A 55,764-nucleotide genomic window follows, 5' to 3' on the forward strand; every position below is an offset into this window, starting at 1 on the left:
GAGCCGCAGCCTGCCGGGGCGCCCGCCGCCGCGCCCGCCGCCGCCGCGGCCACCGCCGCAACGGCCCCGGCCGGCACCGAAGCCAAGGTCCGGGCCGCGCTCGAGGCGCTGGCGCCCGGCGCCGAGATCGGCACGATCGCCGCCTCGCCGATCGCGGGCTACCAGGAGGTGGTGCTCGAGGGCCGCGTCATCTACGTCTCCAACGACGGCAAGTACCTGATCCAGGGCACCCTATTCGACATCGCCGCGCGCGAGAGCCTGACCGGCGCCAGCGAGGCGGTGATCCGCAAGGACCTGCTGGCCACCATCGGCACTGACCGCCGCATCGTCTTCGCCGCGGCCGAGCCCAAGCACGTGGTCACGGTGTTCACCGACATCGACTGCGGCTACTGCCGCCGCCTGCACGAGCAGATGGCCGACTACAACAAGCTCGGCATCACCATCGAGTACCTGTTCTACCCCCGCGGCGGCATCGGCTCGGAGTCCTTCGAGCAGGCCGTGGCCGTCTGGTGCTCCCCGGACCGCAACCGGGCCCTGACGGAAGCCAAGGCCGGCAAGATCCTGCCCAAGGCCAACTGCACCAACCCGGTGACCATGGACTACGACCTGGGCCGCCGCATGGGCCTGGACGGCACCCCGGCCATCTACACCCCCGACGGCGTGCAACTGGGCGGTTACCTGGAGCCCGAGGCCATGCTGTCCCGCCTGAACGACCTCGCCGCCAAGGCCGCCAAGCCGGCCAAGCCCGCGGGCTGAGCCCGGCGGAGCGACCCGACCGGGCCGCGGGCCCGGTCTTGCTCTACAATACGGCGCTCGTTTCCCACGGAATTGTGCGGACATGATCGTCCTAGAGGGCCTGCCGGCCCTGTCGCCCTTCCGGCGCGACCGTCTCCAGAACCGCCTGCAGCAGATCGTCGACGGCCTCCGGGTCACCGGGGCCTGGCATGCCTACTTTGTCGAGCCTGAATCCGGCGCCTCGCCGGACCTGGCGGCGCTCGGCCGCATCCTCGAGGGCTGCACGGGCAGCGAGCCGCTTGCCGACGGCGCCCAGTCCCGCTTCGTGGTGCCGCGCCTGGGCACGCTGTCGCCCTGGTCGAGCAAGGCCACCGAGATCGTGCAGGGTGCCGGCCTGGCCGTGAAGCGCGTGGAGCGCGGCCTGCGCCTGGACCTCGCCGGCCTGCCGCCCGCCGGCGACCCGCGCTGGCCGAAGCTGGCGCGTGCGCTGCACGATCCGATGACGCAGTCGCTGCTGGCCGCGCGCGAGGACGCCGCGAAGCTGTTCGTGCAACTGGCCCCGGGCGCGCTGGAGCGCATCCCCGCCGCCACCCTGGCCGAGGCCAACCTGCGCCTGGGCCTGGCGCTGTCGCCGGACGAGATCGAGTACCTGCAGGCCCGCTACGCCGAACTCGGCCGCGATCCGTCCGACGCCGAGCTGATGATGTTCGCGCAGGCGAACTCCGAGCACTGCCGCCACAAGATCTTCAACGCCGACTGGACCATCGACGGCGAGCCGCAGCCGCTCTCGCTGTTCCGCATGATCAAGAACACGCACGCGAAGTCGCCGCAGCTCACGCTGACCGCGTACAAGGACAACGCCGCGGTGGTCGAGGGCCATCCGGCCGCGCGCTTCCGCGCCGACCCCGGCAGCGCCGAGTACGGCCACGGCGCGCCGGTGGATTCCGCCTTCTGCATCAAGGTCGAGACCCACAACCATCCCACCGCGATCTCGCCCTTCCCGGGCGCGGCCACCGGCGCCGGCGGCGAGATCCGCGACGAGGGCGCCACCGGCCGCGGCGGCAAGCCCAAGGCCGGCCTCACCGGCTTCTCGGTCTCGCACCTGCGCATCCCGTCGCTGCCGCGTCCGTGGGAAGCCGAGCGCCCGCTGAACCCGCGCATGGCCACCGCCCTCGAGATCATGACCGAGGGCCCGATCGGCGCCGCCGCGTTCAACAACGAGTTCGGTCGCCCCGCGCTGGCCGGCTATTTCCGCAGCTTCGAGCAGCCCACCGACCAGCCGGGCCTGACCCGCGCCTACGACAAGCCGATCATGCTGGCCGGCGGCCTCGGCGCGATCGACCGCAGCCAGGTGAAGAAGCTCGACCTGCGCCCCGGCGACGCCGTGGTGGTGCTGGGCGGCCCGGCGATGCTGATCGGCCTGGGCGGCGGCGCCGCCTCGTCGGTGGACGCCGGCCAGAGCTCGGAAGACCTCGACTTCGCCTCGGTGCAGCGCGAGAACCCCGAGATGCAGCGCCGCTGCCAGGAAGTGATCGACCGCTGCTTCGCGCAGGGCGAGCGCAACCCCATCCTGACCGCGCACGACGTCGGCGCGGGCGGCCTGTCCAACGCCATCCCCGAGCTGCTGCACGACTCCAACGTCGGCGGCGTGATCGAGATGGCCAGGATCCCCAGCGACGACCCCTCCCTGTCGCCGATGCAGCTGTGGTCGAACGAGGCGCAGGAACGCTACGTGCTCGGCGTCGCCGCCGACCGCATCGCCGACTTCGAGGCGATCTGCCGGCGCGAGCGCGCCGTGTTCGCCGTGGTCGGCTTCGCCACCGCCGAGGAGCGGCTGGTGCTGAAGGCGCCCGACGGCAGCCTGCCGATCGACCTGCCGATGGACGTGCTGTTCGGCAATTCGCCGCGCATGCACCGCGACACCCAGCGGGTGCCCGCGCCGCGCTGGCCGCGCCTGGACGTCGGCAAGCTCGAGCTGCGCGAAGCCGGCCTGCGCGTGATGTCGCACCCCACGGTCGCGTCCAAGAACTTCCTGGTCACCATCGGCGACCGCAGCGTCGGCGGCCTGTGCGCGCGCGACCAGATGGTCGGCCCCTGGCAGCTGCCACTGGCCGACGTCGCGGTCACGCTGACCGGCTTCAATACCGCCGCCGGCGAAGCGATGGCGATCGGCGAGCGCACGCCGCTGGCCCTGATCGACGCCGCCGCCTCGGCGCGCATGGCCGTCGGCGAAGCCATCACCAACCTGGCCGCTGCCGGCGTCGCCTCGCTGTCGGAAGTGAAGCTGTCGGCCAACTGGATGGCGGCCGCCTCGTTCCCGGGCGAGGACGCGCTGCTGTTCGACGCGGTGAAGGCCGTGGGCATGGAGCTGTGCCCGGAACTCGACATCGCCATCCCGGTCGGCAAGGACTCGCTGTCCATGCAGGCCCAGTGGCAGGCGCCGGAAGGCCCGCAGAAGTCGGTGTCGCCGGTGTCGCTGGTGGTCACCGCGTTCGCGCGCGTCGCCGACGCCGGCCAGACGTTGGTGCCGGTGCTCGACCGCAGCATTGATTCGGAGCTCTGGCTGATCGGCCTGGGCGCCGGCGCCCGGCGCATGGGCGGTTCGATCCTTGGCCAGGTGCACGCGGCCTTCGGCGGCGCCAGCCCCGACCTCGACGAGCCCGAGCGCCTGCGCGATTTCTTCGCGCTGGTGCAGGCGGCGCGTGCCGACGGCCTGCTGCTGGCCTACCACGACCGCTCCGACGGCGGCGCCTTCGCCGCCCTGTGCGAGATGGCCTTCGCCGGCCACTGCGGCCTCGAGATCAACCTCGAGGGCTGGGGCGAGGATCCCTTCACCACGCTGTTCAACGAAGAGCTGGGTGCGGTGGTGCAGGTTGCCGCGGAGGACCGCGTGGCCTTCGCCGACCTCGTCAACCGCCACCAGCTCACGCACTGCGCGCAGCGCATCGGCCGCCCGACCACGGCGCCGGTGGTGCGCGTCAGCGACGGCGCGCAGGTGCTGGCCGAGTGGGGCTGGCAGGAACTGTTCGGCGCCTGGTGGTCGGTGACGCACGCCATCCAGGCGATGCGCGACGACCCCGCCGGCGCCGATGCCGAGCGCGAGGCGCGGCTCGACTTCGCCGATCCCGGCCTGTCGCCGAAGCTGTCCTTCGATCCGTCCGAGGATGTCGCCGCGCCGTGGATCCACGCCGGCGTGCGCCCGCGCATCGCGATCCTGCGCGAGCAGGGCGTCAACGGCCAGGTGGAAATGGCGGCGGCCTTCGACCGCGCCGGCTTCACCGCGGTGGACGTGCACATGTCCGACCTCATCGCTGGCCGCGTGCGGCTGGACGGCTTCAAGGGCCTGGCGGCCTGCGGTGGCTTCAGCTACGGCGACGTGCTGGGCGCGGGCCGCGGCTGGGCCACGTCCATCCTCGAGCGGCCGGACCTGCGCGAGCAGTTCGCGCGCTTCTTCGAGCGCAGCGACAGCTTCAGCCTCGGCGTCTGCAACGGCTGCCAGATGCTGGCGCAGCTCAAGGGCCTGGTGCCCGGCGCCGAGCACTGGCCGCGCTTCCTGCGCAACCGCAGCGAGCAGTACGAAGCCCGCCTGGCCCAGGTCGAGGTGCAGGACTCGCCCTCGATCCTGTTCGCCGGCATGGCCGGCTCGCGGATCCCGGTGGTGGTGGCGCACGGCGAAGGCCAGGCGCGCTTCGACGCGCCGGAGCACGCCGGCCTGGCCCAGGTCGCGCTGCGCTTCGTCGATGGCCATGGCCAGCCGACCGAAGCCTACCCGGCCAACCCGAACGGCTCGCCCGCCGGCATCACCGGCCTGACCAGCCGCGACGGCCGCGCCACCCTGATGATGCCGCACCCCGAGCGCGTGTTCCGCAGCCTGCAGATGAGCTGGCATCCGGCCGGCTGGGGCGAGGATTCGCCGTGGATGCGGATCTTCCGCAACGCCCGGGCCTGGGTGGCCTGAGCCGGCACGGGGTGCGCCTTGCGCGCACCCCGTGCCGCGGTCAGCTGAAGTCCGCGTCCAGCACGATCCGGTAGCGCGCCTTGCCGGCGCGCAGGTGGTCGAGCGCTTCGTTCACGCGGCTCATCGGGAAGTGCTCGGTCTTGGGCAGCACGCCGTGCCGGTCGGCGAAGCGAAGCATCGTGTCGATCGCCGCGCGCGAGCCGGTGGGCGAGCCCGACACCGATTTCTGTCCCATGATCAGCGAGAACGCCGGCACCGGGATCGGCTCCAGCACGGCACCGACCACATGCAGCCGCCCCTCGGGGGCCAGCGCCGCCAGCAGGCCGTTCCAGTCCAGCGACGCGTTCACGGTGTCGATGATCAGATCGAACTGGCCGGCCAGCTTCGCCAGCGCGTCGGCATCGCCGGTGGACACCACCCGGTGCGCGCCGAACGCGCGCGCTTCCTCGGCCTTGGAGGCGCTGGTGGTGAAGGCCGTGACCTCGCAGCCCCAGGCCTTGCAGAACTTCAGCGCCAGGTGGCCCAGCCCGCCGATGCCGACCACGCCGACCCGCGCCGTCGGCGCGATCTTCAGTTCGTGCAGCGGCGCGAAGACCGTGATGCCGCCGCACAGCAGCGGGCCGGCCTCGCGCGGGTCCAGCCCGGCCGGCAGCGGCATCACCCAGACCCAATGGGCGCGCACGCGGTCGGCGAAGGCGCCGTGCCGCCCGGCCAGGGTCGGCTGCACCGACACGCACAGGTTGTGGCGCCCGGCCAGGCACTGCGGGCAGTGCAGGCAGCTGCGGGCGTTCCAGCCAAGGCCGACGCGCTGGCCGATCGCCACGCCCTTCGCCTGCGGGCCCATCGCCACCACGCGGCCCACGGCCTCGTGGCCGGGCACGAACGGGTACTGGGTGAAGCCCCAGGCGTTGTCGAGCAGGGACAGGTCGGAGTGGCAGATGCCGCAGTGCTCCACGGCGATCTCGACGTCCTCGGGCCCGAGCGGGCCGGGGTCGTACTCGAAGGGCTGCAGCGGGGCGCCGGCGGTGGGCGCGGCCCAGGCACGGATCAGGGTCATGGCGGATCCTCGGGGTGGACAGGGTCGTCCACGATACGCCGGCCGGCGTGAGGGGCGCGCCGGGGCGCCCCGACCTGCTAAATTCCGGGGGCAATCCTGCCTGGAGGCGTCGTGGCATCGGTCATCAACGAAACGACGGACACCGCCGACAGCCGCATCGCCGCGGCCCTGTCCGCGCGCGGCCGGCTGAAGGAAGCCGACCTCGCCCGCGCCCAGCGCCTGCAGGCCGAGGCCGGCGGTTCGCTGGCCGCGCTGCTGGTGCGGCTGGGCATGGTGTCCGAGCGCGACATGGCCGAGGCCGCCGCCGAAGTGATGGGCCTGCCGCTGCTGGCCGCCAAGGATTGCCCCGATGCGCCGCCGCCGGGCGTGACGCTGTCGCTGCGCTTCCTCAAGCAGCTGTCGGTGTGCCCGGTGGGCGAGGGCGAGGACTACGTCGAGCTGCTGGTCGCCGACCCGCAGGACCCCTACGCCGCCGAAGCCGTGGCGCTCGCCACCGGCCGCGCGGTGCGCGTGAAGGTCGGCCTGCGCGCCGAGATCGCCGACCTGGTCGAGCGCTACTACGGCACCGGCCGCTCGGCCATGGGCACGATCGTCGAGAACCTCGGCGATGAGTCCGGCGGTGACGAGGCCGACGTCGAGCAGCTGCGCGACCTCGCTTCCGAAGCGCCCGTGATCCGGCTCGTCAACCTGGTGATCCAGCGCGCGGTCGAGCTGCGCGCGTCCGACATCCACATCGAGCCCTTCGAGAACCGCCTGAAGGTGCGCTACCGCGTCGACGGCGTGCTCGAGGAATCCGAATCGCCGCCGGCCAACCTCACCGCCGCGGTGATCTCGCGCATCAAGATCATGGCCAAGCTCAACATCGCCGAGCGCCGGCTGCCGCAGGACGGCCGCATCATGGTGCGCGTGCAGGGCAAGGAGCTGGACCTGCGCGTGAGCACCGTGCCCACCGCGCATGGCGAAAGCGTGGTGATGCGACTGCTCGACCGCGAGTCGGTCGTGCTCGATTTCAAGGCGCTGGGCTTCACCGACGAATTCCTCGGCCAGTTCATGAAGGTGCTCGAGCAGCCGCACGGCATCCTGCTGGTCACCGGCCCCACCGGCTCGGGCAAGACCACCACGCTCTATGCCGCGCTGAGCCAGCTCAACACGCCCGACGTGAAGATCATCACCGTCGAGGACCCGGTCGAATACCAGATCGAGGGCATCAACCAGATCCAGGCCAAGCCGCAGATCGGCCTCGACTTCGCCCACGCGCTGCGCAGCATCGTCCGCCAGGACCCCGACATCATCATGATCGGCGAAATGCGCGACCTGGAAACCTCGCGCATCGCCATCCAGTCCGCGCTCACCGGCCACCTGGTGCTGAGCACGCTGCACACCAACAACGCCGCCGGCGGCATCACCCGCATGATGGACATGGGCGTCGAGGACTACCTGCTCACGTCCACCGTGAACGGCATCCTCGCGCAGCGCCTGGTGCGCCGGATCGAACCCACGCACGCCGAGAAGTACGAGGCGCTGCCGGAAGTCGTGGAGGAGTTCGGCCTGCGCCGCTTCCAGCCCGAGGGCACGATCTACCTCTACCGCCCGAAGCCGTCGGCGCTGACGCCCACCGGCTACCTCGGCCGCACCACCATCATGGAATTCCTGGTGATGGACGACACCCTGCGCCGGCTGGTGATGAAGCACGCCGGCATGGGCGAACTCGAGGACGCGGCGCGCGAGCGCGGCATGCGCACCATGTACGAGGACGGCCTGGTCAAGGCGATGCAGGGCCTGACCACCATCGAGGAAGTCCTGCGCGTCACCCAGGAAGGCTAGGGCGATGGCGCTGTTCCGCTACAAGGCCCTGTCGGCCGCCGGCGAGTCGCTCGACGGCCAGATGGAGGCGGCCAGCGCCGAGGAGGTCATCACCCGGCTGCAGGACCAGGGCCACCTGCCGGTGGAGGCGCGCCGCGCCGACGCGGCCGGTGGCGAAGGCCTGGGCACGCTGTTCACGCGCAAGGAATTCGGCGAGCCGCAGGTGCTGCAGTTCACCCAGCAGCTGGCGACGCTGCTCGGCGCCGGCCAGCCCCTGGACCGCGCGCTGGGCATCCTGCTCGAGCTTCCCGATTCGCCCGAGGCGCGCCGCGTGGTCGAGCGCGTGCGCGAGGCGGTGCGCGGCGGTGCGCCGCTGTCCACCGCGCTCGAGCAGCAGCACGGCATCTTCTCGCGCCTGTACGTGAACCTGGTGCGCGCCGGCGAGGCAGGCGGCAACCTGCACGAAAGCCTGCGCCGCCTGGCCGACTACCTCGAGCGCAGCGCCGCGCTGCGCGCGCGCGTGCTCAACGCGATGATCTACCCGGTCATCCTCACGGTGCTGGTGTTCGCCTCCATCACCTTCCTGATGGCCTTCGTGGTGCCGCAGTTCCAGGCGCTGTTCGAAAGCATGAACGCCGACCTGCCCTGGTACTCGCTGGCCGTGCTCAAGACCAGCCTGTTCATCCGCGCGTGGTGGTGGGCCCTGCTGCTGGTCGTGCTCGGCGCGGCGGGCTGGGGCGCGATGAAGTTCGGCGACCCGGCCGTGCGCCGCGCCATCGACGCGCGCGTGCTGCGCCACAAGTTCCCCGGCGACCTCATCGCCAAGCTCGATACCGCGCGGCTGGCGCGCACGCTGGGCACGCTCGTGCGCAACGGCGTGCCGCTGCTGGGCGCGCTGAACCTCTCGCGCCCGGTGCTGTCGAACCGGGTGCTGGCCGAGGCCGTGGAAGCCGCGGCCGAAGACGTGAAGACCGGCAGCGGCCTGGGCTACGCGCTGGGCCGCCAGAAGGTGTTCCCGCGCCTGGCCGTGCACATGATCCAGGTCGGCGAGGAGTCGGGCGAACTCGATGCGATGCTGCTCAAGGCCGCCGACACCTTCGACCAGGAGACCGCCAACGCGCTCGACCGCCTGCTGGCCGCGCTGGTGCCGGCGCTGACGGTGCTGATGACCCTCGTGGTCGGCGCCGTCATGCTGTCGGTGCTGCTGCCGATCTACGACCTCACCAATTCCATCTGACCAGGAAACGACGATGCGACGCCAACCCGCTTCCCCCCGACACGCCCGCGGCATGAGCCTGATCGAGCTGATGATCGTGATCGTCCTGATCGGCTCGGTGCTCGCGCTGATCGCCAGCCGCGTCATGGGCGGCCAGGACCGCGCCAACGTGCGCATCGCCGAGACCCAGCTGGTGACGCTGGCCGGCAAGATCGACCAGTTCCGCATGGACACCGGCAAGCTGCCCGAGTCGCTCGACCAGCTGGTCACCTCCACCGGCGCCACCAACTGGCTCGGCCCGTATGCGCGCGCCGAGGAGCTGAACGATCCCTGGGGCACGCCGATCGAGTTCAAGCGCCCGGGCGCCAACGGCCCGTTCGAGCTGGTGAGCCTCGGCGCCGATGCCCAGGCCGGCGGCGAGAGCGTCAACCAGGACATCCGCCGGCCCTGAGCGCCGGCCCCTGGCGCCGCCGATGATGCGCCCGCGCGGTTTCTCGCTGGTGGAGCTGGTGGTGGTGATGGTGCTCATCGCCGCCCTGGCCGCGCTCGGCCTGGGCGCCATCGGCAGCGGCCTGCCGGGCCAGCAGCTGCGCGGCGCCGCGAAGGAGCTGGCCGCGGAGCTTCGCTTCACCCGCGCCCAGGCGATCGCCACCGGCCGCGAGCAGGTGTTCCGCATCGATGTCGGCGAGAAGCGCTGGCAGGGCGCCGGCGAGCGCAGCGGCGAACTGCCCGCCGACATCGCGCTCGAAGTCACCGGCGCCCGCGAGGAGCTGGAAACGCCGCAGGTCGTCGCGATCCGTTTCTTCCCCGAGGGCGCGGCCACCGGTGGCCGGCTGGTGCTGCGCAACGGCGAGGCGGCCTGGCGCGTGGACGTGGCCTGGCTCACCGGCGAGGTGCGGCTGCGCCGCGGCGAGGGCGAGCCATGAGGCGCCAGCGCGGCTTCACCCTGCTCGAGATCATCCTCGCCTTCGCGCTGATGTCGGTGGGATTGGGCATCCTGGTCGCCATCCTCAGCGGCGGGCTGGCCCAGGTGCGCACCGCCGGCGACGCCACCGAGGCGACCCTGCACGCACAGTCGCTGCTCGAGCAGGTGGGCGTGCTCGAACCGATCGAGCCCGGCCGCGAGCAGGGCGAGTTCGACCGCGGCCGCTACCGCTGGGACCTGGAGATCACCGAGGCCGAGGATCCGGCGCCGCGCACCGAATCGGCCGAGGGCTTCGCGCCGCTGGAGACGGTGGGCCTGCAGCCCGCCGGCGCGCCGGTGCTCTACCGCGTCCAGCTCGACGTGAGCTGGGGCGAGGACGACGTGCCGCGCACCCTGCGCTTCAGCACGCTGCGCGCGCGCTACCCGTCGCCGCCGGGGGGCTCGCCATGATCCGTGCGCGCGGCTTCAGCCTGATCGAAGTGCTGCTGGCCACCACGCTGCTGGCCGTCGGCATCGGGCTGGCTTTCGCCACGCTGCGCAACGCCACCGTCGCCACCAGCCGCGCCGAGGACCTGGCGCAGCGCAACGAGCGCCTGCGCGCGGTGCAGGCCTTCGTGCGGCGCCAGGTCGAGGACGCGCTGCCGCTGCCGATCGAGCCCGACGACGGCACCGGCACGCCGGTCTTCTTCGAAGCCGCGGAGGACGAACTCAGGCTCGTGGCGCCGATGCCGGGCTACCTCTCGCGCGGCGGCCCGCACCTGCAGACCTTCCGGCTCGTGCGCGAGGGCCGCGGGCTGCGGCTCGAATTCCAGCACCAGCAGCTCACGCCCGACGGCCCGCTGGAGAACGAGCGCGAGCCGGAAGTGCTGCTCGACGGCATCGCCGACGGTGGCTTCGCCTTCCGCACGCTCGACGACAACGGCAAGCCCGGCGCCTGGACGCCGCGCTGGGACGCGCCGCAGACGATGCCGCGCCTGGTGCGGCTGGAGCTGCGCATGGCCGACGAGCGCGCGAGCTTCCCGGCCCTCGTCGCGGCGCCGCGCCAGGCTGCGTCGCTGGTGGCCGGCTGGGGCGGCGCGCCGATCGATGGCTACCCGCAGCCCGGGGACACGCAGTGAGCCGCGCCAGCCGGGGCGCCGCGCTGCTGCTGGTGCTGTGGATGCTGCTGCTGATGGCGGGGCTGATCGCGGTGTTCGCGCTCGGTACCCGCACCGAGGCCCTGCAGGGCAGCGCCCTGCGCCAGAACGCGGCCGCGCGCCTCGCCGCCGAAGCCGGCATCGAATTGGCGGCGATGCGCCTCGTCGAGCCCGATCCGGCCGCGCGCTGGGTGCCGGACGGGCGTCCGCAGCGCTTCAGCTTCGACGACCACCAGGTCGAAGTGCTGGTGCAGGACGAGGCCGCCAAGATGGACCTCAACGCCACCGACGCCGCCCAGCTGGCGGCGCTGATGGGCTGGCTGGGCGTCGAGCCCGCGCGCGCCGAGCGGCTGGCCGGCGTGATCCAGGACTGGCGTGATGCCGACAGCCTGCTGGCGGTGTCCGGCGGCGCCGAGGACCGCGACTACGCCGCCGCCGGCCTCGAGTACGGCGCCAAGGACCAGCCCTTCACCACGCTGGGCGAACTCCAGCAGCTGCTCGGCATGGACACCGCGACCTACCGGCTGCTGGTGCCGCACGTCACCATCCACACCGCGATGCCGCGGCCCGAGCCGGGCTTCGCGCAGCTGCCGGTGCTGCAGGCGATGGGCCTGACGCCGGCCCAGGCAGCCGAACTGCTGGCCCTGCGCCAGGCCTGGCGCCCGGGCCTGCCGCTGCCGCGCCTGCCCGACGGCAGCACCCTCGCGGTGGCGGGGTCGGGAACGTATAGTGTGGCCAGCCGCGCCACCCGTCCGGACGGCACCCTCGTCGAGGTCCACGCCACGCTCCGAATGGGCGCGGGGTCGGGCTTCGGACAACTGTATGCCCCGCTGGCCTGGCGGACGGGAGAACCTTACTGATGCCCGCCGCCGATCGCCTGTCCACCCTCATCGATCCCCTCAAGTTGCGGCTGGCGCGGAGCACGCTCCCGGCCCGGCTGCGCGAGGCCGTGCTGTCGACATTGCCGGCGTCCTGGCGCGACCGGATCGCCGACGAAGCGCGGCACCTGTGCCTGTCGCGCCACGGCGACGAACTCTCCCTGCTGGCCGCCGGCCACCGCGGCGACACCCGGCTGGGCGAGGTGCCGCTCGAGACGCCGCTGCTGGACGAACTCCGCGCGCGCGCCGACGCCAGCGGCACCCCGCGCTGGCTGCTGCTGCCCGCCGCCGGCGTGCTTCGCCGCGTGCTCACCCTGCCGGCCGCCGCCGAGCCGCGCCTGCGCGAAGTGCTGGCCTTCGAGCTCGACCGGCAGACGCCGTTCTCCGCCGACCAGGTCAGCTTCGAGGGCCGCGTGCTGTCGCGCGACCTGGCCGCGCAGCAGCTGCGGGTCGAGCTGCTGGTGCTGCCGCGCGCCCGGCTCGACGACGAGCTCGCCGCGATCGGCCCGCTGGCGCAGGGCCTGGCCGGCGTCGACGTGGTCGAGGCCGATGGCCGCCGCCTCGGCCTGAACCTCCTGCCCGACGCCGCCCGCGCGCGGGGCCGCGATCCCGTGCGCCGCCTGCATCTCGCCTTGGCCGCGGTGGCCGTGGTGGGCCTGTTCGGCACGCTGCTGCTCACCCTGCACAACCGCAGCGAGCGCCGCGACGAACTGCGCGCCCTGGTCGCCACCGCCAACGACCAGGCCCGCGAGGCGCGCCTGCTGCGCAACCAGCTGGTGTCGTCGGCGCAGGCCGCGAACTTCCTGGCCGCTACCCGCGCCAGCCGCCCGACCATGCTCGAAGTGATGGACGAGCTGACCAAGCGCATTCCCGACGACACCTCGCTCGACAAGCTCGCGATCACCGGCGACCAGCTGGTGATGGTCGGCCAGAGCCGCGCCGCGCCCGCGCTGGTGGCGCTGCTGCAGGCGTCGCCGCTGGTCACCGACCCCGCGCTGTCGGGCGTGGTGCAGTCGGATCCGCGCACCGGCCGCGACCGTTTCACCCTGACCGCGCGCGTGGTGAACGCCACTGCCGGCGAGGAGGGCGACGATGCCGGCCGCTGAGCGCCTGAAGCTGCTGGGCGGCGCCGCGCTGGCCGCGGTGCTCGCCTATTTCCTGCTGCTGCACTGGTGGTGGACGGCGCCGATGCTCGCGATGGGCGACGAGATCGCCGAACTGCGCGACCAGGAGCTGGCGCTGCGCGAGGAAATCGCCCAGCGCCCGGTGCTCGAGAGCGAGCTGGCGCGCGTGCGCGAGTTCGAGCAGGGCAACCCGGGCTTCCTGCCCGAGACCAACCGCCAGCTGGCCACCGCCGCGCTCGTGCAGCGGCTCGAGGCGGTGATCGCCGAGGCCAGCCCGCAGCCCGGCCGCTGCCAGATCACCGCGCGCACGCCGACCGAGTCGCGCGTCGAGGAGCCCTTCGTGCGCGCCACCGTGCAGGTGCGCCTGCGCTGCGGCATGGCCGAGCTGGGCGCCGTGCTGCACGCGCTCGAGAGCGGCAGCCCGCAGCTGTTCGTCGACAACCTCGACCTGCTGTCGCGCCGCAGCTATCTGGCTGCGGGTCCGGAAGGCGGCGGCATCGACGTGAGCTTCGATCTTTACGGTTACCTGACCACGCCCGCCGGGGGTGCGCCGTGATCGCGCGCCTTCGCCCGGCCGGCGCGGTGCTGGCGGCGGTGGCGGCCTGGGCCGTCGGCCTGCTGCTGCTGGCCGTGGCGGGACTCGGTGGCCGCGTCGGCCTGCATCCGGGCAACGCCGCGCTGGCGCCGCCGGTGCCGCAGGTGCGCCTTGAAGCGGTGGGTTCGCGGCTTGGCCCCGCGCCCGATTACCTGGAGGTGGGCAACCGCCCGCTGCTCAACCCCGAGCGGCGCCCGCCGGCGATCGAGACCGGCGAGGGCGCCGGCGAGGCGCCGCTGGACGCCGAGCTCACCAGCATCCTGATCGCCGGCGACGTCAAGCTGGCGATCCTGCAGTCGCGCGAGAACAACGCCAGCCGCCGCGTGCGCCTGGGCGAACTGGTCGAGGGCACGTCCTGGCGCCTGGTCGAGATCGAACCGCGCCGCGCCGTGTTCGAAGGTCCCGAGGGTCGCCGCGAGATGGCGCTGCGCGTGTTCAGCGGCGTCGGTGGCGAACCCGTCACCCAGGTCGCTGCGCCCGTGGTGCCCGGGCGGCCGCCCGTCGCGACGCCGCCGCCGGCGTCCGGCGCGCCCGCCCCGGTCGCCGCCGCTCCCGGCGGGGCCGCCGCCGCGGCGCCGGGTCCCGCCCCGGTCGCCGAGCCCGCGCAGACCGCACCGGTGACGCCGGAACAGCAGGTGGAAGCCATCCGCCGACGCATCGAAGCCCGTCGCGCCCAGCGCGCCGCCGAAGCCGCCGCCGAGCAGGCGGCGCAGGACGGGACCAAACAGGTAGAGTGACCCGATGAAGAACACCCCGTCCCTGGCCCCCGCCCTCGGCCTCGCCCTGATCGTTTTCCTCACTGGCTGCGCCACCGCCGGCGGGCCGGTCATCCAGCGCGGCGCCGACCCGCTGGCCAATGCTCCCGCGCAGGCCGAGGCCGCGCCTGACGCCGCCGCGGCGGCCGGTGCCCAGGCCACCAGCGGCGCGATCATCACCCCCGGCACCGGCCAGGTCATCAACCAGCGCGTCGCGTCCTCGCCCCCGCCGGCGATCGAATCGACCGGCGAGGCCACCTTCAACTTCGAGGGCGAGTCGGTGCATGCGGTGGTCAAGGCCATCCTCGGCGACCTGCTGCAGCAGAACTACGTCATCGCGCCGGGCGTGCAGGGCCAGGTGACGCTGGCCACGCCGCGCCCGGTCAACGCCGCGCAGGCGCTGGGCCTGCTCGAGATGGTGCTGGGCTGGAACAACGCCCGCCTGATCTGGACCGACGGCCGCTACAACGTGGTGCCCGCCGACCAGGCCCTGGCCGGCAACCTGTCGCCGCGCACCGGCGGCGTCGCCAACGCGCGCGGCTACGAGGTGCGCGCGGTGCCGCTGCAGTACATCTCGGCGGCCGAGATGAAGAAGGTGCTCGAACCCTACGCCCGCCCGAACGCGGTGGTGAACGTGGACGCCGCGCGCAACATGATCGTCGTCGCCGGCACCCGCGGCGAACTGCAGAACTACCTGCGCACGATCGAGATCTTCGACGTCGACTGGCTGGCCGGCATGTCGGTGGGCGTGTTCCCGCTGCAGTCGTCCGAGGCGACGAAGATGGTGGACGAGCTCAACGCGGTGTTCGGCGAGGGCGGCAGCACCCCGGTCTCGGGCATGTTCCGCTTCATGCCGCTGGAAGGGCAGAACGCGGTGATGGTGATCACCCCGCAGGCGCGCTACCTGCGCGAGGCGCAGTCGTGGATCGAGCGGCTCGACGCCGGCGGCGGCGAAGGCGCGCGGCTGTACACCTACGAAGTGCTGTACATGAAGGCCGAGGACCTGGCCGACCAGCTGTCGCAGGTCTTCGGTGGCCAGGGCGGCAGCGGCGCTGGCGCCGACCGCGGCGGCCCGCCGTCGGTGATGCCGGGCCTGGAGCCGGTGCGCATCCGCTCGATCGACACGCCGGCGGTGGACGCCGCCGACCCGAAGGCGCGCGCCGAGGGCGAGCGCGCCGCCAGCGCGGGCGGTGGCGCCGGGGCGTCCGGTGCTTCCGGCGGCGCCGACGGCATCGCGCTCGGCAGCGACGCCGATGTTTCCATCAGCGCGGTCGAGGAATCCAACGCCCTGCTGGTGCGGGCCACGCCCGGCCAGTGGGAATCGATCCGCCGCGCCATCGAGCGGCTCGACACCATGCCGCTGCAGGTGCACATCGAGGCGCAGGTGGTCGAGGTGCAGCTCACGGGCGAACTCAGCTACGGCGTCAACTGGTTCTTCGAGAACGCGGTCGAGGACGCCGACCTGCCGAGCGCGGCGGGCCGCAGCATTTGGGGCGACATCGCGGGCTCCGTCGGTGCCGACGGCGTGGGCTGGACCTTCCTGGGCCGCAACGCCGCGGCCGTCATCACCGCGCTGGACTCGGTCTCGAACGTGCGCCTGCTGTCCACGCCTTCGGTGGTGGTGCGCAACAACGCCGAGGCCAAGCTCGACGTCGGCACCAAGATCCCGGTCAACAGCACCAGCTTCAACCCGATCACGGGAGACCCCGGCGTGGGCAACGGCACCTTCACCCAGGTGCAGTACCTCGACACCGGCGTGATCCTGACCGTGACCCCGCGCATCAGCCGCGACGGCACCGTGTTCATGGAGATCGAGCAGGAGGTCAGCTCGCCCGGCGCCGCGCGCCCCGACGACCCGACCGGCAACGTGCCGATCAACAAGCGCAGCCTGATCACCGAGGCGGCGATCAAGAGCGGCGAGACCGTGATGCTGGCCGGCCTGATCACCGAGGGCACCACCGACGGCAGCAGCGGCGTGCCCGGCCTGAGCCGGCTGCCGGTGATCGGCGGCCTGTTCGGCACCAAGACGCGCGATTCGAACCGCTCCGAGGTGATCATCCTGGTCACGCCGCGGGTGATCCGCGACCCGGCCGAGGCCCGCAAGCTGACGGACGAGTACGGCGAGCGCTTCCGCGCCCTGGAGCCGCTGGGCAAGCCGCGCGACGACAATTGAGTTCGTGATGGGCCCGGTCGTTTCCGCCGTCTTCCGCGAGCTGCTGCGCCGCGAGCTCGAGGAGCGCTACCGCGGCAGCGTGCTGGGCACGGCCTGGCTGCTGCTGTTGCCGGTGCTGCAGCTGGCGGTGCTGGCCTGGGTCTTCGGCCACCTGCTGCCGGCGCGCGCGCAGACCGGCGACCTGCCGTTCGTGGCCTTCCTCGCGCTGGGGATGTGGCCCTGGAACCTGTTCGCGAATGCCGCCAACCGCGGCGTCACCGCGCTCACCGACAACGCGGCGCTGATCGGCAAGGTCACGGTGCCGCACCGGCTCTACGTGGACGTGCGCGTGGTCGCCTGCGCCCTGGTCGACCTGGCCGGGCTGGCGCTGGTGCTGGCCGTGCTGCTCGCCTTCGGCGTCGGCATCACGCTGGCCGGGCTGCCGGCGGCGCTGGCCGCGCTGGCGGTGATCGGCGTGCTTGCGCTGGCGGCGGCGCGGCTGCTGGCGGTGCTGCAGGTGTTCCTGCGCGACATCGCCGCGGTGACCGGGCAGGTGCTGACGCTCGGTTTCTTCCTGACGCCGATCCTCTACGACCGCAGCCTGCTGCCGGCGGCCGCGGCCTTCTGGCTGGGCCTGAACCCGATGGCCGCGCCGGTGGAGGCCGTGCGCCGCGCGCTCACCGGGCAGGCGCCGGACTGGCTGGCGCTGGGCGGCTCGCTGGCGGTGGCGCTGGCGCTGCTGTGGCTGGCCAACGAGCTGTTCCGGCGCGCGCGCAGCCACCTGGAGGATTTCCTGTGAGCGCCGGGCCGCTGGTGCGGGCGAACGGCCTGGCCAAGCGCTACCCGGTGCTGGGCCACCGCGGCGACCGCCTCGCCGCGCTCTGGGACGTGCTGCGCGGCCGCCGGCCGCGCCGCGTCGCCGAGGTGCTGCAGGACATCAGCTTCGAAGTGATGCCCGGCCAGTCGCTGGCCATCATCGGCGAGAACGGCGCCGGCAAGTCCACCCTGCTCAAGCTGGTCACCGGCGTGCTCACGCCGAGCGCCGGCACGGTCGAAACGCGCGGCAGCATCGGCGCGCTGCTCGAGCTTGGCGCCGGCTTCCACCCCGAGCTCAGCGGCCGCGACAACGTCCGCCTCGCGGCCGCGCTGCACGGCATCGACGCCGCCACGCTGGCGCAGAAGCTGCCGGAGATCGAGGCCTTCGCCGACATCGGCCGCTACCTCGACGAGCCGGTGAAGCATTACTCGTCCGGCATGGTGGTGCGCCTGGGCTTCGCCGTGATCGCCGCGGTGCGGCCGGCGCTGCTGATCACCGACGAGGTGCTGGCGGTGGGCGACGAGAACTTCCAGCGCAAGTGCATCCGCTGGCTCGACGAGTACCTGGCCGGCGGCGGCACGCTGCTGCTGGTGTCGCACAGCATCTACCACGTGCAGAAGCTCTGCCGCCGGGCGATCTGGCTCGAGGGCGGGCGGATCGCCGCGCAGGGCGACGTGTTCGAGGTCAGCCAGCGCTACCTGGCCGCGCAGGAGGCGCGCCGCGCCGGCGAGCAGGCGGTCGAAGCGCCCGTGGCCGGCCTGCCCGAGTACCGGGTGGAATCGGTGGCCATCAACGGCGTGCCCGGCACCGGCGCGGTGGCCGTGGCGATGGGCGACGCGCTGGAGCAGGACGTGGTGATCCACAGCCGCGACGGCCTGCCGCCGGTGATGCTCAACGGCTGGGTTCGCGCCGACGGCACGCCCGTCTACGGCGTGAGCTCGGAGATGGACGCGGTGCCGGCGCAAGCGCTAGGCAATGGCCGGTTCCGCTTCCGCCTCGTGTTCGACCCGCTGACCCTGCTGCCCGGCAGCTACCGCCTGCGCACGAGCGCGCTCGATGGCGAGGGGCTGCGGCTGTTCGACACGGTCGATCGCGAAGTCACGGTCACCGGCGCCGCTCGTGAATACGGCCTGGCGCGCCTGCCGCATGCCTGGCGCGGGGAGGGCGCATGAACGCCGTGCCGGTCGTGGTGGTGCCGATCCACAATGCGCTCGAGGCGCTCGATGCCTGCCTGGCCGCGCTCGACCGCACGCTGCCGCCCGGCAGCCCGGTGCTGCTGGCCGACGACGCCTCCACCGACCCGCGCATCGAACCGATGGCGCGCGGCTGGTGCGAGCGCAGCGCCCTGGCGGCCCGCTACGTGCGCCGCGAACACAACCTCGGTTTCCCGGCGAACTGCAACGCCGCCTTCGCCGAAACCGGCGAGGCCGACGTGGTGCTGCTCAACTCCGACACCGTGGTGACGACCGGCTGGCGCGACCAGCTGGTGCGCTGCGCCGCCAGCGACCCGCGCATCGCCACGATCACGCCGTGGTCGAACAACGCCGAGATCTGCTCCTGGCCGCGATTCTGCGAGGACAACCCCGCGCCCGAGTTCCCCGACGCCATCGCCGAGGCCGCCGCCGGCCTGGCGCCGACCTATCCGGAGCTGCCGACGGCGGTGGGTTTCTGCATGTACCTGCGGCGCGCGGCGCTGCGCCAGATCGGCGACTTCGACGCCCGGACCTTCGGCCGCGGTTACGGCGAGGAGAACGACTTCTGCCTGCGCGCGGCGGCGATGGGCTGGCGCAACGTGTTGTGCGACACCGCCTACGTGGTCCACCACGGCGGCGCCTCCTTCGCGCCGCTGGACCTGGCGCCGGGCGGCGAGAACCTGGCGCGCCTGCTGGCGCGCTGGCCCGATTACAACGAGCGCGTGGCGCGTTTCATCATGGCGGACCCGCTGGCGCCGCGGCGGATCGCGCTGGAGCAGCGGCTGCAGTCGCTGGCGGCCGCGGGCCCGCAGCGGGACCTGTTCGGATAGCATTCGGCCATGACCGACGTCCCCGTCCTCGAATTCACCGGCGAGCGCTACACGCCCGAGCGCGACCGCGAGATCGCGCAGGAGCACTGGCACCGCTACGCCTTCGCGCGGCCGCTGGCGCCCGGGCGCCGGGTGCTCGACGCCGCCTGCGGCGAGGGCTACGGCAGCGCGATGATGGCCGCGGCCGGCGCATCGGTGCTGGGCATCGACCTCGGCGCCGACGTGGTGGCGCATGCGCGGGCGCGCTATGCGGCCGTGCCCGGCGTCGCTTTCGAACAGGCCGACGTGACCGCGCTCGACCACCTGCCCGACGCCAGCTTCGACCTCGTGCTGAGCTTCGAGACACTCGAGCACGTGCACGAACAGGAGCGCATGCTCGACGGCTTCGCGCGCCTGCTGGCGCCCGGCGGCCTGCTGCTGGTGTCCACGCCCGACCGCCACACCTACACCGACCTCACTGGCGTCGAAAACCCGCACCACGTGCGCGAGCTTTACCGGCCGGAATTCGAGGCGATGGTGGCCGCGCGGTTCCCGGCGCGCCGGCTGTTCGGCCAGAAGCTGCTGTTCACTTCGCTGGTGTGGGCGCTGGACGACGGCGTGTCGCCGCCCCAGCTGGCCAGCCTCGACGGCCAGGCGATCCGCCCCGGCATCACCAACGCGCCGATGTACTACGTCGCCGCCTGCGCCCGCGAGGCGTCGGCGCTGGACGCGCTGCCGGCGCTGTCGGTGCTGGGCGACCAGGCCGAGGGCGTGTACGAGGAATACCGCCGCGAGGTGGCCAACTACCGCCGCGCGATGGCCCACATCGCCCACCTGGAGGCGGAGATCCAGCGCCTGAAGTCTCTCGCGTGAACACCTCGCGCGACTGGCCGGCGCTGGGTACCACCGGGTTGCGCGATTTCAGCGCGCGCGACATCGGCGTGGTGGTGGTCACCTACGCCAGTGCGTCCACCATCGAGGCCTGCCTGTTCCGGCTGCTGGCGGGCCGCGACGTGGCGCGCGTGGTGGTGATCGACAATGCCTCGCCGGACGACACCGCGGCCATCGTCGAGCGCCTGGCGCGCCGCGACGCGCGCCTGGGCCTGGTGCGCAATCCCGACAACCGCGGCTTCGCCGCCGCCTGCAACCAGGGCGCGACGGCGATCTCGCAGCCCTGGGTCGCATTCGTGAACCCGGATGCCTATGTCGAGCGCGACACGCTGTCGCGGCTGGTGGCGCACGCCACCGCGCGGCCGGGGGCCGGCCTGCTGGGCGTCGAGCTGGTGAGCGAAGAGGGCGAGGTGGACCTGGCCTCGCGCCGGGCCGATCCTTCGCTGCGCGAGCAGGTGGCCAGCCTCGGCCGCCGCGACGCGCTTTACCTTGGCCACGATCCGGCGCAGGTGGTGCAGCCGGTGGACGCGGTGTCGGGCGCGCTGATGCTGATGCCGCTCGGCCTGTTCGTGCGCCTGGACGGCTTCGACGAGGGCTACCGCCTGCACGCCGAGGACCTCGACCTTTGCCGCCGCGTGCGCGAGGCCGGCTACGAAGTGGTGGTGGCCAACGACCTGCGCGTCACCCACGTCCGCGGGGTGTCCAGCCGCAGCAACCCGGTGTGGGTGGAGTGGCACAAGCACCGCGGCCTGTGGCGCTACTTCCGGAAGTTCGAGGCCGCCGAAACGCCCGGCTGGCTGCAGTCGGCGCTGTGGCTGGCCGTCTGCGGCCACTTCGTGCTGGCGGCCACGCGGGCCTGGTGGCGGTCGCGCCGGGGTCGCTGACGGCTATCCGGGCCGCGCGCGGCAAGCGCGATTCGATGGGCCCCTGAAACGGCGCGGGCCGCTTGCGCGGCCCGTCCGGTCTGCCCTGGCGCGTGCGCCCGGTTACTTGAGCGCCTTGTAGCGCAGGCGATGCGGCTTCGCGCCTTCCTCGCCGAGGCGGCGCTTCTTGTCTTCCTCGTACTCGCGGTAGTTGCCCTGGTAGAACTCCACGTGCGAGTCGCCTTCGAAGGCGATGATGTGCGTGGCGATGCGGTCCAGGAACCAGCGGTCATGCGAGATGACCAGGGCGCAGCCCGGGAACTCGAGCAGGGCATCCTCGAGCGCGCGCAGCGTTTCGATGTCGAGGTCGTTGGACGGCTCGTCGAGCAGCAGCACGTTGCCGCCCTGCAGCAGGGTCTTGGCCATGTGCAGGCGGCCGCGCTCACCGCCGGACAGCGTGCCGACGAGCTTCTGCTGGTCGCTGCCCTTGAAGTTGAAGCGGCCGATGTAGGCGCGCGACTGGATCTCGACCTTGCCGATCGTGATGATGTCGCTGCCGCCGGACACGGCCTGCCAGACGTTCTTGTCGGCTTCCAGCGAGTCGCGGCTCTGGTCGACGTAGGCGATCTTCACCGTGTGGCCGATGTTGACCTCGCCCTTGTCCGGCTTTTCCTGGCCCGTGATCATGCGGAACAGGGTGGATTTGCCGGCGCCGTTCGGGCCGATGATGCCGACGATGGCGCCCGGCGGGATGGTGATGTTGAGGTCGTCGATCAGCAGGCGGTCGCCGAAGCTCTTCGAGACGTTCTTGAACTCGATCACCTTGTCGCCCAGGCGCTCGCCCGGCGGGATGAAGATCTCGTTGGTCTCGTTGCGCTTCTGGTACTCGACCGACTGCAGGTCTTCCAGGCGCTGCAGGCGGGCCTTGCCCTTGCTGCGGCCGCCCTTGGCGTTCTGGCGCGACCACTCGAGCTCCTTCTGCAGGGCTTTCTGGCGGCCCTTCTCGGCCGACTCTTCCTGCTTCAGGCGCTCGGTCTTCTGGGTCAGCCACTCGCTGTAGTTGCCCTTCCACGGGATGCCGCGGCCGCGGTCGAGCTCGAGGATCCACTCGGCGGCGTTGTCGAGGAAGTAGCGGTCGTGGGTGACGGCCACCACGGTGCCCGGGAAGCGGGTGAGGAACTGCTCGAGCCACTCGACCGACTCGGCGTCGAGGTGGTTGGTGGGTTCGTCGAGCAGCAGCATGTCGGGCTTGGACAGCAGCAGGCGGCAGAGCGCGACGCGGCGCTTCTCACCGCCCGACAGCTGGCCGCATACCGCGTCCCAGGGCGGCAGGCGCAGGGCGTCGGCGGCGATTTCCAGCTGCAGCTCCAGGGTGGCGGCGTCGCCGGTGGCCAGGATGGCCTCCAGGCGCTGCTGCTCGGCGGCGAGCTTGTCGAAGTCGGCGTCTTCCTCGGCGTAGGCGGCGTAGACCTTGTCCAGCAGCTCCTGCGCGTGCAGCAGGTCGCCCACGCCTTCCTCGACGGCCTGGCGCACGGTGTGCTCGGGGTTCAGGCGCGGCTCCTGCTCGAGGTAGCCGACCTTGATGCCGGGCTGCGGGCGGGCCTCGCCGGTGAAATCGGTGTCCACGCCGGCCATGATCCGCAGCACGGTGGACTTGCCGGCGCCGTTGAGGCCCAGCAGGCCGATCTTCGCGCCCGGGTAGAACGACAGCGAGATGTCCTTGATGATCTGGCGCTTCGGCGGCACCGTCTTGCTGACGCCGATCATGGTGTAGATGTACTGCGACATGGCTCGCTCTCTCTGGCACAGGCCGCGGCGGCGCGGGGCGCGCCGGCCGGGCAGGGGTGGGGCGCGCGGGGAGCCGCGCAGCCGGTCCGGGGGTTCGGAGGACCCGCAAGTATAAACGCCGCGGCTAAAAGCCGTACCGGGTTCATTTTCATCCTCGGTGAGACTGCGGCCGGCCCGGCCTGTCTCACCGAGGATGAAAATGAACCCGGTACGGCTTTTTTTGCGGCAAGTGCCTGCCGGGGCTACAATTTCGGGACCCCGCCGCCTGGAACGCCCCGAATGTTTGCCAAGGATATGCAGATCGCTGGTTATGACGACGCCCTGGCCAAGGCCATCGCCCAGGAGCTCCAGCGGCAGGAGGACCATGTCGAGCTGATCGCCTCCGAGAACTACGCCAGCCCGCGCGTGCTCGAGGCCCAGGGCAGCGTGCTGACCAACAAGTACGCCGAGGGTTACCCGGGCAAGCGCTATTACGGCGGCTGCGAGTACGTGGACATCGCCGAGAAGCTCGCGATCGAGCGCGTGAAGCAGCTGTTCGGCGCCGACTACGCCAACGTCCAGCCGCACTCCGGCTCCTCGGCCAACATCGCCGTCTACATGGCCCTGCTGCAGCCGGGCGACACCGTGCTCGGCATGAGCCTGGCCCACGGCGGCCACCTCACCCACGGCGCCAAGGTCAACTTCTCCGGCAAGAGCTACCACGCCGTGCAATACGGCGTGGACGAGAACGGCCTGATCGACTACGACGAAGTGCAGCGCCTCGCCACCGAGCACAAGCCGAAGATGGTCGTGGCCGGCTTCAGCGCGTATTCGCAGGTCGTCGACTGGGCGCGCATGGCTGACATCGCGAAGTCCGTCGGCGCCTACTTCTTCGTCGACATGGCCCACGTCGCCGGCCTCGTCGCCGCCGGCCTGTACCCGAACCCGGTGCCGCATGCCGACGTCGTCACCTCCACCACCCACAAGACCCTGCGCGGCCCGCGCGGCGGCATCATCCTGGCCAAGGCCAACGAAGAGCTGGAGAAGAAGTTCCAGTCGCTCGTGTTCCCCGGTACCCAGGGCGGCCCGCTGATGCACGTGATCGCGGCCAAGGCCGTGGCCTTCAAGGAAGCGCTGGAGCCGGGCTTCAAGGACTACCAGGCGCAGGTGGTCAGGAACGCGCAGGCGATGGCGAAGACGATCATGGGACGTGGCTATAAGGTCGTCTCCGGCGGCACGCAGAATCACCTCATGCTGATCGACCTGATCGGCCGCGACGTCAGCGGCAAGGACGCCGAGGCCGCGCTGGGCGCCGCCCACATCACCGTGAACAAGAACTCGGTGCCGAACGACCCGCGCTCGCCCTTCGTCACCTCGGGCCTGCGCATCGGCACCCCGGCGGTGACCACGCGCGGCTACAAGGAAGCGGAGTGCGTGGCGCTGGCGAACTGGATCTGCGACGTGCTCGATGCGCCCGCCGACCAGGCCGTCATCGCCCGCGTGCGCGAGGCCGTCACCGCCCAGTGCCGCGCCCTCCCGGTGTACGGCTGACCGGATGCACTGCCCCTTCTGCCAGCACGAAGACACCCGCGTGATCGACTCGCGCGTGTCCGAGGACGGGTCCACCATCCGGCGCCGGCGCGAGTGCGAGCAGTGCAACGAGCGTTTCAACACCTTCGAAGTGGCCGAGCTGAAGCTGCCGGCCATCGTCAAGAGCGACGGCCGCCGCGAGGCCTTCGACGAGCGCAAGCTGCGCACCAGCTTCGACCGCGCGCTGCAGAAGCGCCCGGTCTCGGCCGAGCAGATCGATGGCGCCGTGCGCAACGTCGTGCACGCGCTTCGCCTCACCGGCGAGCGCGAGCTGCCCTCGCTGCGCGTCGGCGAGTTCGTGATGGCCGAACTCAAGCAGCTCGACCAGGTGGCCTACGTCCGCTTCGCCTCGGTGTACCGGAAGTTCGAGGACGTGCAGGCCTTCCGCGAGGAAATCGAGCGCCTCGAGCGCGACCTGCCTGGCCTCGAGGGCCTGCAGCTGCCCCTGCTGGACGCGGTGGTGGGCAAGGCCAAGCGTTGACGGCCGTGGCCATCCGCTTCCTCGCCGACGTGCCCGGCCACGCCGACACGCTCGCCGGGTGGCACCACGCGCAGTGGTCGCATCTCTACGAACGCTGGACGCTGGAGCAGACGCGCGACGAGCTGCGCGACCACGCCACCCGCCGCGCGCGGCCGACCACGCTGGTGGCGATTGATGGCGACGCCCTGCTGGGTTCGGTGAGCCTGGTCGACGAAGACGCGCCCGAGCTGCGCGACCAGGGCGATGCCTGGCTGGCCAGCCTCTACGTCGTGCCCGAGGCCCGCGGCACCGGGCTGGGCAAGCAGCTGGTGCAGGCGCTGGTGGGTTTCGCGGCGGGGCAGGGCGTCGCGCGCCTCTGGCTGTTCACGCCCGAACACGCCGGTTTCTACGAACGCCTCGGCTGGCGCCCGCAGGGCCAGGCGATGCTGCGCGGCACCCGCGTGCAATTGATGGATATCCTTCCCGAATGACCGAATTCTCCGCCCGCGACCACGCCCACATGGCCCGCGCCCTGCAGCTGGCCGAACGCGCCGCGTTTACCACGCAGCCCAACCCGATGGTCGGCTGCGTCATCGCCGATGGCGACGTGGTGCTGGGCGAGGGCTGGCACGTGCGCGCCGGCGAGCCGCACGCCGAAGTGCATGCGCTGCGCGCCGCCGCCGGCCGCGCCCGCGGCGCCACCGCCTACGTCACGCTCGAGCCCTGCGCCCACCACGGCCGCACGCCGCCCTGCGCCGATGCGCTGGTGGCGGCGGGCGTCACCCGCGTCGTCGCCGCCTGCCGCGATCCCTACCACCAGGTATCCGGCCAGGGCTTCGCCAAGCTGCAGGCCGCGGGCATCACCGTCGAATACGGGCTGATGGAAGCTGCCGCGCGCCACCTCAACCGCGGCTTCTTCTCGCGCATGGAGCGCGGCCGGCCCTGGGTACGCGTGAAGCTGGGCATGAGCCTGGACGGCCGCACCGCACTGGCCAGCGGCGAATCGAAGTGGATCACCTCCGAGGCCGCGCGCGCCGACGTGATGCGCTGGCGCGCCCGTGCCGGCGCGATCATGACCGGCATCGCCACCGTGCTGGCCGATGACCCGCGGCTGACCGTGCGCCTGCCCGGGGGCGAGGACTTCGTGCCGCCGCTGCGCGTGGTGCTGGACGAGCGCGGCCGGCTGCCGGCGCTGTCGCAGGTGCTCACCGACGGGCTCGCGCCGACGCTGGTGGTGCATGGCGAGGACGTGGTGCCCGACTACGACGACGAGGTGCGCGCCTTCGCGGTGCGTCGCGTCGACGGCGGCCTCGATCTGTCGGCCGTGCTGTCCCAGCTGGCCCAGCGCGGCGTCAACGAACTGCAGGTCGAGGCCGGCGCCACGCTCAGCGGCGCCCTGCTGAAGGCCGGGCTGGTCGACGAGCTGCTGCTGTACGTTGCGCCGGTGCTGCTGGGCGAACGCGCCCGCCCCCTGTTCGCCGGCATCGACCCGGCGACGATGGCCGAGCGCATCGGCCTGAAGCTGGTCGAGACCCGCCAGGTAGGCCCCGACCTCCGCCTCCTGCTGGCGCCCTGAAGAACGGAGTCAGGTTCACTTCCTGTTCGCGGGAAGTGAACCCGACCCCGTTTTCCGATGGCCGCAACCCAGCGTTCCCGCCCCGGCCACCGCTGCTGACGCGGTTTTCGCCCCCGGGGCTTACAATGACGGCCCTTTTCCCGGGTTTCTCGGCATGTTCACTGGCTTGATCCAATCCGTCGGCCGCCTGATGGCGCGCGAGGTCCGCGGCGGCGACCAGCGCCTGCGCATCGGCTGGGGCGGCATGCCGTCCGGTGACATCGAACTGGGCGAGTCCATCGCCGTCAGCGGCTGCTGCCTCACGGTCGTCGAATGGGACGCCGAAGGCTGGTTCGCCGACGTGTCGAACGAGACGCTGGCGCTGACCACGCTGGGCGCGCTGCCGGTGGGTGCCGCGGTGAACCTCGAGCGTTCGCTGCTGCCCACCGATCGCCTCGGCGGCCACCTGGTCTCCGGCCACGTGGATGCCATCGGCACCGTCGAGAAAGTCTGGGACGACGGCCGCAGCCAGCGCTGGCGCTTCGCCGCGCCGAAGTCCGTGCTGCGCTACGTCGCCAACAAGGGCTCGATCGCGGTGGACGGCACCAGCCTCACCGTCAACGCCGTCGACGACGCCGGCTTCGAGGTGAACCTGGTGCCGCACACCGTCGCCCACACCGCCTTCGGCGAAACCGCCGTCGGCGCCGCCGTCAACCTCGAGGTCGATACCGTGGCCCGCTACGTCGAGCGCCTGCTGGCGACTCGCGAGGAATCGAAATGAGCTTCGCCACCGTCCCCGAACTGCTCGAGGAAATCCGCCAGGGCCGCATGGTCGTGATCGTCGACGACGAGGACCGCGAGAACGAAGGCGACCTGATCATGGCCGCCGAGCTGGTGAAGCCGTCCGACATCAACTTCATGGTCACGCACGCGCGCGGCCTGGTCTGCCTGTCGCTGACGCGCGAGCGCTGCCGCCAGCTGGACCTGGGCCCGATGGTGCGCGACAACAACTCGCCGTACCACACCAATTTCACCGTCAGCATCGAGGCCGCGGAGGGCGTCACCACCGGCATCAGCGCCTACGACCGCGCGCACACCATCCGCACCGCGGTGCGGCCCGACGCGAAGGCCGAGCACCTGACCCAGCCCGGCCACATCTTCCCGCTGATGGCCCAGCCCGGCGGCGTGCTCACGCGCAGCGGCCACACCGAGGCGGCCAGCGACCTGTCGCTGCTGGCGGGCCTGGAGCCGGCCGGCGTGCTGGTCGAAATCCTGAATCCCGATGGCTCGATGGCGCGCCGCCCCGAGCTCGAGGCGTTCGCGAAGGAGCACGGCCTGAAGATCGGCTCGATCGAGGAGCTGATCCGGTATCGCCTGGAAACCGAGCACACCGTCGAGCGCGTCGACGAGCGCGCCATCGAGACCGCGCACGGTCCGTTCAGGCTGGTGACCTACCGCGACCGCGTCACGCACGACCTGCATTTCGCGCTGGTGCACGGCCAGCCAACGGCCGCGACGCCGACCCTGGTGCGCGTGCACGTCAAGAATCCGCTGTCGGACGTGCTGCAGTGGCGCCGCGCCGATTTCGGCGTCAGCGTCAACGATGCGCTCGCCGCCGTGGCGAAGGCGGGCGAGGGCGTGGTGGTGGTGCTGGCCGAGCCGGTGTCGCCCGCCGACCTGCTGGCGCGCATCACCGAAGCCGACACCGTCGAAACGCCGAAGACCCGCGAATGGCGCCGCAACGGCGCCGGTGCGCAGATCCTGGCCGACCTCGGCCTGGGCAAGCTGCGCGTGCTGGGCACGCCGCGGCGGCAGGTGGGCCTGGCCGGCTACGGCCTCGAAGTCGTCGAGTTCGTCGCGCCCTGATCGCCGCGCGCCCGGGCCCGCTCGCGTCGCCGCGATGACGGCCCGCGATGGCTGAGCCGCGGGCGCGGCCTTTCCCGACGCCGCGTCGGGTGGAATGCGTGCGCGGCTTCGTGCCGTCCCCGGCGAGACTCCTGGCCAACGACCGGGGGAACGCATGGAGCAGCGCCTGTTCCGAGAGGAAGTCCTGCAAGCACGGCAGTCCGGCGGACCCGGCGGCATCGTGCTCGCGCAGTCGGTTCCGCTGTGGCTGGTGACGGCGCTGGCCGCGGCCTGTGCCCTGGCCGTGGTCCTGTTCCTGGCGCTGGCGGACTACACGCGGCGCACGCGCGTGACCGGGCAACTCGTGCCCAGCCTGGGGCTGGCCACCGTCGTGGCGCCGGTGGGCGGCATCCTGTCGGACGTGCGCGTGGCGGAAGGCGAGGGCGTGGCTGCGGGCGACGTCCTGGCGGTGCTGGCGGCACCCCGCGCCACGCTCGCCGGCGGCGACACGTCGCGGGCGGTGCAGGCGACCCTGGCGCGACGCCAGCGCGGCATCGCACTTGGCCACGCCTCGCAGCGCGCCCTGCTGGTCGCGCAGCAGGACGGGCTGAGGGGGCAGAAGACCCTGCTCGACGCCGAGTCGGCGCAGCTGGCCGAGGGGCTGGCGACGCGGCGCGCGCAGCACCGTCTGGCGAACGAGACGCTGGCGCGTTTCCGGCAGCTGCGCGCCCGCCAGTTCGTCACCGAGCTGCAGGTCCAGCAGCAGGCGTCGGCCGCGCTGGAGCAGGCGGCGGCCCTGCAGTCGCTTGAGCGCGAGGCACTGGCGCTGCGCCGCCAGGTCGCGCGGATCGACCAGGAGCTGGCGGAAATCCCGATGCGGCTGGCCCAACTCGAGGCGACCGGCGCGCGCGATGACGCGGCGCTGTCCCAGGAAGCGCTGGAGGCGGAGGCCCGCGCGCAGTCGGTGCTCCATGCCCCGATCGACGGCGTGGTCACCGCGCGGCTGGGGCAGTCGGGTCAATCGGTGCAGGCGGGGCAGCCGGTGCTGAGCCTGATGCCGGCGGGCGGCGCACTGGAGGCGCACCTGCTCGTCCCCAGTCGCGCCGTCGGCTTCATCGCGCCCGGTGACGAAGTGCTGTTGCGTTACCAGGCCTTTCCGTACCAGAAGTTCGGCCACCACGCGGGCCGCGTGCTGCGCGTCTCGCGCAGCGCCCTCGGCGCCGCGGAGCTGGTGGCGCTGGGCGGCAGCGGCCAGGCCGCGGAGCCGGTCTATCGGGTCGTGGTGGCGCTGCCGCGGCCGACCGTGCGGGCCTGCGGCCGCGACGAGGCGCTGAAGCCGGGCATGCTGCTGGACGCCGACATCCTTGGCGAGCGGCGCGCGCTGTGGGAGTGGGTCCTCGCGCCGCTGTTCGCGCTCGATGGCCGCCTCGGACGCGGGGCGGCGCCGTGAGGCCGGTCCGGCAGTCGCAGGCGGCCGAGTGCGGCCTGGCTTGCCTGGCGATGATCGCGTGCCACCACGGCCACGGCACCGACCTGCGCGCGCTGCGGCAGCGCTTCCCGCTGTCGCTCAAGGGCGCGACGCTGGCGCGCCTGGTCGACATTGCGCAGGCGCTGGGCTTCCAGGCGCGCGCGCTGCGCCTCGAGCTGGGCGAACTGGGCCAACTGGGGCTGCCCTGCATCCTGCACTGGGACCTCAACCACTTCGTCGTGCTGGAAAAAGCGGGCAAGCGCCGCGTGCGCGTGTGCGACCCGGCCGCCGGCGCGCGCACCCTGGCCCTGGAGGAAGTCTCCCGCCACTTCACCGGCGTGGCGCTGGAGCTGGTGCCCGGCGCCGGCTTCGAGGCCCGCCCGCGGCCCGCGTCGGTGCCGCTGTCGGCGCTGGCCGGGCGCGTGCAGGGGTTGTGGCCGGCCCTGGCGCAGCTGTTGCTGCTGTCGGTGGCGCTGCAGGTGTTCGTGCTGCTGGCGCCGTTCTTCATGCAGTGGGTGGTCGACCAGGCGCTGGTCGCGGGCGACCGCGACCTGCTGGCCGTGCTGGGCCTGGGCTTCGGGCTGGCGCTGCTGCTGCAGGTGGCGATCGGGCTGGTGCGCGGCTGGGCGGTGGCCAGCCTGTCGAGCCGCGTGGGGCTGCAGTGGGCCGGCAACGTGTTCGCGCACGCGCTGCGCCTGCCGCTGGAGTACTTCGAGCGGCGCCATCTCGGCGACGTCGTGTCCCGCATGGGTTCGGTGCAGGCCATCCAGCGCACGCTGACCGCCGGATTCATCGAGGCGCTGGTGGATGGCCTGATGGCCGCGGCGACGCTCGCGATGATGCTGGTTTACAGCCCGGAACTGGCGCTAGTCACGATCGCCGCGATGCTGTTCTACCTGGCCCTGCGCGCCCTCTCGTACGTACCGCTGCGCAACGCCACCGAGCGGCAACTGGTGGCGGGAGCGCGGCAGCACTCGCACCTGCTCGAATCGCTGCGCGGCATGCAGAGCCTCAAGGTGGCCGGGCAGGAGGCCCATCGCCAGGCGCGGCAGACCGACCTGAGGGTGGACACGGTGAACCACGAGCTGCGCCTGGCCCGGCTGGGCCTGGGCTTCAGCACCGCCAGCCAGGCGATCTTCGGCCTCGAGCGCATCGCGGTGGTCTGGCTCGGGGCCCGGCTGGCGATGGACAGCGTGTTCTCGGTCGGCATGTTGATCGCCTACCTTGCCTACAAGGACCAGTTCGCGATGCGCGTGTCCGGACTGGTCGACCAGTGGATCGAGTTCCGCATGCTGCGCCTGCACGGCGAGCGGCTGTCGGACATCGTGCTGACCGCGCCCGAGCCGGGGCTGGCTGAAGCCTTCGAGGCCGCGCCGCCCGCCAATGCCCGGCTGGAGATCCAGGGCCTGGGATTCCGGTACGCGGAAGGCGAGCCGTGGGTGCTCCGCGATTGCCATTTCACGGTCGAGCCCGGGGAGTCGGTGGCGATCACCGGCGCCTCGGGCAGCGGCAAGACCACGCTGGTCAAGCTTTTGCTGGGCTTGCTGGCGCCCACCGAAGGCGGCGTCCGCGTCGGTGGCGTGGCGCTCGCACGCCTCGGGATGCGCAACTACCGGGCCATGGTGGGCGCGGTGATGCAGGAGGACCAACTGTTCGCCGGCTCGGTGGCGGAGAACATCGCCTTCGGCGACGACGCGGTCGACGCCGCCCGGGTCGAGGCCGCCGCGCGCCTGGCCGCGATCCACGACGAGATCGCGGCGATGCCCATGGGCTACCACAGCCTGGTCGGCGACCTGGGCACCACGCTTTCCGGCGGCCAGAAGCAGCGGGTGCTGCTGGCCCGCGCGCTGTACCGCAAGCCTCGGATCCTGTTCCTGGACGAAGCCACCAGCCACCTGGACGTCGATCGCGAGCAACGGGTGAACGCGGCCGTGCGGGGCATGAAGCTGACGCGCCTGATCATCGCCCACCGGCCCGAGACCATCGCGTCCGCGGACCGCGTGCTGGTCATGGAGGGCGGCCGGATCGTGCGGGAATTCCGGCCCCCGCGACCCTCGCCGGGCGCGGCGAAGGCGGTGCCGCCGCTGCCGCCCGCGGTGGCCGAGGCCTGAACCGCCCCGGCGGCCGGGACCGCCCCGCGCCCCGGCACCCCGGCCCGCGGGGTAAACTAGCCTCCTTTTCCCGGCAACCACCCCTCGATGAGCCACTACGAAGGCGACGTCCAGAGCCCCGGCGCGGCCCGCTACGCCATCCTCGCCAGCCGCTGGAACCCGCGCATCACCGATGCCCTGGTCGACGGCGCGCGCAAGGCCTTCGCCGCCAACGGCGTGCCCGAGGCCAGCGTGGACGTGATCCGCGTGCCTGGCGCCTGGGAGCTGCCGGTCGCCGCCGCCAATGCCATCGACCGCCTGGGCTACGCCGGCATTGTCGCGCTTGGCTGCGTGGTGCGCGGCGACACCCGCCACTTCGAGCAGGTCTCCGACGAGTGCGCCCGCGGCCTGATGCGCGTCGCGCTCGACACCGGCGTGCCGGTGGCCAACGGCGTGCTGGCGGTGGACGACTACGCGCATGCCGAGGCCCGCGCCGGCGGCAACCACGGCAACAAGGGCGAGGAAGCCGCCCTGGTCATCATCGAGATGGCGAACCTGATCGGAAAACTCGCATGAAGCACTCCCGCCCCGACGGCGTCGACCCGCACGCGCGCTCGCGCGCCCGCCGCCGCGCGCTGCAGGCGATCTACGCCTGGCAGATGTCGCACACCGCCATCAACAAGGTCATCGACCAGTTCCAGAACGAGCAGGACATGGAAGTGGCCGACACCGAGTACTTCGAGGACCTGGTGCGCGGCGTCGAGGCCAACCTCGGCACGCTCGACCAGGCCCTGTCCGCCTACCTCGACCGCGACATCGCCCAGGTCGATCCGATCGAGCGCGCGGTGCTGCGCATCGCCGCCTACGAGCTGCGCCACCGCATCGACGTGCCGTATCGCGTGGTGATCAACGAAGCCATCGAGACCACCAAGCGCTTCGGCTCCGAGCACGGCCACACCTTCGTCAACGGCGTGCTCGACCATGCCGCCGCCGCCTGGCGCCCGGCCGAGGCGCAGGCCCCGCGTCGCGGCTGATGCCGGGCGAATTCGACCTTATCGACCGCATCCGCGCCCGCGCGGGGCGTCGCCCCGACGTGGTGCTGGGCATCGGCGACGACGCCGCGGTGCTGCGGGTGCCGCCCGGGCACGACCTGGTGGTGACCAGCGACACCCTGGTGGCCGGCGTGCATTTCCCCGCCGAAACCAGCGCCGCCGACCTCGGCTGGAAAGCGCTGGCGGTGAACCTGAGCGACCTCGCCGCGATGGCCGCAACGCCGGCCTGGTGCACGCTGGCGCTGACGCTGCCGGACGCCGACGCCGGCTTCGTCGATGCCTTCCTCGATGGCTTCCTTGAACTGGCCGACGAACTTGGCGTCAGCCTGGTCGGTGGCGACACCACCGGCGGCCCGCTCTCGATCACCGTCACCGCGCACGGCCTGGTGCCTGCCGGCGAAGCGCTGCGCCGCGACGGCGCGCGCGCCGGCGACGAAGTCTGGGTCACCGGCACGCTCGGCGACGCGGCCGGCGCGCTGGCGCAGTGGCGCGCGGGCGGGCCGTTCTCGGCCAAGCTGCGGTATCGCCTCGACCGGCCGACGCCGCGCGTCGCGGCCGGGCAGGCGCTGCGCGGCCTGGCCACCGCCGGCATCGACCTCAGCGACGGCCTCGCCGCCGACCTCGGCCACGTGCTGCGCGCCAGCGGCGTCGGCGCGCGCATCGACCTGGGCCGGCTGCCGACCTCGCGCACGCTGGCCGATCATTTCGACGAAGCGCGGCGCTGGCCGCTGCAGCTTTCCGGTGGCGATGACTACGAGCTGTGCTTCACCGCGCCGGCCTCGGCGGCCTTCGCGATCGAGCAGGCGCTGGCGGCGTGCGGCGTGTCCGCCACCGTGGTGGGCCAGGTGCAGGCGGGCGCGGGCCTCGCGTTCATGACGCCGGAGGGCGAGGATTACGCGCCGGCGCAGGCCGGCTTCCAGCATTTCCAGGGAGTGCACTGATGGCCGTGCTGCCCGTGGGCACCCGTCGCCGGCTGATGAAGCATCCGCTGGGCTGGGTCGCCGCCGGCTTCGGCGCCGGCTTCGCGCCGCGGGCGCCGGGCACGGTCGGCAGCCTCGCGGCGCTGCTGCCCTGGTGGTTCTTCCTGCGCGACCTGTCGCTGCCGGTGTATCTCGCGGTGCTCGCGGTCGGCTTCGGCGTCGGCGTGTGGGCCTCGCACTGGGCCATCCGCGAGACGAAGATCGAAGATCCCTCGCTGGTGGTGTGGGATGAGTACGTCGGCATGTGGATCGCGCTGCTGATGCTGCCCGCGGGCTGGCCGTGGGTGCTGGCGGCCTTCGTGCTGTTCCGCGCCTTCGACATCGCCAAGCCCTGGCCCGTGGGCTGGGCCGACCGCAAGCTGCATGGCGGCTTCGGCGCCATGCTCGACGACGCGCTGGCCGGGCTGTGGGCGCTGGGCCTGCTGCAGCTGGCTGCCTTCCTCCTTCGCTGACGACGCGCGCAGGAAAACTCCCACCCCTTGGAGGTGCCGCGGCTGATGCCGGGGCGCGGCCTGTCGTGGGACAACGTGGCCTTCTTCCTTCCGGCTGATAAGGCAATGCGGACCTCGCGTCGGTGCAGTCCACGCAAGCAAGTGGCAGGCCAGTACCCGCGGGCCCGGCATCGGACCACGCCGCGGCGGGTCGTTGGCGGGCATCCGCGGCGCGTCGCCTCGGGTGTGATGGGGTCGCCTGCAGCACGCAGGCTTGACTGGAGTCACCCATGAACACGATGTCCCTTTCGCAGATGCAGCAGGTCGGCGGTGGCAACACCGGCACCCTGCTCAAGGTGGCGGCTTTCCTGTGGAGCCACCGCGAGACCCTGTCCAACATCGCGTCCGAAGCCGCCATCGAGATGGCCGACCTCGACGCCGAATGCGGCAAGCCCTGAGGAGAACGCCATGAACACACTCGATCTGCATCAGTGCGCGATGGTGGCCGGCGGTGAAGGCGGCAGCGTCGAAGGCGCGGCCGGCAGCGCCATCGGCAAGGCCCTGCACGGCCTGGGCTCGAAGGAAGGCGCGATCGGCGGCCTGATCTCGCCGGTCGGCGCGATCATCGGCGCGATCATCCACTTCAACAACAACCACTGACCTGGCCCGCGGTCCGGCGGCCCGCCACGGGGTCGCCGGATCCGGCCGGCGTCGCCAATGGAGGACGACATGGAAAGAACGCACCGGATCTCGCGCCGCCAGGCGCTGTGGGTGGGCGGCCTCGCGGCCCTGCTGGCGATCGGCTGGTTCGGCCGGGATTCGCTCTGGCGGGTCGCGCAGGCGGCCTCGTCGGAAATGACGCGCCTGGCAGCGGAGTGTCGCCAGCCCTGATGGGCCCGGGACTTCCTTCGCATCGCGGGTCCGCGGTACGCGCATCGCGCGGCGGACCCAGCGCATGCCGCCCATGGCGAGCGTGCCGAGCGTGCCGAGCGTGCCGAGCGTGCCGAGCGTGCCGAGCGTGCCGAGCGTGCCGAGCGCGCCGCGTCAGGCGGGCGGCAGCACCTTGCCGGGATTCAGGATGCCGTCCGGGTCGAACTGCGACTTGATCGCTCGCATCATCGCCACGGTGGGCGGCGTCAGCGAACGCACCAGCAGGTCGCGCTTCACCAGGCCAATGCCGTGCTCGCCCGACACCTGGCCGCCCAGCGCGATCACGGCGTCGAACACCGCTTCCAGCGCGGCCCCGGCACGCGCGGTTTGGGCGTCGTCGGCGGGGTCGTAGAGGATGTTCACGTGCAGGTTGCCGTTGCCGGCGTGGCCGAAGCTGACGATGGCCAGCTGCTGTTCGGCGGCGGCGCGGCGCACGGCGGCCACCAGGTCCGGGATGCGCGACACCGGCACCACCACGTCCTCGTTGATCTTGCCCGGTGCCAGCGTGCGCAGGGCAGGGGACAGCGCCTTGCGCGCGGCCCACAGCTTCTCGCGCGCAGCCTCGTCGGGCGCGCTGGCCACGCCCAGGCAGCCGGGCCCGGCGGCGGCGGCCGACAGCGCGGCCACGGCGGCATCCAGCACGGCGTCGTCGCCGTCGGCCTCGATCATGAGCAGTGCGCCGGCCGGCGGCAGCTCGGCGCCGCCGACCTCGCGCGCCAGACGCACGCAGTCGCCGTCCATGAACTCGAGCATCGAGGGCGTCACCGGCTGCGCCATCAGGCGCGCGACCGCGGCGGCGGCGCTTTCCACGTCCGCGTAGAGCGCCCGCAGCGCGCGCCGGCGCGGCGCGACCGGCGTCAGCCTCAGCGTGGCCTCGACGACCAGCGCCAGCGTGCCCTCGGAGCCGATCAGCAGCCGCGACAGGTCGTAGCCACTGGCGCCCTTGGTGGTGCCGGCGCCGAAGCGCACGAGCTCGCCGGTGCCGGTCACGGCGACCAGGGCCAGCACGTTGTCGCGGGTCGCGCCGTACTTCACCGCGCGCGGCCCGCCGGCATTGCAGGCCAGGTTGCCGCCGATGCTGCAGAAGCCGGCGCTGGTCGGGTCCGGTGGCCAGAACAATCCGTGCGGCGCCAGCGCGGCCTGCAGGTCGCCGTTGAGCAGCCCCGGCTCGACCACCGCCACGCGATCCCCGGGGCGGATGTCGAGCACGCGGTTCATGCGCTCGAACGAAACCACCAGCGCATCCTCGCCCGGCACGCTCGCGCCGGTGGTGTTGGTGCCGCGCCCGCGCGCCACGATCGGCATCCGCGCCTCGCGGCAGAGCCGCACGATCGCCTGCACCTGCTGCGCGCTGGTCGGCAGCGCCACCGCCAGCGGCAGCCCCTGGCGGCGGGAGTTGTCGTAGCCGTAGGCCAGGCGCTCGGCGGCATCCAGCAGCAGGCCGTCCGGGCCCAGCAGTTGGCGCAGGGCGTCGGCGGTGTCTGGGGCGAGTTCGCGCGGCATGGGTCGATTCTAGCCCGGCGGGCGCGCCGATCCGCGGCGGCTAGACGTCGTCCAGCGTGAAGGCGCCGCGCTGCCAATCCAGGGCGAGCGCGTCGGGCCCGTCATCGGCCGACACCACGTCGAGCCGGCAAGGCCGCGCCGCCAGCGCCGGCCGCGCCGCCAGCCAGGCGAGGGCCGCGCGCACCATGCGTTGCCGCTTGCGCCGATCGACCGAATCGAAGCCGTCGCCGTAGCGGCCATTCCGCCGCAGGCGCACTTCGACGAACACGATGGTTTCGCCGTCGCGCATCACCAGGTCGAGTTCGCCAACCTTGAAGCGGGCGTTCCGGGCCAGCAGCTGCAGGCCGGCGGCTTCGAGGTGGCGCAGGGCCGCGGCTTCCGCCGCGGCGCCGAGGGCTTGCCGGTCAGGGCGCGCCGGCATCGGGCAGCAGCGCGCCGTCCAGCGCAGGCCGCGAACGGCCGCCGCTGAACACCGCCCACGCCGGGCGGCGCTGCACCAGGCCGAAGCCATCGACCTGCAGCTCGCCGGTGGCGCCGCGCAGCTGCGCGGCCGGATCACGCGCGAGCATGTCGGCGTAAGCCGCGAGCTTCCAGGCATCCAGGCCGAAGGCGAACAGGCGCGCGCCGCCGCCCTGCGCGGTCGGCAGCGTGCGGCCCAGCGCCTCCGCGTCGGGCAGGCCGCCGCGCAGGCCGAGCAGCCAGGGCAGCTCGGGGTATTCGATGCCGTCGAGCTCCACGTCCATGCGCAGGTTGGCGCCGGAGAGGATCAGCGAGGTGGCGACGCGCGCCACGCCCATCATCCCGGCCGAATCCATCTGGCTGGCGAGCAGCCGCGCCTGCGCCGCGCGCAGCGGCTGGAACACGCCGTCGGGTCGGCCGCCCGCCAGCGCCTGCTGCAGCGCCGGCACGTAGTCGGGGTTGGCATCGCTGACGACCACTTCGGCGATCACCTCGCCGCCGCCGGCGCGCAGCCGCTCGCGGAAGCTCGCCAGCGCACGGTTCGCGCTTTCATCGGCCTGCGTGACCACCAGGATGCGGCGCATGCCGCGGTCCAGCAGGCGCTCCGCGGCGGCCACGCCCTCGTCTTCCGGCGCGAGCGCGAAGGTGGTGCTGCCCGGCGGCGGCGCGATGCTGCCGCGGTTGAGTGCGACCACCGGCAGTTCGAGCTCCGGCAGCGAGAACAGCGCGTCGACCTGGTCGCGGCCCAGCGGCCCGACGATCATCTGCGCGCCGTCGGCCTGCGCCTGCACCAGCGCACCGCGCACGCCTTCGGTGCCCGCGGTGTCGTAGAAACGGAGCTCCGGACGCCGGCGGTTCTCGCCGTAATAGCCAGCCAGCAGGCCATCGCGCACGCTCTGGCCGGCGGCCGCGAGCGGACCGCTGAGCGGCAGCAGCGCGGCGAGGCGCTCCGGCGGACGGTAGCCGTCGCGTTCGGCCGGCGGCAGCGCTTCCATGCCGGGGGCCGAGGCGCTGCGGTCGTAGGGCCGCGGCAGCGGCAGGCCGCGCCGGGTCAGCGCGCGCCCGGCGTAGAGGTACAGCGGATGCCCGACCGGCAGCGCCGCGCTGCCGGCGGCGAGGGCGTCGTCGGGCAGGGCGCGCAGCAGTTCGTCGATGCGGCGCAGGTTGTCGATGCGTGCCGCGCGATCCAGCGACTCATTCATCCAGGCCCGCTCGCCGGCGGCCTCGAAGCTGCGCCCGGCGGCCTCGAGCGAAGCCGCGCGCGCGGCATGCCAGCGCGCCCGCAGCGGCGACGGCACCGACTCGCGCGACTGCGCCAGCCGGGCCAGCGCCGGTGCGTGGCGGCCGGCGGCGACGTCGAGTTCGGACGCCAGCAGGTCGTGCAGGAAGGCGTCGCGGCCCTCGAGCCGGCGACGGTTGGACTGCGCCAGCGACTGCGCCGCGGCGCCCGGGTCGCCCGCCAGCCAGTACTGGTCGGCGGCGCGCAGCCAGCTGCGCTCGCGGGCACTGCCGCGCGCGGCGCCAGCTTCGGCGGCGTAGGCGCGGGCGGCCTCGAGGTGTCGACCCTCTTCGGCCAGGCGCGCCGCGGGGGTGGCGGCGGCGGGTTCGCCCACCGGCGCGGCGGGCGTGACGGCCACGCTGGCGCAGCCGGAAACCAGGGCAAGGGCCAACAGCAGGAGAGCGGATCGCAGCATGGTCGGGGGTCCAGTGGATGAAGCCGCTAAGATGATACCCCGGTGCACAAGGAGGGCGCGGTCATGGCAACGACCCGGGCGGGGACGCTTTACGTGGTGGCGACGCCGATCGGCAACCTGGGCGACCTGGGCGCGCGGGCGCGCGAAGTGCTGTCCTCGGTGGATGCGATCTGCGCCGAGGACACCCGCCACACGCGGCAGATGCTGGTGGCGCTGGGCATCGAGCGCCCGCTGCTGGCGCTGCACGAGCACAACGAAGGCGAAATCGCCTGGAAACTGGTGGAGCGCCTGCGCGCGGGCGACCGCCTGGCGCTGGTGTCCGACGCCGGCACGCCGCTGGTCAGCGATCCCGGCTATCGCCTGGTGCGCGAGGTGCGTGCCGCAGGCCTCGCGGTCAGCCCGATCCCCGGCGCCTGCGCCGCGATCGCGGCATTGTCGGTAGCCGGCATCCCCAGCGACCGCTTCTGTTTCGAAGGTTTCCTGCCGGCCAAGGCCTCGGCGCGACGCGAGCGCCTGGCCGCGCTGGCGAGGGAAACGCGCACCCTCGTGTTCTACGAAAGCTCACACCGCATCGAGGAAAGCCTCGCAGACCTGGTCGCGGCGTTTGGCGCCGATCGCGAAGCCGTCCTCGCACGCGAACTGACGAAATTGTTCGAAACGGTGCTGGGCGACACGCTGGAAGGCATCGCCGCGAAGGTCGCGGCCGACGACAACCAGCGCAAGGGCGAATTCGTGCTCGTCGTCCGCGGCTGCGAGGACGACACCGCCGCCCGCTTGCTCGAGGGCCAGCGCCTGTACGCCAAACTCGCCGAGCACCTCAAACCCTCGGTCGCCGCCAAACTCGCCGCCGACCTCAGCGGCGCCCCCCGCAAATCCCTGTACGGCGGGGGTGAGGGCTAGAAGCGCTTGGCCACGGATGAACACGGAAAAAGGCACAGCCACGGATAAACACGGATAAAGCATTTGGAAGTGGTTCTCGGCAGCACAGGCCGCTTTGCTCGATTGGAACGAGCCACAGCCATTCGCCGCGAACCACTCCCGCTTCGCTCTATCTGTGTTTATCCGTGGCTGTGCCTTTTTCCGTGTTCATCCGTGGCCAATCTTCTTCCCCCAGCCCGCCCGGAAGCATGAGAGAATCCGCGGTGGCGGAGTCGGCCGAGGCAGTCGCGTCGCAGCAATGCGCCGAGGAAAGTCCGGGCTCCACAGAGCAGGGTGCCAGGTAACGCCTGGGCGGCGTGAGCCGACGGAAAGTGCAACAGAAAACAAACCGCCGAACGGCCCGCAAGGGTGCGTGGTAAGGGCGAAACGGTGGGGTAAGAGCCCACCGCCCGGGGGGACAACGCCCCGGGGCACGGCAAACCCCACCCGGAGCAAGACCAAATAGGGGTGCTATGGCATGGCTCGTGCCGCACCCGGGTTGGTTGCTTGAGGCCTGCGGCGACGCAGGTCCCAGAGGAATGACTGTCCACGACAGAACCCGGCTTAATGGCCGGCTCCGCCACTTCCTCCCCCGTTCCACCCCCGTTTGCGCAGATCCCCCGGGCCCGGCCCCCGGGGCGGGCGGTCGTGGCTCCCGCCGGGCCTGGCCGGCGGTTTTGTATAGCGGCTCACAGGTTTGGATCAAATCCATGTGAAACAACACTTGCCCAATGGTTCTTAAACAAGACTCTCAAGTTTCGCGCAAAGTCTTGATCCGCCTAGCGAATTTCCCCTGTTTTTGTCCTTGACAGCCCCCGGGGGCAGGACTAACGTGGGCTTCTGAGGGAAATCCGGGTTTTTAGTGGGTTTCGGTGGATAAGGGCTGATCCGAACTGATGTTCCAGGGCGAAACCGCAATCACGATCGACGACAAGGGCCGTCTGGCGATTCCCACCGCCTACCGGGACCTCGTCGCGCGCGCCTGCGCCAATCGCCTGGTCGTCACCTACAACCCCTACGAAGCCGGCTGCCTGTGGCTGTACCCGGAAGCGGCCTGGGAAAAGGTCCGCGACCAGGTCAACGCCCTGCCCAACGCCAAGCGCGTGCACCGCAACCTGCAGCTGAAGCTGGTCGGCGCCGCCACCGTGGTCGAGCCCGACGGCAGCGGCCGCGTGCTGCTGCCGGCCAGCCACCGCAACGCGGCGGGCATCGAGAAGAAAGCGGTGCTGCTCGGCATGGGCGGCAAGTTCGAATTGTGGAGCGAGCAGGCGCACCTCGCGCAGATCCGTCAAACCATCGGGGAAGACGAGATCAGCGAGGACATGCTCGACCTCAGGCTGTGACGGACATGGCCGGGATGCGGGAAGGCACGCAGCCCAGCCATCTCCCGGTGATGTTCGGGCAGGCCCTGGACGGGCTGCGTGTGCTCAGGGATGGCAGGTATCTGGATGGCACGTTCGGGCGTGGTGGCCACGCACGCGGCGTGCTCGACCGGCTGGGGCCGGATGGACGGCTGTTGGTGATGGACAAGGACCCGGAAGCGATCGCCACCGCCCACGCGCTTGCCAGCGCGGACGCGCGCGTCCGCGTGCGCCGCGGCTCCTTCGCCGGCCTGGCCCACTGGGATGAAACCGCCGGCGGCCTCGACGGCGTGTTCATGGATCTCGGCGTGTCCTCGCCGCAGCTCGACGTCGCCGAGCGCGGCTTCAGTTTTTCCAAGGACGGCCCGCTGGACATGCGCATGGACCCGGAGTCGGGCGAGAGCGCCGCGAACTGGCTGGCCCGCGCCGACGAGCGCGAGATCGCCGACGTGCTCTGGACCTACGGCGAGGAAAAGCTCAGCCGCAAGATCGCCCGCACCATCGTTGCCCGCCGCGACGAGGCCCCGCTGCTGCGTACCGCCCAGCTGGCCGAGCTGATCGCCTCGGTGGTCGGCCGCGGCGACAGCAAGATCCATCCCGCCACCCGCAGCTTCCAGGCCATCCGCATCTTCATCAACCGCGAGCTCGAGGACCTCGAGCGCGGGCTGGACGCGGCGCTCGAGCGCCTCAAGCCCGGCGGCCGCCTGGTCGTGATCAGCTTCCACTCGCTGGAAGACCGCATCGTCAAGCAGTTCATCGCCCGCCACGCCAAGGCGCCCCCGGGCAACCGCCGCATGCCGGTCGAGCAGGACTTCACGCCGGTGCTGCGCGACGTCAGCGGCGCCCTGCGCGCCGAATCGGATGAAACCGCCACCAACCCGCGCGCCCGCAGCGCCGTGATGCGCGTGGCCGAGAAGCTGCCGGCCGCGGGGGCGAGCGCATGAGCCCGCGCCTGTTCGCCCTGCTGCTGATGGTGGTCGCAGTGCTCTCGAGCGCGGTCGCGGTGGTGTACTCGCGCCACCTGCACCGCCAGGCCTACATCGCGCTGTCCACGCTCGAGCACGAGCGCGACGAGCTCAACATCGAGTTCGGCCGCCTGCAGCTTGAGCAGGCCACCTGGTCCGAGGCCAACCGCATCGAGCAGGTCGCCGGCACCCGCATCGGCATGAAGTACCCGACCGAGGCCGACATCGTGGTGCTGCAGCCATGAAGCTCCAGCGCAGCAGCTACAGCCTGCGCCACCGCCTGGTGGCGGTCGGCGTCGTGATGGGCCTGTTCGGCGCGGTGCTGGTGGCGCGCGCGGCGCACCTGCAGCTGATCAACCCCGAGTTCTACCAGCAGCAGGGCGACGCCCGCTTCCTGCGCGAAGTGCCGATCCCGACCTCCCGCGGCATGATCACCGATCGTAACGGCGAACCGCTGGCGGTGTCGTCGCCGGTCGAGTCGGTGTGGGTGAACCCGCAGGAGCTGCTGCAGCATCCCGACCGCCTGCCCGAGCTGGCCGATGCGCTCGGCATCCCGCGCGAAGTGCTGCTGCAGCGCGTGACCCAGCGCGCGCACAAGGAATTCCTGTACCTGCGCCGGCACATGAACCCGGACCTGGCCGCCGAAGTCACCGACCTCGGCATCCCGGGCGTGTATTCGCAGCGCGAGTTCCGTCGCTTCTACCCGCACGGCGAGGTGATGGCGCACGTGCTGGGCTTCACCAACATCGACGACCACGGCCAGGAAGGCCTGGAGCTGGCCTTCGAGGACTGGCTGACCGGCACCGAGGGCGCCCAGCAGGTGATCCGCGACCGCCGCGGCCGCGTGGTTGAGAACGTGGACCTGATCAAGGCCGCCGAACCCGGCCGCGACCTGATGCTGTCGATCGACCGCCGCATCCAGTACCTCGCCTACCGCGAGCTGAAGGCGGCGCTGATCGAGCATGGCGCCAGCGCCGGCTCGATCGTGGTGCTGGACGTGCCGACCGGCGAGATCCTCGCCATGGTCAACCAGCCCTCGTACAACCCGAACGCGCGCGAATCCGCCACCACCGACGCCCAGCGCAACCGCGCCGTCACCGACGTGGTCGAGCCGGGCTCGGTGATGAAGACGCTGACCTTCGCGGCGGCGCTCGAGAGCGGCAAGTTCACCCCGGAAACCCCGATCGAAACCGCGCCGGGCTACATGACCCTGGCCGGCGGCCACCAGATCCGCGACTTCCGCAACTACGGCACGCTGACCCTCACCGGCGTGCTGACCAAGAGCTCGAACCTCGGCGCCACCCTGGTGGCCCAGCAGCTGAGCAACGAGCACCAGTTCGACATCTACCACCGCTTCGGCCTCGGCCAGGTCACCGGCAGCGGCTTCCCGGGCGAATCCTCGGGCGTGCTGCGCGGGCCGAACGTCTGGGGCCCGGCCGAGAAGGCGACCATCAGCTACGGCTACGGCCTGTCGGTGACGCCGCTGCAGCTGGCGCGCGCCTACGCCGCGATCGGCAACGGCGGCCGCATCAACGAAGCCACCTTCGTGAAGGGCGCCAACGCGTCCAGCCAGCAGGTGGTCGACCCGGCCATCGCCGCGCAGCTGATGCAGATGATGGAAACCGTGACCGGCCCGGAAGGCACGGCGCGTCGCGCCGCGGTGCTGGGCTACCGCGTTGCCGGCAAGACCGGCACCTCGCGCAAGGCCAGCGCCGGCGGCTATGCCGCCGAGCGCTACGTGGCGGTGTTCGTCGGCCTGGTGCCGGCCAGCAAGCCGCGCTTCGCCATGGCCGTGGTGCTCCACGACCCGCAGGGCGACGAGTACGGCGGCGGCGCGGTGTCGGCGCCGATCTTCCACAACGTGATGGACGGCGCGCTGCGCCTGATGGATGTGCCGCCGGACAACATCGAGCAGTGGTTCGCCGAGCAGGCGCGCAAGACCGCGCCGCGCGCCGCGGTCGCGGCCGCGCCGGTCCAGGCGCCGGCCGCGCTGCCGGTCGGCGGCGATGACGCGGGGGCGCTGCGATGAGCCGCGCCATGCCGCTGCACGAGCTGCTGCAGGGCGAGCCGGCGCTGCCGGCGTCGTTCAATCCGGTGCTGCGCGGCCTCACCGCCGACAGCCGCGCGCTGCGCGCGGGTGACGCCTTCATCGCCCTGGCCGGTGCCACCACCCACGGCCTGCGCCACGCCGGCCAGGCGCGCGCGGCCGGGGCCAGCGTGATCCTGTTCGAACCGCCGGCGCCCGCGGGCGAGGCGGCCGGCGACGACGCCGTGGCCGTGCCCGGCCTTCGCGCGCGCCAGGGCGAACTGGCCGACCGCTTCTACGGCGCACCCTCGCGCGCGCTGGCCGTGGCCGGCGTCACCGGCACCAACGGCAAGACCTCGACCGTGCAGCTGCTCGCGCAGGCGCTGACGCTCGGCGGCGGCGTCGCCGGCAGCATCGGCACGCTCGGCGCGGGCCTGCATGGCCAGCTGGTCGCCGGCGAGCGCACCACGCCCGACGTGATCGCCGTGCACCGCCTGCTGGCCGAGATGCGCGACGCCGGCGCCACCCACGTGGCGATGGAAGTCTCGTCGCATGCGCTGGAGCAGGGGCGGGTGGATGCGGTCGCGTTCCGCATCGCCGTGTTCACCAACCTCACCCGCGACCACCTCGATTTCCACGGCAGCATGGAAGCCTACGGCGCCGCCAAGGCGCGCCTGTTCGACTGGCCGACCCTGCAGGCGGTGGTGGTGAATCTCGACGATGCCTTCGGCCCCGGCCTGCTGGCGCGCGCGCCCGCCGCGGCCCGCCGCATCGGCCTGAGCTCGCGCGGCCAGGCCGGCGCCACGCTGCGCGCGGAAAACGTGGCGCTGGCGCCGGAAGGCCTGCGCTTCGACCTGGTGGAAGGCGAAGCGCGCCTGCCCGTGGCCTCGGCGCTGCTGGGTCGCTTCAACGTCGACAACCTGCTGGCCGTGGCCGGCGCGCTGCGTGCGCTCGACTGGCCGCTGGCCGCGGTCGCCGCGATGCTGCCGCGGCTGGCGCCGGTGGACGGCCGCATGAGCCGCGTCGGCGGCCGCGACGGCCAGCCGCTGGTGGTGGTGGACTACGCGCACACGCCCGACGCGCTGGAGCAGGCGCTGGCCAGCCTGCGCGCGCACACGCCCGGCCGCCTGACCTGCGTGTTCGGCTGCGGCGGCGAGCGCGACGCCGGCAAGCGCCCGCAGATGGCGGCCATCGCCGAAGCCGGCGCCGACCGCGTGATCGTCACCGACGACAACCCGCGCCGCGAGGACGGCGACGCCATCGTCGCGCAGGTGCTCGCCGGCTTCCGCGACCGCGCCGGCGTGCAGGTCGAACGCGACCGCGCCCGCGCCATCGCCGCGGCCCTGGCCGGCGCCGGTGCCGGCGACGTGGTGCTGGTGGCGGGCAAGGGCCACGAGCCTTACCAGGAAGTGCAGGGCGTCAAGCATCCGTTCGACGACCTCAAGGTCGCGCGCGCCGCGCTGGAGGCCCGCGCATGAGGCCGGTCCTGCTGTCGCAGGTCGCGCGCTGGGTCGAGGGCCGGCACCTGGGCGCCGACGTCGAAGTGACGTCGGTCGGCACCGACACCCGCACGCTGGCGCCGGGCGGCCTGTTCGTCGCGCTGCGCGGCGAGCGCCACGACGGCCACGACCACGTGCAGCAGGCGCTCGAGCGCGGCGCCGCGGCGCTGCTGGTCCAGCGCGAAGTCGACTGCCCGCTGCCGCAGGTGCTGTGCGCCGACACCCAGGACGCGCTCGGCGAACTCGCCGCCGGCGTGCAGCAGGGCCGCCCCGCCGTGGTGGTCGCCATCACCGGCAGCAACGGCAAGACTTCGGTCAAGACCCTGGTGCTGGCCATCCTGGCGCGCGCCGGCAAGGCATTCGCCAACCCGGGCAACTTCAACAACGAGATCGGCCTGCCGCTGGCCGTGCTGCAGGCGCCGGAAGACGCCCGCTTCGCCATCTACGAGATGGGCGCCGGCCAGCCGGGCGACATCGCCTACCTGGCTTCGATCGCGCCGCCGCAGGTGTCGCTGGTGAACAACATCATGCCGGCCCACCTCGAGCGCATGGGCAGCCTGCTGGGCATCGCCGAGACCAAGGGCGCGATCTACGAGGCGCTGCCCGACGACGGCATCGCCGTGGTGAACGCCGACGACGCCTTCGCGCCCTTCTTCATGCAGCGCATCGGCGCGCGCCGGGTGCTGCGCTTCGGCCTCGAGAACGACGCCGACGTGCGCGCCTCCGCGCTGTCCGGCGATGCCGAGGGCAGCCGCTTCCGCCTGCACACGCCCGCCGGCGACGTGGACGTTTCGCTGCCGCTGGCCGGCCGCCACAACGTGATGAACGCGCTGGCCGCCGCCGCACTGGCGCTGGGCGCGGGCGCGTCGCTCGAGGACATCGCCGCCGGCCTCGCGGGCGCCGCACCGGTGCCGGGCCGGCAGATCCCGCATCGCCTCGCCAGCGGCGCCGTGCTGGTGGACGACAGCTACAACGCCAACCCGGGCTCGGTGGCCGCGGCCATCGCCGCGCTGGCGGGCGCGGGCGGCGAGGCCTGGCTGGTGCTGGGCGACATGAAGGAGCTGGGCGAGGGCGCCGAGCTGCTGCACGCCGACATCGGCGCGCAGGCGCGCCGCGCCGGCATTGCCCGGCTGTGGACGGTCGGCGAACTCAGCGCCCACGCCAGCCGAGCGTTCGGCGACGGCGCACGCCATTTCGCCGACCAGGCCGCGCTGGTCGCGGCGCTGTCGCCCGCGCTGCGCGCGGCCGGTGCCGGCCTGCGCTGCGTGGTGAAGGGGTCGCGCTCGAGCGCGATGGACAAGGTAATGGCCGCGCTGCTGGCCGCCGACCGGCAGGGAGACGCCGACCATGCTGCTTGAACTCGCCCGCTGGCTGCACGAGATGGGCTGGATGCCGCCCCTGTTCGGCTACATCACCTTCCGCGGCATCCTCGGCGCCCTGACCGCGCTGCTGCTGTCGCTGTGGCTCGGCCCGCACGTGATCGCGCGCCTGGCCCAGCTCAAGGGCGGCCAGCCGATCCGCACCGACGGCCCGCAGAGCCACTTCTCCAAGGCCGGCACGCCGACCATGGGCGGCACGCTGATCCTGCTCACGGTCTCGCTGTCCACGCTGATGTGGGCGGACCTGCGCAACAAGTACGTGTGGGTGCTGCTGGCGGTGATGCTGGCCTTCGGCGCCATCGGCTGGCTCGACGACTGGATCAAGATCGTCAGGCGCGACCCCAATGGCCTGAAGTCGCGCCACAAGTACGCGCTGCAGTCGATCTTCGGCCTGGCCGCGGCGCTGTACCTGTACTACACCGCCGACAACGCCAACGCGACCACGCTGTTCCTGCCGCTGCTCAAGGACTTCGCGATCCCGCTGGGCGCGATGTTCGTGGTGATCGCCTACTTCTGGATCGTCGGCTTCTCGAACGCGGTGAACCTCACCGACGGCCTCGACGGCCTCGCCATCATGCCGACCGTGCTGGTCGCGGCGGCGCTGGGCATCTTCGCGTACGCCTCGGGCAACGCGGTGTTCTCGCAGTACCTGCAGATTCCGGCCATCCCGGGCGCGGGCGAGATCACCATCGTCTGCGCGGCGATCGCCGGCGCGGGCCTCGGCTTCCTGTGGTTCAACACCTATCCGGCGATGGTGTTCATGGGCGACATCGGCGCGCTGGCGCTGGGCGCGGTGCTGGGCACGATCGCCGTGATCGTGCGCCAGGAAGCGATCCTGGTGCTGATGGGCGGCATCTTCGTGGTCGAGACGCTGTCGGTGATGATCCAGGTCGCCAGCTTCAAGCTCACCGGCAAGCGCGTGTTCCGGATGGCGCCGATCCACCACCACTTCGAGCTCAAGGGCTGGCCGGAGCCGCGCGTGATCGTGCGCTTCTGGATCATCTCGGTGATGCTCGTCCTCGTCGGTCTCGCGACCCTGAAGGTGCGCTGAGATGATGCAAACCGACCGCAGCCACCAGGCCACCCGCCTCGACGCCATCACCGGGCGCTACGACCCGGTGCTGCTGCTGTTGACGCTGGCCCTGGTCGGCCTCGGCGTGGTGATGGTGGCCTCGAGCTCGATCGCGATCGCGGAAGGGCTCGACGTCGGCCCGTTCCACTTCCTGGTGCGCCACGTGGTCTTCCTGGGCATCGGCGGCGGCCTGGCCTGGGCGCTGATGCGGGTCGAGCTCAAGCTGGTCGAGAAGTACAGCCACCTGCTGCTGGCGCTGTGCTTCGTGCTGCTGCTGATGGTTTTCCTGCCCGGCATCGGCCACACGGTCAACGGCGCCCAGCGCTGGCTCAACCTCGGCGTCTCGAAGTTCCAGGCGGTCGAGGCGGTGAAGCTGATGTTCATCATCTGGCTCGCCAGCTACCTGGTGCGCTACCGCGACGAGATCGCCCAGCAGTGGATGGCGCTGATCAAGCCGCTGGCCATGGCCAGCGTGATCGTCATGCTGCTCCTGCTGCAGCCGGACTTCGGTTCGGCCGCGCTGATGCTGGCGATCACCGGCGGCATGGTCTGGCTGGGCGGCGCGCGCATCCGCAACCTGGTGATCCCGGCGCTGGTGGCGCTGCCGCTGCTGGCCCTGGTCGCGATCGCCGAGCCTTACCGCGTGCGTCGCCTGACCTCGTTCCGCGATCCGTGGGCGGATCCGTTCAACGACGGCTTCCAGCTGACGCAGGCGCTGATCGCGATCGGCCGCGGCGAGTGGTTCGGCGTCGGCCTGGGCGGCAGCGTGCAGAAGCTCTTCTACCTGCCCGAGGCGCACACAGACTTCATCTTCTCGGTGACCGCGGAGGAGCTGGGCTTCGTCGGCTCGTTCGGCATCATCGCGCTGTTCGCGGCCTTCACCTGGCGCGCCTTCGACATCGGCTTCCGCGCGGTGAACATGCGCCGCCACTTCGCCGGCTTCTGCGCCTTCGGCGTCGGGCTGTGGGTGAGCCTGCAGTCCTTCGTCTCGATCGGCGTGAACCTGGGCCTGCTGCCGACCAAGGGCCTGACCCTGCCGCTGATCTCGTCCGGCGGCTCGAGCGTGCTGACCACCTGCATGGCCATCGGCCTGCTGCTGCGCGTGAGCTACGAGCTCGACCGCGCCGAGCGCCAGGTGGCGCGCCTGCGCAGCGGCGACGGCCTGCCCGAGCCGGGCGAGCCGGCGCCGGATGCCGCGCTGCCGCCGCAGTCGCCCGCCGCGCTGGCGCCGGCCGTGGGTCCGCGCGGCTCGCGACACCGCATCGAACCGAAGTTCGGAGCCGTCGCATGAGCGGCCCCGTGCTGATCCTGGCCGGCGGTACCGGCGGCCACATCTTCCCGGGCCTGGCCGTGGCGCAGGCGCTGCGCGCGCGCGACGTGCCGGTGCTCTGGCTTGGCGCCGCGGGCGGCATGGAAACGCGGCTCGTGCCGCAGGCCGGCGTGGCGCTGGAAACCATCGCCATCGGTGGCCTGCGCGGCAAGGGCGCGATGACCCTGCTCAAGGCGCCGTTCGTGCTGGCGCGCGCCTGCTTGCAGGCGCTTTCCGTGCTTCGGCGCGCCAAGCCGCGCGCCGTGGTCAGCTTCGGCGGCTACGCGGCCGGCCCGGGTGGCCTGTGCGCCTGGCTGCTGCGCCGCCCGCTGCTGGTGCATGAACAGAACCGCGCCCCCGGCCTGACCAACCGCGTGCTGGCGCGCGTGGCGCGCCGCGTGCTGTGCGGCTTCCCGGGCAGCTTCCCGGGCCGCGACACCGTCGACGTCGGCAACCCGGTGCGTCCCGCGATCGCCGCGGTGCCGGCGCCGGCCGAGCGATTCGCCGGCCGCAGCGGTCCGGTGCGCCTGCTGGTGCTCGGCGGCAGCCAGGGCGCCTACGCGCTGAACAAAGCGCTGCCGGCCCTGCTTGCGAAGCTTCCGGCCGAACAGCGGCCGACGGTGCGCCACCAGTGCGGCGAGCGCCACGCCGAGGCCTCGCGCCAGGTGTACGCGCAGGCCGGCGTCGCCGCCAGCGTCGAGCCGTTCATCGCCGACATGGCCGAGGCCTATGCCTGGGCCGACCTGGTCGTCTGCCGCGCCGGTGCGCTGACGGTGGCCGAGCTCTGCGCCGCCGGCGTGGGCTCGCTGCTGGTGCCGTTCCCGAAGGCGGTGGACGACCACCAGACCCGCAACGCCGAATTCCTGGTCGAGCGCGGCGCCGCGCGCCTGCTGCCGGAAGGCGAGGGCTTCGACGCACGCCTGCTCGACGCGCTGTCCACGCTGCTCGCCGACGCGCCTGCGCGGCTGGCGATGGCGCAGGCTGCGCGCGCCGCCGCCCGTCCCGACGCCGCCGAGCGCGTCGCCGACCTCGTGCTGCAGGAGGCCCGCGCATGATCCGTCGCCGCCTGCAGGAATCCGGCGACCTGGCCCGCGCCTTCCCGCGCGTGCACTTCATCGGCATCGGTGGCGTCGGCATGAGCGGCATCGCCGAAGTGCTGGTGACGCTGGGCTACCAGGTCTCGGGCTCGGACCAGAACGATTCGGCCGCCACCCGCCGCCTGCTGGCGCTGGGCGCCGCGATCCACCGCGGCCACGCCGCCGGCAACATCGCCGGCGCCGACGTGGTGGTGGTGTCGAGCGCGATCCGCGCCGACAACCCGGAGCTGGTCGCCGCCCGCGCCGAGCGCATCCCGGTGGTGCCGCGCGCGGAGATGCTGGCCGAGCTGATGCGCTTCAAGCGCGGCATCGCGATCGCCGGCACCCACGGCAAGACCACCACCACCTCGCTGGTCGCCAGCGTGCTCAGCGAAGGCGGCCTCGATCCGACCTTCGTGATCGGCGGCCAGCTGCTGTCGGCCGGCGCCAATGCCCGCCTCGGCGGCGGCCAGTGGCTGGTGGCCGAGGCCGACGAGAGCGACGGCAGCTTCCTGCGCCTGAACCCGCTGGTGGCCGTGGTCACCAACATCGACGCCGACCACCTCGAGAACTACGGCGGCGACTTCGAGCGCGTCAAGGCGGCCTTCAACGAATTCCTGCACCGCCTGCCGTTCTACGGCCTGGCCGTGCTGTGCGTGGACGACGCCGAAGTGGCCGCGCTGGCCGCGGAGACGCCGCGCCACCTGGTCAGCTACGGCATCGACCAGCCGGCCGACGTGTTCGCCCGCGACGTGCGCCAGGACGGCGCCTGCATGCGCTTCACCCTGCACCTGCCGGAGAGCGCGCCGCAGGCCGTGACGCTGAACCTGCCGGGCCGCCACAACGTGCTCAATGCGCTGGCCGCGGCTGCCATCGGCTGGCAGCTGGGCGTCGAGCCCGCTGCGATCGCGGCGGCGCTGGAGAAGTTCCAGGGCATCGGCCGCCGCTTCAACCTCAAGGGCGAGCTCGACTTCGGCCGTGGCAAGGCGCTGCTGGTGGACGACTACGGCCACCATCCCAAGGAACTGGAAGCGGTGTTCGCCGCCGCGCGCGGCGGTTGGCCGCAGCGCCGCCTGGTGGTGGCCTTCCAGCCGCACCGCTACAGCCGCACCCGCGACCTGTTCGACGATTTCGCCGCGGTGCTGTCCAGCGCCGACGCGGTGCTGCTCACCGACGTGTACCCGGCGGGCGAGCCGCCGATCGCCGGCGCCGATGCCAAGGCGCTGGCGCGCGCGATCCGCGCCCGCGGCCGCATCGACCCGGTGCTGGCCGGCGCCGCGCGCGAGCTGCCGGGTGTGCTCGCCGACGTGCTGCACGACGGCGACCTGCTGCTGGTGATGGGCGCGGGCGACATCGGCCACGTCGCCGCCGACCTGGCCCTGCATGGTTTGAATGGAGAAACCAAGGCATGACGCCGATCCCCGCCCCGCGCGTGAACGATCCCAAGGCCTTCGGCCGCGTCGCCGTGCTGATGGGCGGCACCAGCGCCGAGCGCGAGGTGTCGCTCGAATCCGGCCGCAACGTGCTCGAGGCGCTGCGCGCCCGCGGCGTCGACGCGCAGCCGGTGGACGGCATCCCGGCCCTGCTCGAGGCGCTGCTGGCCAAGCGCTTCGACCGCGTGTTCAACATCCTGCACGGCAACAAGGGCGGCGGTGAAGACGGCACCCTGCAGGGCCTGCTCGAGGCGCTGCGCGTGCCCTACACCGGCTCGGGCGTGCTGGGTTCGGCGCTGGGCATGGACAAGATCCGCACCAAGCAGGTCTGGCTGTCGCTGGGCCTGCCGACGCCGCGCTACGCGCGCCTGGCGCCGGGCGCCGATGTGGTCGAGGCCGCCCGCGCGCTGGGCCTGCCGGTGATCGTCAAGCCGTCCTGCGAAGGCTCGAGCGTCGGCGTCTCGCGCGTGTTCGACGAGGCCGGCCTGGCCGCCGCGGTCGACCTGGCCGCGCGCTACCCGGGCGAACTGCTGATGGAGCAGATGATCGTCGGCGGCGAGTACACGGTCGGCATCCTCGGCGACGTGGCCCTGCCGAGCATCCGCATCGTGCCGGCCGGCGAGTACTACGACTACCACGCCAAGTACGTGGCCGAGGACACCCAGTACCTGTGCCCGGGCCTGGACGGCGAGGCCGAAGCCGCGATCCGTTCGCTCGCGTTGTCGGCATTCCGCGCCGCCGGCTGCACCGGCTGGGGCCGCGTCGACGTGATGCGCGACGCCGCCGGGAACAACTACCTGCTCGAAGTGAACACCGCGCCGGGCATGACCAGCCACTCGCTGGTGCCCAAGGCCGCCGGCCAGGTCGGCATCGGCTTCGAGGAACTGTGCTGGCGCGTGCTCGAGACCAGCCTGCCGCCGGGGGACGCGACGCCGTGAACGCCCTGCTGCGCGTCATCGCCTGGACCCTGGCCATCGCCCTCGTGGCGCTGCCGGTGGTCGCCGTGCTCAACGGCTGGATCGCCGGCGAGCGCTGGCCGATGCGCAAGCTGGCGGTGACCGGTGAGTTCGCCCAGGTGGACGAGGCGGCGGTGCGCGAGGCGGTGCTGCCGCTGGTGCAGCGCGGCTTCTTCGCGGTGGACCTGGACCAGGTGCGCGACGCCGTCGCCGGCCTGCCCTGGGTGGAGCGGGTGGAGGTGCGCAAGCGCTGGCCGGACAGGCTGGAAGTGAGCCTGACCGAACACACGCCGGTGGCGCGCTGGCCCGACGGCCGCCTGCTGTCCGAGGAAGGCAAGCTGTTCGCGGCGCCCGAGGGTGCCGGCGCCGGCCTGCCGCTGTTCGAGGGCCCCGAAGGCCGCGCCAGCGAGCTGATGTCCTTCCACAGCCTGGCCCGCCCGCTGTTCCTCACCGTCGGCGCCAAGGTCGAATCGGTGCAGCTCAGCGCGCGCGGCAGCTGGAGCCTGGAGCTCGACGACGGCACCGCGGTCGAAGCCGGCCGCGGCGACCCGCAGGCGCGCCTGGCCCGCTTCGCGCGCCTGCTGCCGAAGCTGCGCGACAACGACCCGCGCGTGCTCGTGCGCGCCGACCTCCGCTACACCAACGGCTTCACCTTGGTCTGGGGCGATCCGCCGCCGGCCACCCCGAACGACACGGAGGCGACGCCCGGCGACGCCCCCGCCGGCACGCAGGAAGGAAACGCATGAACCGCAAAGGCGACAAGTCGCTGATCGTCGGCCTCGACATCGGCACCTCCAAGGTCACCGCCCTGGTGGGTGAATACTCGCCCGGCCACGAGATCGAGGTGATCGGCATCGGCTCGCACGAGTCGCGCGGCATGAAGCGCGGCGTGGTGGTGGACATCGAGTCCACCGTGCAGTCGATCCAGCGCGCGGTGGAAGAGGCCGAGCTGATGGCCGGCTGCGAAATCCGCTCCGTCTACGCCTCGATCACCGGCAGCCACACCCAGTGCCGCAACTCGCCGGGCATCGTGCCGGTGGCCGGCGGCGAAGTGACCTATGCCGACCTCGACCGCGTGCTCGAGGCCGCCAAGGCCGTCGCCGTGCCGGCCGACCAGAAGATCCTGCACGCCATCGCGCAGGAATACATCGTCGACAACTCGCAGGAAGGCATCCGCAACCCGGTGGGCATGAGCGGCGTGCGCCTGGAAGTGCGCGCGCACCTGGTCACCGGCGCCCAGTCGGCCGCCAGCAACGTCATGAAGTGCGTGCAGCGCTGCGGCCTGCAGGTGGACGACCTGATCCTGAGCTCGCTGGCCTCCAGCACCGCGGTGCTGACCACCGACGAGAAGGAGCTGGGCGTGGTGCTGGTGGACATCGGCGCCGGCACCACCGACATCGCGGTGTTCGTGCAGGGCGCGATTCGTCATTCCGCCTCGCTGCCGATCGCCGGCGACCAGGTCACCAACGACATCGCCCACCTGCTGCGCACGCCCACGCCCGAGGCCGAGCAGATCAAGGTGCGCTACGCCTGCGCGCTGGCCCAGCTGGCCACCGCCGAGGAATCGATCCAGGTGCCGAGCGTGGGCGACCGCCCGCCGCGTCGCCTGGCCCGGCAGGCGCTGGCCGAGGCGGTGCAGAACCGCTACGAGGAAATCTTCGAGATGGTGCAGGCCGAACTGCGCCGCTCCGGCTTCGAGGAGCTGGTGCGCGCCGGCCTGGTGCTCACCGGCGGCGCCTCCCGCATGGAAGGCGTGGTCGAACTCGCGGAAGAAATGCTGCACATGCCGGTGCGGGTGGGGATTCCCCAGCACGTCTCCGGCCTGGGCGAAGTGGTGGGCAACCCGGTGCACGCCACCGGCGTCGGCCTGCTGCTGTGGGGCAGCCTGCTGGAACACCCGCGCCGCCCGACGCTGTCGGCGGGCAAGGCGGGCACGGTTTGGACGAAGTTCAAGAACTGGTATCGCGGTGAGTTCTGAACGTCGTCATTGAGGTAGCGGCAAACGCAACGAACAAGAAAACACAAACCCCTGGATTCGAATCACGGAGGACGCGGACATGGCACATTTTGAACTGATCGAGAAGTTGGCACCCAATGCGGTAATCAAGGTCATCGGCGTCGGCGGCGGCGGTGGCAACGCCGTGGCGCACATGGTCAACGCGGGCGTGGAGGGCGTGGAGTTCATCACCGCCAACACCGACGCGCAGGCGATCAAGCAGTGCGGCGCCAAGCTGCAGCTGCAGCTCGGCGGCAACGTCACCAAGGGCCTGGGCGCCGGCGCCAACCCCGAGGTCGGCCGCCAGGCCGCGCTCGAGGACCGCGAGCGCATCGTCGAGGCGCTGGAAGGCGCCGACATGGTGTTCATCACCGCCGGCATGGGCGGCGGCACCGGCACGGGCGCCGCCCCGGTCGTGGCGCAGCTGGCCAAGGAGCTGGGCATCCTGACCGTCGCGGTCATCACCAAGCCGTTCCCGTTCGAGGGCCGCCGCCGCATGCAGGTGGCGCTCAAGGGCATCGAGGAGCTGAGCCACCACTGCGACTCGCTCATCACCATCCCGAACGAAAAGCTGATCACCGTGCTCGGCCGCCAGGCCACCATGGTGCAGGCCTTCCGCGCCGCCAACGACGTGCTGCTGGGCGCCGTGAAGGGCATCGCCGACCTGATCGTCAGCCCGGGCCTGATCAACGTCGACTTCGCCGACGTCCGCACCGTCATGTCCGAAATGGGCCTGGCGATGATGGGCACCGGCGTGGCCCGCGGCGACGACCGCGCCCAGGCCGCCGCCGAGGCCGCGATCTCCAACCCGCTGCTCGACGAGGTGAACCTGTCCGGCGCCAACGGCGTGCTGGTCAACATCACCGCCGGCCCGGACTTCACCATGGCCGAGTTCGACGAGATCGGCCGCACCATCGAGGACTTCGCCTCCGAGGACGCCACCGTCGTCATCGGCACCTCGCTGGACCCGGACATGCAGGACGAAGTGCGCGTCACCGTGGTGGCCACCGGCCTCAACCGCGGCGTCGTGCGCCAGGCCGCCC

At 72.2% G+C, this 55,764-nt stretch carries 53 protein-coding genes and 1 other RNA gene (1 of these 54 only partly in view); 49 read left to right on the top strand and 5 right to left on the bottom strand.

What is annotated here, in order from left to right:
* A partial coding sequence (locus N787_RS03180) for a thioredoxin fold domain-containing protein (protein WP_034210769.1) occupies positions 1-756 on the top strand: 756 nt, incomplete at its 5' end.
* A gap of 82 nt (positions 757-838) precedes the next feature.
* Positions 839-4,693 (top strand): phosphoribosylformylglycinamidine synthase, encoded by a 3,855-nt coding sequence (gene purL / locus N787_RS03185; RefSeq protein ID WP_034210770.1) that lies wholly within the window; start codon positions 839-841, stop codon positions 4,691-4,693.
* Positions 4,694-4,733: 40 nt separating this feature from the next.
* Here the strand turns inward: purL and ahr are convergent, their stop codons facing one another.
* Positions 4,734-5,750, bottom strand: coding sequence for an NADPH-dependent aldehyde reductase Ahr (gene ahr, locus N787_RS03190; protein WP_034210771.1), 1,017 nt, complete (start codon positions 5,748-5,750; stop codon positions 4,734-4,736).
* A 111-nt stretch (positions 5,751-5,861) separates the two neighbouring features.
* Between ahr and gspE the strand changes: the two genes are divergently transcribed.
* From gspE to N787_RS03270, 16 genes are all read left to right on the top strand, one after another.
* Positions 5,862-7,574, top strand: coding sequence for a type II secretion system ATPase GspE (gene gspE / locus N787_RS03195; RefSeq protein ID WP_034210772.1), 1,713 nt, complete (start codon positions 5,862-5,864; stop codon positions 7,572-7,574).
* A gap of 4 nt (positions 7,575-7,578) precedes the next feature.
* On the top strand, positions 7,579-8,790 hold the full coding sequence (locus N787_RS03200) for a type II secretion system F family protein (protein WP_034210773.1): 1,212 nt from the start codon (positions 7,579-7,581) through the stop codon (positions 8,788-8,790).
* 13 nt (positions 8,791-8,803) lie between these two features.
* A complete protein-coding gene (gene gspG / locus N787_RS03205; RefSeq protein WP_245593949.1) occupies positions 8,804-9,220 on the top strand; it encodes a type II secretion system major pseudopilin GspG in 417 nt (138 codons plus the stop codon).
* Positions 9,221-9,242: 22 nt separating this feature from the next.
* Positions 9,243-9,695, top strand: coding sequence for a type II secretion system protein XpsH (gene xpsH, locus N787_RS03210; RefSeq protein WP_034210775.1), 453 nt, complete (start codon positions 9,243-9,245; stop codon positions 9,693-9,695).
* Positions 9,692-10,144 (top strand): type IV pilus modification PilV family protein, encoded by a 453-nt coding sequence (locus N787_RS03215; protein WP_034210776.1) that lies wholly within the window; start codon positions 9,692-9,694, stop codon positions 10,142-10,144. The genes xpsH and N787_RS03215 overlap by 4 nt, the downstream gene beginning before the upstream one ends.
* Positions 10,141-10,812: a prepilin-type N-terminal cleavage/methylation domain-containing protein gene (locus tag N787_RS03220; protein ID WP_052575082.1), complete on the top strand. Its 672-nt coding sequence runs from the start codon at positions 10,141-10,143 to the stop codon at positions 10,810-10,812. Before N787_RS03215 ends, N787_RS03220 begins: the two co-directional genes overlap by 4 nt.
* Before the next feature lie 41 nt (positions 10,813-10,853).
* Entirely contained in the window at positions 10,854-11,690 is an 837-nt protein-coding gene (locus N787_RS03225; protein ID WP_052575100.1) for a type II secretion system minor pseudopilin, read from the top strand.
* Positions 11,690-12,814: a PilN domain-containing protein gene (locus tag N787_RS03230; protein WP_052575083.1), complete on the top strand. Its 1,125-nt coding sequence runs from the start codon at positions 11,690-11,692 to the stop codon at positions 12,812-12,814. Before N787_RS03225 ends, N787_RS03230 begins: the two co-directional genes overlap by 1 nt.
* A complete protein-coding gene (gspM, locus tag N787_RS03235; RefSeq protein WP_034210777.1) occupies positions 12,801-13,388 on the top strand; it encodes a type II secretion system protein GspM in 588 nt (195 codons plus the stop codon). Before N787_RS03230 ends, gspM begins: the two co-directional genes overlap by 14 nt.
* Complete coding sequence (locus N787_RS03240) at positions 13,385-14,164, top strand: hypothetical protein (RefSeq protein WP_052575084.1); 780 nt, start codon at positions 13,385-13,387, stop codon at positions 14,162-14,164. Before gspM ends, N787_RS03240 begins: the two co-directional genes overlap by 4 nt.
* Positions 14,165-14,168: 4 nt before the next feature.
* Entirely contained in the window at positions 14,169-16,355 is a 2,187-nt protein-coding gene (gene gspD, locus N787_RS03245) for a type II secretion system secretin GspD (RefSeq protein WP_052575085.1), read from the top strand.
* A 7-nt stretch (positions 16,356-16,362) separates the two neighbouring features.
* On the top strand, positions 16,363-17,133 hold the full coding sequence (locus N787_RS03250; protein WP_034210778.1) for an ABC transporter permease: 771 nt from the start codon (positions 16,363-16,365) through the stop codon (positions 17,131-17,133).
* Positions 17,130-18,323 carry an ABC transporter ATP-binding protein gene (locus N787_RS03255; protein ID WP_034210779.1) on the top strand — a complete coding sequence of 398 codons (1,194 nt, stop codon included), beginning with the start codon at positions 17,130-17,132 and terminating at the stop codon, positions 18,321-18,323. The genes N787_RS03250 and N787_RS03255 overlap by 4 nt, the downstream gene beginning before the upstream one ends.
* The gene (locus N787_RS03260; RefSeq protein WP_034210780.1) at positions 18,320-19,174 is read left to right on the top strand and encodes a glycosyltransferase family 2 protein; all 855 of its coding nucleotides are present in this window, start codon (positions 18,320-18,322) and stop codon (positions 19,172-19,174) included. The genes N787_RS03255 and N787_RS03260 overlap by 4 nt, the downstream gene beginning before the upstream one ends.
* Positions 19,175-19,183: 9 nt before the next feature.
* A complete protein-coding gene (locus tag N787_RS03265; RefSeq protein WP_052575086.1) occupies positions 19,184-20,026 on the top strand; it encodes a class I SAM-dependent methyltransferase in 843 nt (280 codons plus the stop codon).
* Between the two features lie 62 nt (positions 20,027-20,088).
* Complete coding sequence (locus N787_RS03270; protein WP_052575101.1) at positions 20,089-20,928, top strand: glycosyltransferase; 840 nt, start codon at positions 20,089-20,091, stop codon at positions 20,926-20,928.
* 102 nt (positions 20,929-21,030) lie between these two features.
* Here the strand turns inward: N787_RS03270 and ettA are convergent, their stop codons facing one another.
* Positions 21,031-22,695, bottom strand: coding sequence for an energy-dependent translational throttle protein EttA (gene ettA / locus N787_RS03275; RefSeq protein WP_034210781.1), 1,665 nt, complete (start codon positions 22,693-22,695; stop codon positions 21,031-21,033).
* 279 nt (positions 22,696-22,974) lie between these two features.
* Here ettA and glyA point away from each other — a divergent pair, with 279 nt between their 5' ends.
* The 15 genes from glyA to N787_RS14865 all read left to right on the top strand — a co-directional run bounded on the left by glyA (position 22,975) and on the right by N787_RS14865 (position 35,036).
* Entirely contained in the window at positions 22,975-24,225 is a 1,251-nt protein-coding gene (gene glyA / locus N787_RS03280) for a serine hydroxymethyltransferase (RefSeq protein ID WP_034210782.1), read from the top strand.
* 4 nt (positions 24,226-24,229) lie between these two features.
* On the top strand, positions 24,230-24,745 hold the full coding sequence (nrdR, locus tag N787_RS03285; protein ID WP_034210783.1) for a transcriptional regulator NrdR: 516 nt from the start codon (positions 24,230-24,232) through the stop codon (positions 24,743-24,745).
* 5 nt (positions 24,746-24,750) lie between these two features.
* Positions 24,751-25,215: a GNAT family N-acetyltransferase gene (locus N787_RS03290; RefSeq protein ID WP_052575087.1), complete on the top strand. Its 465-nt coding sequence runs from the start codon at positions 24,751-24,753 to the stop codon at positions 25,213-25,215.
* Entirely contained in the window at positions 25,212-26,300 is a 1,089-nt protein-coding gene (ribD, locus tag N787_RS03295) for a bifunctional diaminohydroxyphosphoribosylaminopyrimidine deaminase/5-amino-6-(5-phosphoribosylamino)uracil reductase RibD (protein ID WP_034210784.1), read from the top strand. The genes N787_RS03290 and ribD overlap by 4 nt, the downstream gene beginning before the upstream one ends.
* A 154-nt stretch (positions 26,301-26,454) precedes the next feature.
* Complete coding sequence (locus N787_RS03300; RefSeq protein WP_034210786.1) at positions 26,455-27,060, top strand: riboflavin synthase; 606 nt, start codon at positions 26,455-26,457, stop codon at positions 27,058-27,060.
* A complete protein-coding gene (locus tag N787_RS03305; protein WP_034210788.1) occupies positions 27,057-28,145 on the top strand; it encodes a bifunctional 3,4-dihydroxy-2-butanone-4-phosphate synthase/GTP cyclohydrolase II in 1,089 nt (362 codons plus the stop codon). The genes N787_RS03300 and N787_RS03305 overlap by 4 nt, the downstream gene beginning before the upstream one ends.
* A 154-nt stretch (positions 28,146-28,299) precedes the next feature.
* Positions 28,300-29,574 (top strand): beta-barrel domain-containing protein, encoded by a 1,275-nt coding sequence (locus N787_RS03310; RefSeq protein ID WP_034210790.1) that lies wholly within the window; start codon positions 28,300-28,302, stop codon positions 29,572-29,574.
* Positions 29,571-31,703, top strand: a complete 2,133-nt coding sequence (locus N787_RS03315) for a peptidase domain-containing ABC transporter (protein ID WP_052575088.1) — start codon at positions 29,571-29,573, stop codon at positions 31,701-31,703. Before N787_RS03310 ends, N787_RS03315 begins: the two co-directional genes overlap by 4 nt.
* An 87-nt stretch (positions 31,704-31,790) precedes the next feature.
* A complete protein-coding gene (ribH, locus tag N787_RS03320; RefSeq protein ID WP_034210792.1) occupies positions 31,791-32,258 on the top strand; it encodes a 6,7-dimethyl-8-ribityllumazine synthase in 468 nt (155 codons plus the stop codon).
* Positions 32,255-32,716, top strand: a complete 462-nt coding sequence (gene nusB / locus N787_RS03325) for a transcription antitermination factor NusB (protein WP_034210794.1) — start codon at positions 32,255-32,257, stop codon at positions 32,714-32,716. Before ribH ends, nusB begins: the two co-directional genes overlap by 4 nt.
* On the top strand, positions 32,716-33,675 hold the full coding sequence (gene thiL / locus N787_RS03330; RefSeq protein WP_034210796.1) for a thiamine-phosphate kinase: 960 nt from the start codon (positions 32,716-32,718) through the stop codon (positions 33,673-33,675). Before nusB ends, thiL begins: the two co-directional genes overlap by 1 nt.
* Entirely contained in the window at positions 33,675-34,166 is a 492-nt protein-coding gene (locus N787_RS03335; RefSeq protein WP_034210797.1) for a phosphatidylglycerophosphatase A family protein, read from the top strand. Before thiL ends, N787_RS03335 begins: the two co-directional genes overlap by 1 nt.
* 269 nt (positions 34,167-34,435) lie before the next feature.
* Positions 34,436-34,603, top strand: coding sequence for a hypothetical protein (locus N787_RS14855; protein WP_156968886.1), 168 nt, complete (start codon positions 34,436-34,438; stop codon positions 34,601-34,603).
* A gap of 10 nt (positions 34,604-34,613) precedes the next feature.
* Positions 34,614-34,805: a hypothetical protein gene (locus N787_RS14860; RefSeq protein WP_156968887.1), complete on the top strand. Its 192-nt coding sequence runs from the start codon at positions 34,614-34,616 to the stop codon at positions 34,803-34,805.
* A 69-nt stretch (positions 34,806-34,874) separates the two neighbouring features.
* Positions 34,875-35,036, top strand: coding sequence for a hypothetical protein (locus N787_RS14865; RefSeq protein WP_156968888.1), 162 nt, complete (start codon positions 34,875-34,877; stop codon positions 35,034-35,036).
* A 153-nt stretch (positions 35,037-35,189) separates the two neighbouring features.
* On the opposite strand, the gene N787_RS03340 is transcribed toward N787_RS14865, so the two are convergent.
* From N787_RS03340 to N787_RS03350, 3 genes are read right to left on the bottom strand one after another with little or no spacing between them, the layout of a single operon-like run.
* The gene (locus tag N787_RS03340; protein WP_034210798.1) at positions 35,190-36,578 is read right to left on the bottom strand and encodes an FAD-binding oxidoreductase; all 1,389 of its coding nucleotides are present in this window, start codon (positions 36,576-36,578) and stop codon (positions 35,190-35,192) included.
* Between the two features lie 40 nt (positions 36,579-36,618).
* Positions 36,619-36,999, bottom strand: a complete 381-nt coding sequence (locus tag N787_RS03345) for a YraN family protein (RefSeq protein WP_034210801.1) — start codon at positions 36,997-36,999, stop codon at positions 36,619-36,621.
* A complete protein-coding gene (locus tag N787_RS03350; RefSeq protein ID WP_034210802.1) occupies positions 36,983-38,731 on the bottom strand; it encodes a penicillin-binding protein activator in 1,749 nt (582 codons plus the stop codon). Before N787_RS03350 ends, N787_RS03345 begins: the two co-directional genes overlap by 17 nt.
* 63 nt (positions 38,732-38,794) lie before the next feature.
* Here N787_RS03350 and rsmI point away from each other — a divergent pair, with 63 nt between their 5' ends.
* From rsmI to ftsZ, 16 genes are all read left to right on the top strand, one after another.
* Positions 38,795-39,631 carry a 16S rRNA (cytidine(1402)-2'-O)-methyltransferase gene (gene rsmI, locus N787_RS03355; RefSeq protein ID WP_034210896.1) on the top strand — a complete coding sequence of 279 codons (837 nt, stop codon included), beginning with the start codon at positions 38,795-38,797 and terminating at the stop codon, positions 39,629-39,631.
* A 247-nt stretch (positions 39,632-39,878) separates the two neighbouring features.
* An RNA gene (gene rnpB, locus N787_RS14220) (RNase P RNA component class A) lies at positions 39,879-40,232 on the top strand.
* Positions 40,233-40,545: 313 nt separating this feature from the next.
* The gene (mraZ, locus tag N787_RS03360; protein WP_034210803.1) at positions 40,546-40,992 is read left to right on the top strand and encodes a division/cell wall cluster transcriptional repressor MraZ; all 447 of its coding nucleotides are present in this window, start codon (positions 40,546-40,548) and stop codon (positions 40,990-40,992) included.
* Positions 40,993-41,006: 14 nt separating this feature from the next.
* Positions 41,007-41,954: a 16S rRNA (cytosine(1402)-N(4))-methyltransferase RsmH gene (rsmH, locus tag N787_RS03365; RefSeq protein WP_425387842.1), complete on the top strand. Its 948-nt coding sequence runs from the start codon at positions 41,007-41,009 to the stop codon at positions 41,952-41,954.
* Complete coding sequence (gene ftsL / locus N787_RS03370) at positions 41,951-42,220, top strand: cell division protein FtsL (protein ID WP_034210806.1); 270 nt, start codon at positions 41,951-41,953, stop codon at positions 42,218-42,220. The genes rsmH and ftsL overlap by 4 nt, the downstream gene beginning before the upstream one ends.
* A complete protein-coding gene (locus N787_RS03375; RefSeq protein ID WP_052575089.1) occupies positions 42,217-44,004 on the top strand; it encodes a peptidoglycan D,D-transpeptidase FtsI family protein in 1,788 nt (595 codons plus the stop codon). Before ftsL ends, N787_RS03375 begins: the two co-directional genes overlap by 4 nt.
* Positions 44,001-45,479, top strand: a complete 1,479-nt coding sequence (locus N787_RS03380; RefSeq protein WP_034210807.1) for a UDP-N-acetylmuramoyl-L-alanyl-D-glutamate--2,6-diaminopimelate ligase — start codon at positions 44,001-44,003, stop codon at positions 45,477-45,479. Before N787_RS03375 ends, N787_RS03380 begins: the two co-directional genes overlap by 4 nt.
* Complete coding sequence (locus N787_RS03385; protein WP_034210808.1) at positions 45,476-46,858, top strand: UDP-N-acetylmuramoyl-tripeptide--D-alanyl-D-alanine ligase; 1,383 nt, start codon at positions 45,476-45,478, stop codon at positions 46,856-46,858. The genes N787_RS03380 and N787_RS03385 overlap by 4 nt, the downstream gene beginning before the upstream one ends.
* Complete coding sequence (gene mraY / locus N787_RS03390) at positions 46,848-47,930, top strand: phospho-N-acetylmuramoyl-pentapeptide-transferase (RefSeq protein ID WP_034210810.1); 1,083 nt, start codon at positions 46,848-46,850, stop codon at positions 47,928-47,930. Before N787_RS03385 ends, mraY begins: the two co-directional genes overlap by 11 nt.
* A gap of 1 nt (position 47,931) precedes the next feature.
* Positions 47,932-49,242: a putative lipid II flippase FtsW gene (gene ftsW / locus N787_RS03395; protein ID WP_245593951.1), complete on the top strand. Its 1,311-nt coding sequence runs from the start codon at positions 47,932-47,934 to the stop codon at positions 49,240-49,242.
* Positions 49,239-50,315 (top strand): undecaprenyldiphospho-muramoylpentapeptide beta-N-acetylglucosaminyltransferase, encoded by a 1,077-nt coding sequence (gene murG, locus N787_RS03400; RefSeq protein ID WP_034210812.1) that lies wholly within the window; start codon positions 49,239-49,241, stop codon positions 50,313-50,315. Before ftsW ends, murG begins: the two co-directional genes overlap by 4 nt.
* Positions 50,312-51,748, top strand: coding sequence for a UDP-N-acetylmuramate--L-alanine ligase (gene murC, locus N787_RS03405; RefSeq protein WP_425387841.1), 1,437 nt, complete (start codon positions 50,312-50,314; stop codon positions 51,746-51,748). The genes murG and murC overlap by 4 nt, the downstream gene beginning before the upstream one ends.
* Positions 51,745-52,707 (top strand): D-alanine--D-alanine ligase, encoded by a 963-nt coding sequence (locus N787_RS03410; protein ID WP_034210814.1) that lies wholly within the window; start codon positions 51,745-51,747, stop codon positions 52,705-52,707. The genes murC and N787_RS03410 overlap by 4 nt, the downstream gene beginning before the upstream one ends.
* Positions 52,704-53,471: a cell division protein FtsQ/DivIB gene (locus N787_RS03415; protein ID WP_052575090.1), complete on the top strand. Its 768-nt coding sequence runs from the start codon at positions 52,704-52,706 to the stop codon at positions 53,469-53,471. The genes N787_RS03410 and N787_RS03415 overlap by 4 nt, the downstream gene beginning before the upstream one ends.
* On the top strand, positions 53,468-54,703 hold the full coding sequence (ftsA, locus tag N787_RS03420) for a cell division protein FtsA (protein WP_034210816.1): 1,236 nt from the start codon (positions 53,468-53,470) through the stop codon (positions 54,701-54,703). The genes N787_RS03415 and ftsA overlap by 4 nt, the downstream gene beginning before the upstream one ends.
* A 79-nt stretch (positions 54,704-54,782) precedes the next feature.
* Positions 54,783-55,764 carry the 5' portion of a cell division protein FtsZ gene (gene ftsZ / locus N787_RS03425; protein ID WP_034210818.1) on the top strand. Its footprint extends 248 nt past the window's final position, so the window shows 982 of its 1,230 coding nt (coding positions 1-982); its start codon is at positions 54,783-54,785; the stop codon falls past the right edge of the window.

Source organism: Arenimonas metalli CF5-1 (assembly GCF_000747155.1).
In the GTDB taxonomy this organism is placed as follows: Bacteria; Pseudomonadota; Gammaproteobacteria; order Xanthomonadales; family Xanthomonadaceae; genus Arenimonas; species Arenimonas metalli.

Excerpts from the sequence above, each read along its gene's own strand:
- glyA (WP_034210782.1), top strand. The coding sequence starts at position 22,975 with ATGTTTGCCAAGGATATGCAGATCGCTGGTTATGACGACGCCCTGGCC.
- N787_RS03335 (WP_034210797.1), top strand. The coding sequence starts at position 33,675 with ATGGCCGTGCTGCCCGTGGGCACCCGTCGCCGGCTGATGAAGCATCCG.
- N787_RS03260 (WP_034210780.1), top strand. The coding sequence starts at position 18,320 with ATGAACGCCGTGCCGGTCGTGGTGGTGCCGATCCACAATGCGCTCGAG.
- murG (WP_034210812.1), top strand. The coding sequence starts at position 49,239 with ATGAGCGGCCCCGTGCTGATCCTGGCCGGCGGTACCGGCGGCCACATC.
- rsmH (WP_425387842.1), top strand. The coding sequence starts at position 41,007 with ATGCGGGAAGGCACGCAGCCCAGCCATCTCCCGGTGATGTTCGGGCAG.
- mraY (WP_034210810.1), top strand. The coding sequence starts at position 46,848 with ATGCTGCTTGAACTCGCCCGCTGGCTGCACGAGATGGGCTGGATGCCG.
- ribD (WP_034210784.1), top strand. The coding sequence starts at position 25,212 with ATGACCGAATTCTCCGCCCGCGACCACGCCCACATGGCCCGCGCCCTG.
- purL (WP_034210770.1), top strand. The coding sequence starts at position 839 with ATGATCGTCCTAGAGGGCCTGCCGGCCCTGTCGCCCTTCCGGCGCGAC.
- N787_RS03230 (WP_052575083.1), top strand. The coding sequence starts at position 11,690 with ATGCCCGCCGCCGATCGCCTGTCCACCCTCATCGATCCCCTCAAGTTG.
- ftsW (WP_245593951.1), top strand. The coding sequence starts at position 47,932 with ATGATGCAAACCGACCGCAGCCACCAGGCCACCCGCCTCGACGCCATC.
- N787_RS03265 (WP_052575086.1), top strand. The coding sequence starts at position 19,184 with ATGACCGACGTCCCCGTCCTCGAATTCACCGGCGAGCGCTACACGCCC.
- N787_RS14855 (WP_156968886.1), top strand. The coding sequence starts at position 34,436 with ATGAACACGATGTCCCTTTCGCAGATGCAGCAGGTCGGCGGTGGCAAC.
- N787_RS03300 (WP_034210786.1), top strand. The coding sequence starts at position 26,455 with ATGTTCACTGGCTTGATCCAATCCGTCGGCCGCCTGATGGCGCGCGAG.
- N787_RS03305 (WP_034210788.1), top strand. The coding sequence starts at position 27,057 with ATGAGCTTCGCCACCGTCCCCGAACTGCTCGAGGAAATCCGCCAGGGC.
- nrdR (WP_034210783.1), top strand. The coding sequence starts at position 24,230 with ATGCACTGCCCCTTCTGCCAGCACGAAGACACCCGCGTGATCGACTCG.
- ahr (WP_034210771.1), bottom strand. The coding sequence starts at position 5,750 with ATGACCCTGATCCGTGCCTGGGCCGCGCCCACCGCCGGCGCCCCGCTG.
- N787_RS03200 (WP_034210773.1), top strand. The coding sequence starts at position 7,579 with ATGGCGCTGTTCCGCTACAAGGCCCTGTCGGCCGCCGGCGAGTCGCTC.
- rsmI (WP_034210896.1), top strand. The coding sequence starts at position 38,795 with ATGGCAACGACCCGGGCGGGGACGCTTTACGTGGTGGCGACGCCGATC.
- N787_RS03410 (WP_034210814.1), top strand. The coding sequence starts at position 51,745 with ATGACGCCGATCCCCGCCCCGCGCGTGAACGATCCCAAGGCCTTCGGC.
- nusB (WP_034210794.1), top strand. The coding sequence starts at position 32,255 with ATGAAGCACTCCCGCCCCGACGGCGTCGACCCGCACGCGCGCTCGCGC.
- ettA (WP_034210781.1), bottom strand. The coding sequence starts at position 22,695 with ATGTCGCAGTACATCTACACCATGATCGGCGTCAGCAAGACGGTGCCG.
- N787_RS03375 (WP_052575089.1), top strand. The coding sequence starts at position 42,217 with ATGAAGCTCCAGCGCAGCAGCTACAGCCTGCGCCACCGCCTGGTGGCG.
- N787_RS03380 (WP_034210807.1), top strand. The coding sequence starts at position 44,001 with ATGAGCCGCGCCATGCCGCTGCACGAGCTGCTGCAGGGCGAGCCGGCG.
- gspD (WP_052575085.1), top strand. The coding sequence starts at position 14,169 with ATGAAGAACACCCCGTCCCTGGCCCCCGCCCTCGGCCTCGCCCTGATC.
- ftsL (WP_034210806.1), top strand. The coding sequence starts at position 41,951 with ATGAGCCCGCGCCTGTTCGCCCTGCTGCTGATGGTGGTCGCAGTGCTC.
- N787_RS03225 (WP_052575100.1), top strand. The coding sequence starts at position 10,854 with ATGCTGCTGCTGATGGCGGGGCTGATCGCGGTGTTCGCGCTCGGTACC.
- gspM (WP_034210777.1), top strand. The coding sequence starts at position 12,801 with ATGCCGGCCGCTGAGCGCCTGAAGCTGCTGGGCGGCGCCGCGCTGGCC.
- N787_RS03340 (WP_034210798.1), bottom strand. The coding sequence starts at position 36,578 with ATGCCGCGCGAACTCGCCCCAGACACCGCCGACGCCCTGCGCCAACTG.
- N787_RS14865 (WP_156968888.1), top strand. The coding sequence starts at position 34,875 with ATGGAAAGAACGCACCGGATCTCGCGCCGCCAGGCGCTGTGGGTGGGC.
- N787_RS03385 (WP_034210808.1), top strand. The coding sequence starts at position 45,476 with ATGAGGCCGGTCCTGCTGTCGCAGGTCGCGCGCTGGGTCGAGGGCCGG.
- mraZ (WP_034210803.1), top strand. The coding sequence starts at position 40,546 with ATGTTCCAGGGCGAAACCGCAATCACGATCGACGACAAGGGCCGTCTG.
- thiL (WP_034210796.1), top strand. The coding sequence starts at position 32,716 with ATGCCGGGCGAATTCGACCTTATCGACCGCATCCGCGCCCGCGCGGGG.
- xpsH (WP_034210775.1), top strand. The coding sequence starts at position 9,243 with ATGATGCGCCCGCGCGGTTTCTCGCTGGTGGAGCTGGTGGTGGTGATG.
- gspG (WP_245593949.1), top strand. The coding sequence starts at position 8,804 with ATGCGACGCCAACCCGCTTCCCCCCGACACGCCCGCGGCATGAGCCTG.
- N787_RS03310 (WP_034210790.1), top strand. The coding sequence starts at position 28,300 with ATGGAGCAGCGCCTGTTCCGAGAGGAAGTCCTGCAAGCACGGCAGTCC.
- N787_RS03350 (WP_034210802.1), bottom strand. The coding sequence starts at position 38,731 with ATGCTGCGATCCGCTCTCCTGCTGTTGGCCCTTGCCCTGGTTTCCGGC.
- ftsA (WP_034210816.1), top strand. The coding sequence starts at position 53,468 with ATGAACCGCAAAGGCGACAAGTCGCTGATCGTCGGCCTCGACATCGGC.
- murC (WP_425387841.1), top strand. The coding sequence starts at position 50,312 with ATGATCCGTCGCCGCCTGCAGGAATCCGGCGACCTGGCCCGCGCCTTC.
- ribH (WP_034210792.1), top strand. The coding sequence starts at position 31,791 with ATGAGCCACTACGAAGGCGACGTCCAGAGCCCCGGCGCGGCCCGCTAC.
- N787_RS03215 (WP_034210776.1), top strand. The coding sequence starts at position 9,692 with ATGAGGCGCCAGCGCGGCTTCACCCTGCTCGAGATCATCCTCGCCTTC.
- N787_RS03345 (WP_034210801.1), bottom strand. The coding sequence starts at position 36,999 with ATGCCGGCGCGCCCTGACCGGCAAGCCCTCGGCGCCGCGGCGGAAGCC.
- N787_RS14860 (WP_156968887.1), top strand. The coding sequence starts at position 34,614 with ATGAACACACTCGATCTGCATCAGTGCGCGATGGTGGCCGGCGGTGAA.
- N787_RS03220 (WP_052575082.1), top strand. The coding sequence starts at position 10,141 with ATGATCCGTGCGCGCGGCTTCAGCCTGATCGAAGTGCTGCTGGCCACC.
- N787_RS03250 (WP_034210778.1), top strand. The coding sequence starts at position 16,363 with ATGGGCCCGGTCGTTTCCGCCGTCTTCCGCGAGCTGCTGCGCCGCGAG.